The sequence below is a fragment of the Pseudomonas sp. FIP_A4 genome, from assembly GCF_036701605.1.
Lineage (GTDB): Bacteria > Pseudomonadota > Gammaproteobacteria > Pseudomonadales > Pseudomonadaceae > Stutzerimonas > Stutzerimonas phenolilytica.
On the sequence record NZ_JAYDXP010000096.1, the window covers coordinates 1 to 53,270 of the forward strand.

The following is a 53,270-nucleotide window of genomic DNA, read 5'->3' on the forward strand; positions in this document are numbered from 1 at the left end:
CCGCGGCGATGGCGAACTGCAGGCTGCCGAGCAGCGCCGAGGCGCTACCGGCGTTGGCACGCTGATCGGCCATCGCGCATGCGGTGGCGTTGGGCAGCAGGCAGCCCAGGCACGCCACCGAGCAGAACAGCGGCAGCATCAGCGGCCAGAGCGCATCGGGCTGCACCGCCGCGACCGCTAGCAACACCAGTGCGCTGGCGAAATAGAACCAGACCCAACGCCGCACCCAGTACTCCGGGCCGCGCCAGCGCATCAGCCGCACATTCACCTGCGCCATCAGGATGAAGCCTGCCGCATTGCTGCCGAACAGCCAGGCGTAGTGCTCGCTCGGCACCCCGTACAGCTCGATGAAGACGAACGGCGAACCGGCGATGTAGGCGAACATGCCGCCCATGCACAGCGCGCCGGTGAGCGTGTGGCCGAGGAAGAAGCGGTCGCCGAACAGTCGCCGGTACTGGCCCAGCGCACCGCGCATCGGCGCCGGGGCGTGACCGGCCGGCAGCGTTTCCGGCAACCACAGCGCCACTGCCAGCAGGCAGCCGGCGCCGAACAGCATCAGCGCGACGAAGATCGCCGACCAGCCGTAGGCCAGCAACAGCGCGCCACCAGCCGCCGGGGCGAGGATCGGCGCCAGCCCCATCACCAGCATCAGTTGCGAAAACACCTTGGCGCTGGTCATCGGGTCACACAGGTCGCGCACCACTGCCCGCGAAATCACCATGCCGGCGCAACCGCCGAGCGCCTGGACGAAACGCGCACCGATCAGCCACTCCATCGACGGCGCGAAGGAGCACGCCAGCGACGCCAGGGTAAACAGCGTGACGCCGGCCAGCAGCGGCTTGCGCCGACCGTAGCGATCGGCCAGCGAACCGTAGACCAGCTGCCCGATCGACAAGCCGACAAAATAGGCCGCCAACGACAGCTGGACCTGCTCGACGTCGGTGGCGAAGGCCCGCGCCAATGCCGGGAAGGCTGGCAGGTACATGTCGATGGCCAGAGGACCGAAGGCGCTGAGTGCGCCCAATATCAGGAGAAACCGCAGAGGCATACTGGCTCACAGGAAAGGCGGGGGCGCGACGACGGGTCGCCTGGCGTAGGACCGCGAACGTTTACAGGAATGCCGGATGCTGTTACATACACGCTCGATTGTAAACACTCATCGGCAAGCCGTCGGAGCGTCGCTTTGCTTCGCCTTGCTCTCATCGATCGATCGCTGACGCGGCCCCAGGCCGCCCGGAACCCGAGCCATGCGCCGCACCAAAGAAGACGCGGAGAAGACCCGTATCGCCATTCTGGCCTCCGCCGAACATCTGTTTCTGGACAAGGGCGTGGCCCACACCAGCCTCGACCAGATCGCCCGTGATGCCGGCGTGACGCGCGGCGCGGTGTACTGGCACTTTCAGAACAAGGCCCACCTGTTCCACGAGATGCTCAACCAGGTGCGCCTGCCGCCCGAACAGATCACCGAACGCCTGAACAGCTGCGATGCGCGCTCGCCGCTGGACTCGCTGGTCATCCTGCGCGATCTCACCATCGAGGCGCTGTCGGCGCTCGCCCGGCACGAACAGAAGCGGCGCATCTTCACCATCCTGCTGCACCGTTGCGAATTCACCGACGAATTGCGCGACGCCGAGGAACGCCACCAGGCGTTCATCAACCAGTTCATCGAGCTGTGCGAGAAACTCTTCACCAGCGCCGCGACCTGTCTGCGCCCCGGCGTTACGCCGCGGGTGGCGGCGCTGTCGCTGCACGCGCTGGTGGTCGGCCTGTTCAGCGACTACACGCGCGACAACCAGCTGTTCGACCCGCCCACCGAGGCAGCGGCGCTGATCGATCCGCTGTTCCGCGGCCTGATCGGCGACTGGCCGGAGCAAGCCTGAGCCGCGAAACGCACCTCGAGCCGCCCCGGGCTTGACCTTCCAGCAGGGTCAAGGTTGATCCTGCTGGCAGTTATCGAGGAGTCTCGCCATGTCCACGACCACCTTCACCCTCCCCGTCAGCGGCATGACCTGCGCCAGCTGTGCCGGCCGCGTCGAGCGCGCGCTGCGCAAGGTGCCGGGCGTCACCGCGGCCGCGGTCAACCTGGCCAACGAACAGGTGCGCATCGACGCCGACGGCAGCGAACTCACGACGCTGATCCAGGCGGTGGAAACCGCCGGCTACGGCGTGCCGACCCAGGTGGTTGAACTGACCATCGAAGGCATGACCTGCGCCAGCTGCGTCGGCCGCGTCGAGCGCGCGTTGCTCAAGGTCCCCGGTGTGCGCAGCGCGGCGGTGAATCTGGCCAGTGAACGCGCGCGGGTGGAGCTGCTCGGCACACTGGAGTCGAACGCCCTGATCCAGGCGGTGGAAGGCGCCGGTTACCACGCGCAGCCGATCGAGCAGGCGCAACCGCTCGGTGCCGGCAATGCCGAACAGCGGCTGCGCCGCGAACGCTTGGCCGTGCTGATCGCCCTGCTGCTGGCCGCGCCGCTGGTCATTCCGATGTTCGGCGACCTGTTCGGACTGCACTGGATGCTGCCGGCGTGGATGCAGTTTCTGCTCGCCACGCCAGTGCAGTTCGTTCTCGGTGCGCGTTTCTATGTCGCCGGCTGGAAGGCGCTACGCGCCGGCGCCGGCAACATGGACCTGCTGGTCGCCCTCGGTACCAGCGCCGGCTACGGCCTGAGCCTGTACCAGTGGTGGGCGACGCCGGTCGGGCAGATGCCGCACCTGTACTTCGAGGCCTCGGCGGTGGTGATCGCCCTGGTGCTGCTCGGCAAGTACCTGGAAAGCCGCGCCAAGCGCCAGACCAGCGCGGCGATCCGCGCGCTGGAGGCGCTGCGCCCGGAACGCGCCACGCGCGTCGTCGACGGCCACGAGGAGGATGTCGCCATCGCTGCGCTGCGCCTGGGCGATCGGGTGCTGGTCAAGCCGGGCGAGCGTTTCCCGGTGGATGGTGAGGTGCTCGAAGGCGAAAGCCAGGCCGACGAGGCGCTGATCAGCGGCGAGAGCCTGCCGGTCGACAAGCGTCCCGGCGACCGCATCACCGGCGGCGCGATCAATGGCGAAGGCCGCCTGCTGGTGCGCACCACCGCGCTCGGCGGCGAGACCGTGCTGGCGCGGATCATTCGCCTGGTGGAGGACGCCCAGGCAGCCAAGGCGCCGATCCAGAAGCTGGTGGACAAGGTCAGCCAGGTGTTCGTCCCGGCAGTGCTGGTGATCGCCGTATTCACCCTGCTCGGCTGGCTGCTCGCCGGCGCAGCGCTGGAAACCGCGCTGATCAATGCCGTCGCCGTGCTGGTCATCGCCTGCCCCTGCGCCCTCGGCCTGGCGACCCCCGCGGCGATCATGGCCGGCACCGGGGTGGCGGCGCGTCACGGCATCCTGATCAAGGACGCCGAGGCGCTGGAAGTCGCCCATGCGGTCACGGCGGTGGCCTTCGACAAGACGGGCACGCTCACCTCGGGCAAGCCGCAGATCATCCACCTGCATGCCGTGGACGGCGACGAAGCGCGAATACTGCGCCTGGCCGGCGCCCTGCAGCGAGGCAGCGAACACCCGCTGGCGCGCGCCGTGCTGGAACGCTGCGAAGCCGACGGCATCGCCGTGCCGGATGTGCAGAAGAGCCAGGCCCTGAGCGGTCGTGGCATCGCCGGATCGCTGGACGGCCAGCAGCTGGCGCTGGGCAACCGGCGCATGCTCGAGGAGTACGGCCTGCAGCCGGGTGAGCTGCTGGACACCGCCCAGCGCTGGGAAGCCGAGGGCCGCACCCTCTCCTGGCTGGTGGAGCATACGCCCGAGCCGCGCATCCTCGGCCTGTTCGCTTTCGGTGACAGCCTCAAGGACGGTGCCGCCGCGGCGATTGCCGGGCTCGCGGCACGGCATATCCGCAGCCACCTGATCACCGGCGACAACCGCGGCAGCGCGCGGGTGGTGGCCGAAGCGCTGCACATCGATGACGTGCATGCCGAGGTGCTGCCGGCGGACAAGGCCGCTACCGTGGCGGAGCTGAAGAAAGGCGGCGCCGTGGTGGCGATGGTCGGCGACGGCATCAACGATGCCCCGGCCCTGGCCGCGGCGGACGTCGGCATCGCCATGGGTGGCGGTACCGATGTGGCCATGCACGCCGCCGGCATCACCCTGATGCGCGGCGATCCGCGGCTGGTGCCGGCGGCGCTGGAAATCAGCCGACGCACCTACCGCAAGATCCAGCAGAATCTGTTCTGGGCCTTCATCTACAACCTGGTGGGCATTCCGCTGGCGGCGCTGGGCTTTCTCAGCCCGGTGGTGGCCGGCGCGGCGATGGCGCTGTCGAGCGTCAGCGTGGTGAGCAACGCGCTGCTGCTCAAGCGCTGGAAACCCTGAAACGACGAGCACACGGAGGCAGCATGAATATCGGTCAAGCAGCCGCGCGCAGCGGCCTGTCGGCGAAGATGATCCGCTACTACGAATCCATCGGCCTGATCACTCCGGCCGGGCGCGGCGCCAACGGCTACCGTCGCTACGGCAGCGACGACCTGCACCGCCTGGGCTTCATCAAGCGCGCCCGCGACCTGGGCTTCTCGCTCGAGGAAGTCGGCCGGCTGCTCACGCTCTGGCAGGATCGCCAGCGCGCCAGTGCCGACGTCAAGGCGCTGGCCGCCGGGCATATCGTCGAACTGAACCGCAAGATCGCCGAACTGGTCGGCCTGCGCGACACGTTGCAGGAGCTGGTCGACCACTGCGCCGGCGACGACCGTCCGGACTGCCCGATCCTGCGCGGCATCGAGACGGGCTGTTGTACAGCCAGTACCGGCGCGGAACCGGCGCCACCTGCCGAGCGCTGATCCGAAGCCGCCGGCCAGCCCGCGGCCACACGGGCACCGGCTATTTCTTGCCTTACATTCAAGTTTGCATGTCGACCGCCGACAGCGGGAGCGAAGACACCGGCGGGCCGCTCACAAGGCCGCTCGTTCGGAACGAACTCCTCATCATGGTTGAACTGTCATGCACAACTGGTTTGCAAACATGGGCGTCAGCAGGAAGCTCGCGCTGGGCTTCGGCGCCGTACTCACCCTCACCCTCATCCTCGCGTGGAGCGGCTGGGGCAGCCTGGGCGGCGTCATCCAGCGCAGCGGCTGGATGACCGACATCTCGCTGCTCAACAAGACGCTGACCGACCTGCGCATCGCCCGTCTGCAATTCATGCTGGCCAACGGCGACAGCGAATCGACCGCGCGGCTGGACAACAACCTCGCCGTGTACATCGCCCAGCAGACCGAACTGCTCAATAGCTTCAAGCATCCCGCCGACGCCGCACTGCTCAAGGAGCAGGCCGGTTATAACGCGCAGTACCAGAATTCGCTGAACGACATGCGCCGCGCCTACGCGCAGGCGAACGACGCACGAGCCTCGATCGAAGCCGCCGCCAACCACCTGCACGAGCTGACCGCCGGCATCACCGAAGGCGTGCTGCAGCTGCCGGAGGATGACGCGCAACGCTTCGCCCAGCTGCTCGCCATCACCCGCATCAAAGAAGACGTACAGCGCGCGCAGTACCTGCTGCGCGTCTACATGGCGGCACCCGGCAACGCCGCCGCCCAAGCGGTCTACACGCAGCTCGACGCGGCGCAGGCCAGCATTGCCGAGCAGAGCCTGGCGCTCGATGCGCACCGCCAGGCGATCCAGGGCGTCGCAGCGGCACTCGACCAATACCGCACCACCATCGAGTCGCTGGAAGCGGCCATCCAGGCCATCGCCAAGTCGCGCCAGGAGATGACCGACCAGCAGAAGGAAATCGTGCGCATCAGCGACACGCTCTACCAGTACCAGCTCGATCAGCTCGACAGCGAAAGCGCCGCGGCGCGCAGCCAGCTACTGGTCAGCACCCTGCTCGCGCTGCTGCTCGGCGTGCTCGCGGCGTGGTTGATCACCCGGCAGATCATCCTGCCGCTGCGCGCCACCCTGGCCGACGTCGAGCGCATCGCCTCCGGCGACCTCAGCGCCACCGCGCCGGTTCAGCGGCGCGACGAACTCGGCGTGCTGCAGCGCGGCATCCAGCAGATGGGCGCGACCCTGCGCGAGCTGATCGGCGGCATTCGCGATGGCGTCAGCCAGATCAGCGCCGCCGCCGAAGAGCTGTCCGCCGTCACCCAGCAGACCAGCGCCGGGGTGAACAGCCAGAAGGAAGAAACCGATCAGGTCGCCACCGCCATGCACGAGATGTCGGCCACCGTGCAGGAAGTCGCACGCAACGCCGAACAGGCGGCCCAAGCCGCCACCGACGCGGACAGCGAAGCCCGCGAGGGCGATCGCGTGGTGACCGAGGTGGTCTCGCAAATCGAGCGCATGGCCGAGGCGGTGGAGCGTTCGACCCAGGCAATGACCGCACTGCAGCAAGAGAGCGACAAGATCGGCAGCGTGATGACGGTGATCCGCGCGGTTGCCGAGCAGACCAACCTGCTGGCACTCAACGCTGCCATCGAGGCGGCACGCGCCGGCGAGGCCGGGCGTGGCTTCGCCGTGGTCGCCGACGAGGTGCGCGGGCTGGCGCAACGCACGCAGAAATCCACCGAGGAAATCGAAGGGCTGGTGGCCGCGCTGCAGAACGGCACGCAAGAGGTCGCGACGATCCTGCACACCAGCCGCGACCTCACCGACAGCGGCGTCGAGCTGGCGCGCCGTGCCGGTGCTTCGCTGGGCAGCATCACCCGCACGGTGTCGAACATTCAGGCGATGAACCAGCAGATCGCCGCGGCCGCCGAGGAGCAGAGCGCGGTGGCCGAGGAAATCAGCCGCAGCGTGGTGAATGTGCGCGATGTGTCGGAACAGACCGCCGCCGCCAGCCAGGAAACCGCCGCCTCGAGTACCGAGCTGGCACGACTGGGCGGGCAGTTGCAGACGATGGTGAGCCGCTTCCGGCTCTGAGGACTACGGGGAGGCCGCGAGCAGCGCCGGGCGCCGTCTCGCGGTGAACGCAGCTCAGCTGGCCTGCGATTGCAGGTAGTTCTGCAGACCGATACGGTCGATCAGGCCGAGCTGCTGCTCGAGCCAGTAGGCGTGGTCTTCCTCGGTGTCCTGCAGCTGCGCGGCCAGGATGTCGCGGGTCGCGTAGTCGCCGTGCTGCTCGGCCAGGGCGATGCCCTTGGCCAGCGCGGCGCGGACCTTGTACTCCAGCGCCAGATCGCTGCGCAGCATGTCCGGCACCGTGTGGCCGGGATTGATCGCTTCGGGCGTCATGTCCGGGGTGCCTTCGAGGAACAGGATGCGTTTGAGCAGTGCATCGGCGTGCTCGGTTTCTTCCTGCATCTCGTGGTCGATGCGCTCGTAAAGCCGGCTGAAGCCCCAATCGGCATACATGCGCGAATGCAGGAAGTACTGATCGCGTGCCGCCAGCTCGCCGCGCAGCAGCTCCTTCAGATATTCGACTACCGGTGCCTGGCCTTTCATGGGTTCTCTCCGACGGGATATGCATCACGCGCGCAAGCATCGACGCAGAACCGGCAGCGGTCAAGTTCACCGGTGCCGCGCTGCCAGCGCCACGACGAGTCGTTACAATGCCCGCCCTCATTTTTCGCCAGGCTTGCGCCATGACCCGTTCCGCCCGCCCGTCCCGTGTCGCCATCATCGGCGGCGGCCCCGCCGGCCTGATGGCGGCCGAGGTGCTGAGCCAGGCCGGCGTCTCGGTCGAGCTGTACGACGCCATGCCGTCGGTGGGCCGCAAGTTCCTGCTGGCCGGCGTCGGTGGCATGAACATCACCCATGCCGAGGACTTCGCCACGTTCGTCGGCCGCTATCGCGAACGCGCCGATGCGCTGCGTCCGCTGCTGGAGGCCTTCGGCCCGGATGCGTTGCGCCAATGGATTCACGGCCTGGGTATCGATACCTTCGTCGGCAGTTCCGGCCGCGTGTTTCCCACCGACATGAAGGCCGCGCCGCTGCTGCGCGCCTGGCTCAGGCGTCTGCGCGACAGCGGTGTGCACATCCATACGCGGCATCGCTGGCTGGGCTGGAACGAAAGCGGCCAGCTGCGCATCGCCGGCCCGGATGGCGAGCGCCTGCTCGACGCCGACGCCACCCTGCTCGCCCTCGGCGGTGGCAGCTGGGCGCGGCTGGGCTCCGACGGCGCCTGGGTGCCGCTGTTGCAGGCGCGCGGAGTCACCGTTGCGCCGCTGCGCCCGGCCAATTGCGGTTTCGAGGTGCAAGCCTGGAGCGAGCACCTGCAGCAGAAATTCGCCGGCGCGCCGCTGAAGACCGTCAGCCTCGCGCTGCCTAGCGAAGCCCCGCGCAAAGGCGAGTTCGTGCTCACCGCCAGCGGCATTGAGGGCAGCCTGGTCTACGCACTCTCGGCGCCGATCCGCGCGGCGATCGAGCGCGACGGCGCCGCCACCGTGCTGCTCGATCTGCTGCCCGATCGCAGCCAGGCGCAGATCGCCAATGCACTGGCCAAGCCGCGCGGCTCGCAGTCGCTGGCCAAGCACCTGCATCGCCAGCTCAAGCTCGACGGCGTCAAGGCCGCGCTGCTACGCGAGCTGACCGACGCCGCAACCTTTCAGGACCCGGCGGCGCTGGCCGCGGCCAGCAAGGCGCTGCCGCTCCGCCTGATCCGCACGCGGCCGCTGGACGAGGCGATCAGTAGCGCCGGCGGCGTGCCCTTCGAGGAGCTGGATGCGCAGCTGATGCTCAGGCGGCTGCCCGGGGTGTTCTGCGCCGGCGAGATGCTCGACTGGGAAGCCCCCACCGGCGGCTATCTGCTAACCGCCTGTTTCGCCAGCGGCCGGGCAGCCGCCGCTGGCATGCTGTGCTGGCTGCGCGACCACTAGCCACCTCGCCTGCTCGCCGTTGCGCTGCTAGCTTCAGCTGTACGGGCAAGCGCGCGAGGAGGCTGCCATGGCCGTCAACGCAATTCCGGTGGATCAACGCGTCATCGACATCGACTCCCGACGCTTCGCCTCGATCGAGAAGGCGCTGGTCGAGCTGCTCACCAACAGCGACGACAGTTATGCCCGGCTGGAGGCGGCCGGCGTCGAGGTGTCCGGGCAGTTGCTCATCCAGTACGAACGCCACCGCCGCGGCGCGCTGCTGACGGTCACCGATCAGGCACAGGGCATGCCCTTCGCCACCGCCTACTTCATTCTCAGCTACGGCGGCGCGCACAGCCCGCTAGCCCAGGGCATCGGCGGCGGTCGCGGCTACTTCGGCCGCGGCCTCAAGCAGGCGATCTTCGGCCTCGGTTACGGTTGGCTGGAAACCATCCATGAAGGGCGGCTGTCGCGCATCGAGCTGTTCCGCGCCGAGAATGGCGGCTACCTCTACGACGACGGCGGCCAGGACCGTCCCGTGACCGAGCGCGACCGTGCACGCCTCGGCATCGCCGGCAACGGCACCCGCGTGGCGATCGTCATCGAAAGCAGCCAGGTGAGCATTTCCCAGTACGGCGCGCTGGTCGATTCGCTGGCCAACAACATCTACCTGCGCGATGTGTTGGAGCGTCGACATGTCGAGCTCGCGCATCTGCGCGATGGCGTGGAGATCGAGCGCAGCGGGCGGATCCGTTTCGAGGAGCCGCCGTCGCTGCTGCTGCTCGGCCCCGACCAGCCGGGCGAGTTCCACTGCGACGGGCAGACCTTTTCCTTCAGCGTGACGCTTAAGCGTGCGCTGGACGCACAGCTGGTGCCGCGCGGCGACGAGCGCACCAGCGGCCTGCTGGTGCTGTCGGGCACCGCGGTGCTGGATTGCCAGCTGTTCGACTACGAGAACCAGGTCGGCACCGAATACCTGTTCGGCACGCTGCGCTGTCCGGCGTTGATCGAGCAGCTCGGCCAGGGCGTGGCGGTGATTAGCGACGAACGCGCCGGCCTGAATCCGAAGACACCGCTGGTGGCCGCCTTCGCGCGGGCGGTCAGCCAGTTGATCGCGCCCTTCGTGATGGCCGAGCAGGAAAAGCTCCGCCATCTGGAACGCGCCACCACCTCCGGGCGCACCGCACACATGATCGACCACCTGCTGCAACGCATGAACCAGGCGGCGATCCACGATTTCGGCATCGTCCCGCCGGCAATTGCCGCGGTGAGCGCGTCGGCCGGCGCTGGCGAGCCTGTCGCGGCGCTGCGCTTCAGCACGCCGTTCTATTACCGTTCGCCGGAGCACCCGTTCCACGTCCGCCTGCTGTTCGATCGGCAGCAATTGCCCGACGACACCATCCTGCAGGTCGAGGCCTCGCTCAGCGAAGGCCTGCGTATCGATCCGCCACCGGCCGCGGTCGAACTGCGGAGCCTGGGCGAAGCGCCGTATCTGCAATGGACGGTCAGCGGCCAGTCCAGCGCCGAGCGTGGCGAGATCGTCGTGCGTGCCGGCAGCTATCTGGCCTGGTGCGAGATCGTCATCGCCGAACACGCAGCGGCGCATATCCATCACCACAAAACGCCACACCCGCCGATCGGGAAACACCGCCCCGCCCGCGATCACGGCGAAGCCATGTTCACCGGCTACGAGTTCCGCTACCTGGGCGAAAACATGGACCGCGCCGTGTACGGCGCGGCGGAGCGCAAGATCCTGATCAACACCGCCGCGCCCACCGTGCAGCTGTACGTCGACGGCCACGGCAACTTCCGCGACTCTGCCCGCCTGCTGCTGGCCGAACTGTTCATGGACGTGATCGCCGAGGAGCTGGCGCGCTGGAAGCTCGGCAAGTCGGGACAGGCCGGCGATGTCGCGGCATTCCATGCGGCCAAGGGCGAGATCATCCGTCGCTACGGCAGCGACATCCACCTGTCGTTCATGCGCGGCTGAGGCGCGGTGGCGGCCCGAAGGCCGCCGTTCGGTGCCTACATCTTCATCACGATGCGGCCTTCGATACGACCGGCGCGCATGTCGTCGAGGATCCGGTTGATGTTGTCGAGGCTGTCGGTATGGATAGTCGCCTTGACCAGCCCTTCGCCGGCGAAATCCAGCGCCTCCTGCAGGTCGGCGCGGGTGCCGACGATGGAGCCGGTGATGCTGATCGCCTTGAGCACCACGTCGAAGATCGGCGTCGGAAAATCCCCCGGCGGCAGGCCGACCAGCGCCACGGTGCCGCGCCGGCGCGCCATGCCGATGGCCTGGCCGAAGGCGCTGTTGGACACCGCCGTGACCAGCACGCCATGGGCGCCGCCGATGTCGCGCTGCACCACTTCCACCGGATTTTCCGTGCGTGCATTGATGGTCAGGTTGGCCCCCAGGCGCTTGGCCAGTTCCAGCTTGGCATCGTCGACATCCACCGCCACCACGTGCAGCCCCATCGCCTTGGCGTACTGCACCGCGACATGGCCGAGGCCGCCGATACCGGAGATCGCCACCCACTGCCCGGGCCGCGCGCCGGTCACCTTCAAGCCCTTGTAGACGGTAACGCCAGCGCAGAGGATCGGCGCGATCTCGTCGAACTCGACGTTCTTCGGCAGGATGCCCACGTAGTTCGGGTCCGCCAGCACGTATTCGGCATAGCCGCCGTTGACCGAGTAACCGGTGTTCTGCTGACTTTCGCAGAGGGTTTCCCAGCCGGTCAGGCAGTGCTCGCAGCAACCGCAGGCGGTGTACAGCCAGGGCACGCCGACCCGGTCGCCTTCCTTCACCCGCGTCACGCCGGCACCGACTGCAGCCACATGGCCGACGCCTTCATGGCCTGGAATGAACGGCAGCGCCGGCTTCACCGGCCAGTCGCCTTCGGCCGCATGCAGGTCGGTGTGACACACACCGGAGGCGGCGATCTTTACCAGAATCTGGCCGGGGCCGGGCAGCGGCACCTTGACTTCCTCGAGGCGCAGCGGCTCGCCGAAGGCATGTACCACCGCGGCTTTCATGGTCTGGGTCATCGGTTGACTCCTTGAGATAGGACGTACGGGCCTGCGTCGGCAGGCCGGACCAAGCCTAGACCTCAATCGCCTACCGCGTGATGACGCAAACCGTCGCAGGCACGCTCAACAAATCACCCTTGCACGGCCCGCGCGCGACCCGTGCCGTGGACAAGGCTGCGCCGTTTCCGCGCGCCAGGCCGATCAGCGCTTCTTCGCCGGCTTGCCGCCGCCCAGACTCGGCACCTTGCGGATGGGTTTGGCGTTGGGCTTTTCGTTCTCGTCGAACCAGTTGCCGAGGTGGATCTTGCCCTTGCCGGCGGCGTCCTTGGGCTTCTTCGGTTTCTTCGGCTTCTTGATGATCTGCCCGCCGAGGGTGGTGGTCGGCACGCGATGGTCCGGCACGAAGCCCAGCTCGTCGTGGCGCGGCAGCACCTGGTTGATCAGCGTTTCGATGGCCGCCAGCTGATCGACTTCATCGGCGCTGACCAGCGAGATCGCCTCGCCCGAGGCGCCGGCGCGGCCGGTGCGGCCGATGCGGTGCACGTAGTCCTCGGCGACGGTCGGCAGGTCGAAGTTGACCACCTGCGGCAGGTCATGGATGTCCAGCCCACGGGCGGCGACGTCGGTGGCGACGAGAATCTGCACCTCGCCGGCCTTGAAGCGCTCCAGCGCGCGCAGACGCGACGCCTGCGGCTTGTCGCCGTGGATCGCATCGCTGGAAATGCCCTGCGCCTGCAGCTCGTCCACCAGCTGATCGACGCCCTTGCGCGTCTTCACGAATACCAGCACCTGGCCCCAGCGCTTGTCCGCGAGCAGATGCAGGAACAGCTCGCTCTTGCGCTTCTTGTCCACCGGCACCAGCCACTGCTTGACCGTCTTCGCCGCCGCGTTGCGCGGGCTGACCTCGATCGACAGCGGATCGCGCAGCAGCTCGCGGGCCAGCTGGCGGATCGCCTCGGAAAAGGTCGCGGAGAACAGCAGGGTCTGGCGCCTCTTCGGCAAGGCGCAGAACAGCTGATCCAGCTCGTCGGCGAAACCGAGGTCGAGCATGCGGTCGGCCTCGTCGAGCACCAGCGCCTGCAGCTGGGCGAAGCCCACGGCGTTCTGCCGATAGAGATCGAGCAGACGACCGGGGGTCGCCACCAGCACGTCGATGCCCTTGCGCAGCGCCATCATCTGCGGGTTGATGCTGACCCCGCCGTACACCGCGTAGGTGCGCAGCGGCAGGTTCTGCCCGTAGACACGAAAGCTCTCGTGCACCTGCTCGGCCAGCTCGCGGGTCGGCACCAGCACCAGCGCGCGTACCGAATTGCTCGCCACCTTGGCACCTTCCATGGTCAGGCGCTGCAGCAACGGCAGGGCGAAACCGGCGGTCTTGCCGGTACCCGTCTGCGCCGCCGCCATCAGGTCGCGGCCCTTGAGCACGGCGGGAATGGCTTCGGCCTGCACCGGCGTCGGCTTGCGGTAGTCGAGGGTTTCCAGGGTTCGCAGCAGCGGATCGATCAGGCCCAGGGAGGCGAAGGTCATGGCAGGCTCGCAGCGCCGATTCGGCGGGTGAAAAAGCGCGGATTCTAACAGGCTGCGCCTTGTCTCCGTGGCGCATCTGCGGCCGCGTACCTCGTTCGATCAGCTTGTGTTTTACCCGCATGCGGCCGTATGGTTCGCGCGATTTCTTATCCGCCCAGGTGTGCACGACCGCAAGGTCCGCATTAAACGGGAAGCCGGTGCGCTCGCGAGAGCAAGGCCGGCGCTGCCCCCGCAACGGTAATCGACCGCGATCCAGCCGGATCGCCGTCCGCTCGACAGCCACTGTGTTCCGACATGGGAAGGCGAGCGCGATGAGCGTCGAAAGCCCGGAGACCGGCCTGGTGGATTCGACGGGTGTTGCGGAGGGCAGCACCGTCAAGCGCGGCCGTCTGCCTTTCGCCCCCGCTTGTTCCTGCCCTCCTCGAAAGCTGTGATCTTTTGAGGAATTCCAAGAATGAAACTGTCCCGACTTGCCCTGGCCGTGGCGCTGCTGCCTGGCACGCAGGTGTTTGCCGACACTACCGACGCCAACAGCTACCAGCTGCCCAACATGCTGGTGACTTCCGCGCGCCAGGCCGAGCCTCGCGCCACCGCCACCGCCGCCAACACCGTGTTCACCCGCGCCGATATCCAGCGCCTGCAGGCACGCAGCGTGCCGGAACTGCTGCGCCGGGTGCCGGGCGTGACCGTCGGCAGCGCCGGCGGCCTGCCGTCGCTGTCGCTGCGCGGCACCGGCACCGCGCAGACGCTGGTGCTGCTCGATGGTCAGCGCATTTCCTCGGCCACCAGCGGCTTCGCCCGTCTCGATTACCTGGCGATCGACAATATCGAGCGCGTCGAAGTGATCCGCGGCCCGCGCTCGTCACTCTATGGTGCCGATGCGATCGGCGGCGTCATCCAGATCTTCACGCGCAGCGGCAAGCCCGGAGTGAAGCCGGAAATCCGCCTCGCGGCCGGCAGCGACCAGACCTTCCAGCGCAGCCTGAGCCTGGCGGCTGGCACCGAGCAGACCCGCGTCCATCTCGGCGCGAGCCTCGACGAGCGCGACGGCTTCGACATCAGCCGCGACAACCACGGTGCCGACAGCGACGACGACGGCCAGCGTGCGCAGGCACTGCACCTGAAGCTGGATCACCAGCTCAATGCCGACTGGCAGGCGGGCCTCAGCCTCAACGATCAACGCGGCGAGAACGAATACGACGATGCCTACGACTTCGCCCCGGGCACACCGCAGGACGAGTTTCGTGTCAGCAGCTACAGCGGTTACCTGAACGGTCAGCTGACCGACGTCTGGAACAGCCGTCTGGAACTGGGCCGCAGCTTCGACCGCAACAAGGTGGTCGGCGCCAGCAGTCCCTGGAACAACGGCTTTCTGGAAACCACACGGCATTCGGCGGCCTGGATAAACCGGCTGCAACTGAGCGAACGCCAGCAGTTGAGTCTGGGCAGCGACTGGTACGAAGACCGTCTCGACGCATCCACCGCCTATCAGGAAGACAGCCGCGACAACCTGGCCTTCTTCGCCCAGCACAGCTTCCAGGGCGACCGTTTCGGTACCGAACTCGGCCTGCGTCACGATGACAATCAACAGTTCGGCAGCCACAACAGCTGGAATGCCGCGTTCAGCCTGCCGGTGGGTGAGTCGCAGCGCTGGGTCCTCAGCTACGGCGAAGGTTTTCGCGCGCCGACCTTCACCGACCTCTATTACCCCGGAATGGGCAATGCCGGCCTGAGCCCCGAAACGTCGAAGACCTACGAGCTGCAATGGCGCGCCGACCTGGAAGGCACTCGGCTGGAGGCCTCGGTCTACCGCACCGACGTGGAAGACCTGATTGCCTGGAACAGTGCCGCCAACCGCCCGGAGAACATCAGCCAGGCGCGGATCAACGGCTTCGAGGCCAGCGTGGCTCGCGAACTGCTGGGCTGGCAGGCCAGTCTGGGCGTGAGCGTCATTGATCCGCGTGATCGCGACAGCGGTCATGCCCTGCCCCGCCGTGCCAAGCGCACGCTCAGTATCGACCTCGATCGCGAATTCGGCAGCCTGTCGGCCGGCGCCGGCTGGCACGTCGCCAGCGCACGCCAGGACAATGCGGCCAATACCCGCGAGCTGGCCGGCTACGGCGTCTTCGATCTGCGCGCGGGCTGGCAGAGCCACCCCGAGCTGCTCTGGGAGGCCAAGGTCAACAACCTGTTCGACCGCGAATATACGCTGGCAACCTACGACCGCCCCACCGGCCCAGGCTGGACCGATCCGGTGCTGAACTACGGTTATCGCGAAGCCGGACGCACCGTCCTGTTCGCCATGACCTGGACCCCTTCGCTCTAAGCGGAATGCGGGCGCGCCCTCACGGCGCCGCCCGCGCCATCGCTTCGCAGAGCTTCCCGATCGCGCCCAGCATCTGGAAGCTCGGCCGCTCCAGCCCCTTGTCCGGCACGGCGAGCAAGCGCCCGCTACGCACCGCACTGAGCTGCGGCCAGGCTTTCCAGCTCTCCAGTTCGGCACCGCTGCCGCCGAGGATCACCTCGGGATCGCGTGCCAGCACGGCTTCGACGCTCACCTGCGGCGCCGGCAGCTGAAGGTCGGCGAACACGTTCACCCCACCACATACCTCGATCGCCTCGCTGATGATCTGCGGGCCGCCGAGCGTATACAGCGGGCGATGCCAGACCTGATAGAAGACCCGCAGCGGCGGCGTGCGCGCGTATTGCTGACGCAGCTGCGCCAGGCCGTGGCGAAAGCGCTCGGCCAGCTGGACGCCTTGCTCGACGCGGTCGACGGCGCGGCCGATCAGCGCGAACTGTTCGGCCAGTTGCTCGAGCCGCGACGGCTCGACCACCAGCAGCGGGATGCCAAGCTGCTGCAACTGCTGACGCTGGCCGCGCGCAATGCTGTCGGGCCAGAGCAGCACCAGATCGGGACGCAGGCTGAGCAGCGTTTCCAGCTCCACCTGGCCGTAGCGACCGACCGATTGCACGCCAGCCAGCGCCGGCGGACGCTCGCCGCCATCGAGCACGCCGACCAGCCGATCGCCGGCATCGAGTTCGAGCATGATTTCGCTGAGCGAGGGCGCCAGGCTCACCACCCGCTGTGCCGCGCTCGCCGAAAGCGGCACCAGCAACAGCGCGACGAACCACAACAGGCGCATCAGCGCAGCTGCCGCGGAATGCGATAGAGGATGAGCAAGCTAAGGCTGCCGAGCACCAGCAGCAGGCGCGCCACCGGTTCCATGCCGAGCAGCGCGCCGACCGCCGCCAGCCAGGCCGGCAATGACGCGATCAGCAGCGCGCGACGGCGAATACGCCGCAGCTGCGCCCAGGCCGCCGACTCGGCGCTGTCACCCAGCGCCTGCTCCGTGGCGATCAGCGCATGTTTGAAGCGGGTGAAAGCCGGCAGGCTGAAGAACAGCGAAGCGAGGCCGGCGGCGAACAACACCAGCCCCCCGTTGCCCAGCTGCAGCCCGGTGCGACCAAGCAGCAGCGCCGGCAGCACCATCAGCGCAGCATGCAGCCAGCCCTCGCGGGCGAGCTGGCGGCGGACAGCAGCGCGATTCACGACTGCTCGGCTTCGCCCTGATGAATCTCGCCGAGCATGTGGCCGAGCTTGCCGGCCTTGGTCGCGAGGTATTTGCGGTTGTGCGGATTGTGCGCGATCTGCAGCGGCTTGCGCTCGGCCACGCGGATACCGAAGCCCTGCAGCGCCTTGACCTTGCGCGGGTTGTTGGTCATTAGCTTGACCTCGACGATACCCAGGTGCTCGAGCATCGGCAGGCAGATGCCGTAGTCGCGCATGTCCGGCGCGAATCCCAGACGCTCGTTGGCCTCGACGGTGTCGGCGCCGCCGTCCTGCAGTTCATAGGCGCGAATCTTGTTCAGCAGGCCAATGCCACGACCTTCCTGGCGCAAGTAGAGCAGCACGCCACGGCCCTCCTCGGCGATGGCACGCATGGCCGCCTCGAGCTGGAAGCCGCAATCGCAGCGCAGGCTGAACAGCGCGTCGCCAGTCAGACATTCGGAGTGCAGCCGCCCCAGCACCGGCTTGCCATCAGCCACGTCGCCCAGGGTCAGCGCGACATGTTCCTTGCCGGTGTCCTGGTCGAGAAATCCATGCATGGTGAACACACCGAACGGCGTCGGCAGTTTGGAAGCGGCGACGAACACGACAGACACGGGCGGAAGTCCCAGAGAGGAAAAAGGCGGATATTGTAACACTAACTGGACGGCGCAAAGGGCGAGCGTAATCGGCCAAATGTAATCCGAATCGATGCCCCGACGCCTTCCGGCCGGACTGCACAACGCTCATCCGCCGGTGACGGATCGCCCGCGCTAGATTTTCGACTCCAGCCGGAGCACACCCTGATCCTCGCGCCAGCTGACCCGGCCAAGGAAGCTCATGCCCAGCAGGGCCTCGCTGGGCGATTCGCCCTCGAGCACGACCGCTTCGACGCCCAGCACGTCGATGCTGCCGACCTTGACGCTGTTCAGGCGCACGCGCCAGGCCTTGGCCGTACCGCTGGCGGTGTTGACCAGCAGCGGCTGGCCGGCGGCCCGGTAATCGATGCCCAGCCGCCGCGCCTGGTTTTCGTTGATGGCGACCGAGGTCGCTCCGGTATCGACAAGGAACTGCACCGGCTGGCCATTGATCGATCCGGCGATCCAGTAATGTCCGCCCACGCCTTTGGCCACGCTGAGCTGAGTCTTTTCCGGTGCGGCATAGCCGGCGCCGCTGTACTCGCGACTCAGGCCGTAGCTGCGCTCGACGCCGCCGACGCGCAGCACCGCACCGCGCGAATCGGCACTCACCACTTCGACGCCGCCGGGCCCGGTCTGACCGACCCGGACCAACTTGCGCTGGCCATCGACGTTCAGCACCGCGGCGCCGGGAAACAGCCCGACCACCTGCACCATCGGCGCAGACACCGCCAGCGACGGCAACAGCAGCAGGCCTGCGAGAAGAAGTTCAAAGCGACGCATGGAAGTCCTTGAAAGGAGACGTTGGACGGGCCGGGCAATCTTCCGCCAGCCGCGCGGAGGATTCAGCGAGCCGCCGCACACTTGATCACGCCAGCAGCGCCACCAGCCCCTGCATCGCCGCCCAGGCAGCGGCGCCGGCGAGAATGTCGTCGAGCATGATGCCGATGCCGCCGTGCACATGGCGGTCGACCCAACTGATCGGCCAGGGCTTGGCGATGTCCATCACGCGGAACACCACGAAGCCGAGCAGCAGCCAGTGCCAGCCTTGCGGTGCCAGCCAGAAGGTCATCCAGATGCCGACGAACTCGTCCCAGACGATGCCCTCGTGGTCGTGCACGCCCAGCTCGCGCGCCACCTTGCCGCACAGCCAGATACCGAACAGCATGCTCAGCACCAGCAGCACGCCATAGCCCCAGCCCGGCAGCAGCTGCCACAGCGGCACGAACGGCAGCGCCACCAGCGAGCCCCAGGTGCCAGGCGCCTTTGGCATCAGACCGGAGCCGAAGCCGAACGCCAGGTTGTGCCAGGGATTGGACCAGACCAGGACTTGCGGCTTGGCCGCGAGCGGCGAGGAGTCAGTCAAGACGGCGTTCCTTTTCTGAGCGCGCTGGCGCAACGACGCTATGCATGGAAATGGTTGTAACCACGCGAGGACACGGGTAGTTCGTTGCCCGCCGCATCGACCAGCTGCACGCCCTGCCCGACCGTGACGCAGCCGATGACATGCACCGGCCATTGGGCGTCCTGCAGCGCCGCCAGCTCGGCGGGCGGCAGGGTGAAGGCCAGCACGTAGTCGTCACCACCGGCGAGCGCGCAGCGCAGCGCCTCGGCGGTACCGGCGAGGCGCTGCAGCGGCGTGGACAGCGGCACCCGCTCGCGCTCGATCCGCAGCGCGACGCTCGACGCCTTGGCGATATGCCCGCAGTCGGCGAGTAGCCCGTCGGAGATATCCAGCGCCGCCGTGGCCCGCCCGCGCAGCGCCTCGCCCAGCGCCAGCTGCGGCTGTGGCGACCAGTAGCGCGCCAGCAGATGCTCGGCGACGTCCGCATCGGCCTCGGCCTGCCCCAGCACCAGCGGCAAGGCGCCGGCGGCCTCTCCGAGCACGCCGCCGACGCAGAGCAGATCGCCGACCTGCGCGCCGGATCGAACCAGCGCCTGCCCGGCCGGCACCCGGCCGAACACGGTGACGGTCAGGCACAACGGCCCGCGGGTGGTATCGCCGCCGATCAGACGCAGGCTGCAGTCGAGCGCCATCGCATCCAGCCCGCGGGCGAATTCGGCCAGCCAGAGCGCGTCGGCGGCAGGCAGCGTCAGGGCCAGGGTGAAGCCGATGGGCGTCGCGCCCATGCCCGCAAGATCGCTGGCGGCAACTGCCAGTGCGCGCTGGCCGAGCAGGAACGGATCGCAGGAATCGGGGAAATGCACCCCGGCGACCAGGGTATCGGTGGACACGGCCAGCTGTTCGCCGGTGGGAATGTCCAGCAGGGCGCAATCGTCACCGATGCCCAGCACGACTTCGCCGCCGGCCCTGGCGCAAGCGGCGGCGGCGAAGTAGTGACGGATCAGCTCGAACTCACCCAGCAAGGCGAGCAGCCCTCAGCGCTTGTGGTTGCGCACTTCGGCGCTGCGCAGAGTAGGCGCCAGCTTGTCCAGCACGCCGTTGACGAACTTGTGCCCGTCGGTGGCGCCATAGACCTTGGCCAGCTCGATGCCTTCGTTGATGACCACGCGGTACGGCACGTCGACGCGCTGCATCAGCTCGTAGGTGGACAGGCGCAGGATCGCCAGCTCGACCGGGTCCAGCTCGTCCAGTGGACGATCGAGGTTCGGCTCGATGGCCTGATCGACTTCGGTCTTCTTGCGCGCGACGCCGTTGAGCAGTTCGTGGAAGTAGGCACCGTCGACACCGCTGAAATCGTTGTCGACGCGGAACTGCGCTTCGATTTCGTTGAGGCTCTGACCGGCCATGTGCCACTGGTACAGCGCCTGCATCGCCAGGCTCCGCGCCACCCGGCGGGTAGCGATCTTGCCCTTGGCCTTGGGCTGCGGAGCGTCCTGGCTATCGTCGTGATTCAGGCTCACTTCGCCTCCAGCTGCGACAGCAGGCTCACCATTTCCAGTGCGGAAAGTGCGGCTTCGGCGCCCTTGTTGCCGGCCTTGGTGCCGGAGCGCTCGATAGCCTGTTCGATGGAGTCGACGGTCAGCACGCCGAAGGCGACCGGTACGCCGAACTCCATGGAGACCTGAGCCAGACCCTTGGTGCATTCGCCGGCAACGTATTCGAAGTGCGGCGTGCCGCCACGAATGACCGCGCCGAGGGCGACGATGGCGTCGTATTCGCCCTGTTGGGCGACTTTCTGCGCGACCAGCGGAATCTCGAAGGCACCCGGTGCACGGATGATAGTGATGTCGTTCTCGCTGACGCCGTGGCGAACCAGCGCGTCGACCGCGCCGCTGACCAGGCTCTCGACGACGAAGCTGTTGAAGCGGCCTACGACCAGGGCGTACTTGCCCTGCGGGGCGATGAAGGTTCCTTCGATGGTCTTCAGGGGCATGGGTGCTTTCTCATCTCTTTAAAGAACGAAGGCGCCGCGGACTGCGCGGCGCCTCTGATTATTCGGCCGGGAGGTATTCTACAACTTCCAGATCGAAGCCGGATATCGCGTTGAACTTCATCGGCGCGCTCATCAGGCGCATCTTGCGCACGCCCAGGTCACGCAGAATCTGCGAACCGGCGCCGACGGTGCTGTAGGTAGCCGGGGTCGGCGGCTGCTGACGGGTCAGCTGCGCCAGCAACTGTGGCCCGGTCAGCGGGTTGCCGAGCAGCAGCACCACGCCCTTGCCGGCCTTGGCCACCTCGCTCATCGCCGCGCGCAGGCTCCAGCGACCCGGCACGGTGACCAGCAGCAGATCACGCAGCGGCTCCATGTTGTGCACGCGCACCAGGGTCGGCTCTTCCGGGGAAATCTCACCGCGGGTCAGTGCCATGTGCACGGTGTCCTCGACGCCGTCGCGGTAGGTGACCAGGTTGAACTGGCCCAGCTCGGTGTCCAGCGGCTGCTCGGAAACCCGCTCGACGGTGCGCTCGTGGATCATCCGGTAGTGGATCAGGTCGGCGATGGTGCCGATCTTCAGCCCGTGCTGCTCGGCGAACACTTCCAGCTCCGGGCGGCGCGCCATGGTGCCGTCATCGTTCATGATCTCGCAGATCACGCCGGACGGCTCGAAGCCGGCCATGCGCGCCAGATCGCACGCGGCCTCGGTGTGGCCGGCACGCGCCAGCACGCCGCCCGGTTGTGCCATCAGCGGGAAGATGTGCCCGGGGCTGACGATGTCTTCGGCCACGGCGTTCTTCGCCACCGCGGCCTGCACGGTGCGCGCGCGGTCGGCGGCGGAAATGCCGGTGGTCACGCCTTCGGCGGCCTCGATGGAAACGGTGAACTTGGTGCCGAAACCGGAACCGTTGCGCGGCGCCATCAGCGGCAGCTTGAGCAGTTCGCAGCGCTCGCGGGTCATCGGCATGCAGATCAGCCCGCGGGCGAAGCGCGCCATGAAGTTGATGTGCTCGGCGGTGACGCATTCGGAGGCGATGATGATGTCGCCCTCGTTCTCGCGGTCCTCGTCATCCATGAGGATGACCATCTTGCCGGCGCGGATGTCTTCGATCAGTTCTTCAGCGGTATTGAGCGCCATCGGGCGTCTCCTCAATTCTTCAGATAGCCGTGCTCGGCGAGAAAACCTTCGGTGAGCCCCGAGGCCTTGGGTTCGGCGGCCTTGTCGCCCATCATCAGGCGCTCCAGGTAACGCGCCAGCAGGTCGACCTCCAGGTTCACCTGCCGCCCGGGGCGGTAGTCGGCCATGATGGTTTCGCCGAGGGTATGCGGCACGATGGTCAGCTCGAATTCGGCGCCATTGACCGCATTGACCGTGAGGCTGGTGCCATCCACGGTGATCGAGCCCTTCAGCGCGATGTACTTGGCCAGCTCGCGCGGCGCGCGGATGCGGAACTGCACCGCGCGGGCGTTATCTTCCCGCGCCACCACTTCGCCGACACCATCGACATGGCCGCTGACCAGATGGCCGCCGAGGCGGCTGGTGGGCGTCAGGGCCTTTTCCAGGTTGACCCGGCTGCCGGCCTTGAGATCGATGAAGGCGGTGCGCGCCAGGGTTTCGCGGCTGACGTCGGCCCAGAAGCCGTTGCCCGGCAGCTCTACCGCGGTCAGGCAGACGCCGTTGACGGCGATGCTGTCGCCCAGCTTGACGTCGCCCAGATCGAGCTTGCCGGTCTCGACCAGCACGCGAACGTCGCCACCTTTGGGGGTGAGCGCACGGATGGTGCCGATGGCTTCGATTATTCCGGTGAACATGTGGCCTCCCGCGGAAGGCTGATGAAACGCTGCATACGACGAACTCCTGTTTAGAAAAACAGGGCGCTACGGATCGATAGGGATGCATGACGGGCACACGAACGGCGCCCATCGGAATATCCCGCTCTCTCTCATCCGGACTATACCGTCGGCCCCGGAATCACACCGGGTCTGCTGACCTTGCCTAAGCAAGCGCTCGCGGGCTAAACGCGATTGAAAGCTACTGCGCGCAGAGCATGCTGCGTTGTGGTCCTCCTCGAAGTGCTCATTTACCGGAGTAAACTCCGCCTTCTCGTCGAATCACGCCTTGCCTGCTCAGCGCTCGCTACGCTTTCATCCTTGTAACTGCGCCATTACCGCCGGTGGGGAATCACACCCCGCCCTGAGAACGTTGGGCCACTCGCGGCCCGGCAGCGTTTTTAACACAAATAGGCGCTAACGGCAGCCAGCTTGTGCATTCGCAGCGGTTATGGCGACGAAAGCCTGGCGCTATCGGCGGCCCTATTGAGGCGCCGGATTCGCGCTCAGCTGGCGGGAATCGCGACGATCTTCCAGTCGTCACCCACCGCGCGGATGTCGACGATCTTCAGCTCGCGCGCCTCGCTCATCCGCTCGAGCGGCAGCTCCAGCAGCGGACGCGCCGAGGAACCGAGGAACTTGGCGGCCATGAAGATCTGGTACTCGTCGATCAGCCCGAGATGGGCGAAGGCACCGACCAGCCGCGGCCCGGCTTCGATCAGCACTTCGTTGGCGCCGCGGGCGGCCAGTTCGCGCAGCAGAGCGGTCAGATCGACCCGCTCCTGCCCCAGCACCAGCAGCTCCTGACCGGCGACCCGATAGGCCTCTGCATCGCCGCTCATGGCCGTCGCCACCAGCGCCGGGCCGGCCTGAAAGAACGGCGCGTCCAGCGGCACGCGCCGCCGCCCATCGATCAGCACGCGCAACGGCGGACGCTGCAGTGCCAGCGCAGTGGTTTCCGCATCCAGCCCCAGTTCGGTGCCGCGTACGGTCAGCCGCGCGGCATCCATCAGCACGGTGTCGGCGCCGGTCAGCACTACACTGGAACGGGCGCGCAGCCGCTGCACCTCCGCGCGGGCCGCCGGGCCGGTGATCCACTGACTTTCGCCGCTGGCCATCGCCGTGCGTCCGTCCAGGCTCATCGCCAGCTTGGCGCGCACGAACGGCAGACCGCTTTCCATGCGTTTGATGAAACCGCAGTTGAGCTCGCGCGCCTCGGCTTCCAGCACGCCGCTGGCAACCTCGATACCGGCACTGCGCAGCAATTGCAGGCCACGCCCGGCGACCTGCGGATTCGGGTCCTGCATCGCCGCTACCACGCGGCCGACGCCGGCCTTGACCAGCGCTTCGGCGCAGGGCGGCGTGCGCCCGTGGTGGCTGCAGGGTTCGAGGGTGACGTAGGCGGTGGCGCCGCGCGCCCGCTCGCCGGCCTGGCGCAGGGCGTGAACCTCGGCATGCGGCTCGCCGGCGCGTACGTGCCAGCCTTCGCCGACCGGCTCGCCATCGGCGACGATGACGCAGCCGACCCGCGGGTTCGGGTGGGTCGAATACAGGCCCTTGCGCGCCAGCTGCAGCGCACGGGCCATCCAGGCGTGATCGCTGGCGCTCATTCGGACTTCGCCGGCTCGCGGGACAGCCGTTCGATTTCCTCGCGGAACTCGTTGAGGTCCTGGAAGCGGCGGTAGACCGAGGCGAAGCGGATATAGGCGACCTCGTCGAGCTTCTGCAGCTCGGCCATCACCAGTTCGCCGAGCACCCGCGACTTGATCTCGCGTTCGCCGGTGGCACGCAACTGATGCTTGATGTGGGCGATGGCCGCCTCCAGGCGCTCGACACTGACCGGGCGCTTCTCCAGCGCGCGCTGCATGCCGGCACGCAGCTTCTGCTCGTCGAACGGCTGGCGGCTGCCATCGGACTTGATCAGTCGCGGCATCACCAGCTCGGCGGTTTCAAAGGTGGTGAAGCGCTCGCCGCAGGCCAGACACTCGCGGCGGCGGCGTACCTGATCGCCCTCGGCGACCAGGCGGGAATCGATGACCTTGGTGTCATGGGCACTGCAGAACGGACAATGCATGGGATGGATTCGGTCGAACGTCGGGGCGGCCATGGTAGCGCATCCGACCGGCAAGACAAGGCAGCGGCTTTGCTGCTATACAAGCCCGATTCGCCGTAGTTCTGGAGCTTTCCGTGCCCTTGCGTACCGCCTTCGTGCCCCTGTTGCTGATCCTGCTGGCCGGCTGCGGCAGCCAGCCGCCCGTGCCGCCCGCACCGGTCGAACTGAGCAGCGCGCCGCACTCGAAATTGCACAACGAACTGAGCGGCAGCCTGATCGGCGCGCCGGCCGGCAGCGAGGTCGAACTGGCGCTGCTGGAGGTCGACCGCCGCGACCAGCCGGATCGCCTGCTGAGCAACGTGCAACTCAAGGGGCGCGGCTCGGAGCTGCCGTTCATGCTGCAGTTCAACCCGGATGTCTTCCCCGTCGGCCAGCGCGTCGAGCTGCGCGGGCGGGTGACACGCGCCGGGCAGCTGATCATGCGTCTGCCGGCGCTGCAGATCCACAATGCCAACAGCCAGGCGCTCGGCCCGCTGCAGCTGGTGCCCGCACCATGACGGCACCGGCGCCGTTGCAGGCAGCGCTGAACGCACTGCTCGGCGACGCCCGGCTGGTCGCCGAGCCGCTGCCGGGCACCGATCTGCGTCTGTGGCTGATCGATGCGGCCAACATGGATCGCGCCTTCAGCCCGGAGGAAACCCGGCGGATTCTCGAAGAGCCGCCGTACTGGTGCTTCTGCTGGGCCAGCGGCCTGGTGCTGGCGCGCTGGCTGGCCGAGCGGCCGGATTGGGTGCGGGGCAAGCGCGTGCTGGATTTCGGCGCGGGTTCCGGCGTAGCCGCCATCGCCGCGGCTAAGGCTGGCGCGGCGGAAGTGGTGGCCTGCGATCTCGACCCGCTGGCACTCGCCGCCTGCCGGGCAAACGCTGCGCTGAACGACGTCGAGCTACGCTATTCGCAAGACTTCTTCGGTGAGGCGGACCGCTACGATCTGGTCATCGTCGCCGACGTGCTCTACGACCGCACCAACCTGCCGCTGCTGGATCACTTCCTCAGTCGCGGTCGCGAAGCGCTGGTGGCCGACTCGCGGGTACGCGACTTCGCCCATCCGCTGTATCGGCGCCTGGACCTGCTGGATGCCTGTACCTGGCCGGATCTCGCCGAGCCGGCCGAGTTCCGCCAGGTCAGCCTCTATCACGCGGCGCGATAACTGCCGGGAGAGTGGCGTGAGCGAGTCAACCCTGCGTCTGTTCTTCGCGCTGCCCTGCCCGCCCGAGCAGGCGGCGGCCATCTGTCGCTGGCGCGACGAGCAGGCGCTGCAAGGCCGACCGGTTCCGCCACAGAACCTGCACCTGACCCTGGCGTTTCTCGGTGCGCAACCGGCCGATTGCCTCGCCGGCCTGCAGCGGCTGGCGGCCGATCTCGACTGCCCGGCATTCGAGCTGACCCTGGATCGCCTGATCACCCTCGGCAAGGGCTTCATCTGCCTGCAGCCGAGCGCACCGCCGCCGGCGCTGGACTACCTGGCGGCGGCGCTGCGCGCGCAACTGGCCACACTCGGCCTGGTGCTCGACAGCCGGCCCTTTCTGCCGCACCTGACGCTGACGCGCCATGGTCACGAGCGCGTGCACGGCCACAGCCCGGCATTCGGCTGGACAGTGGATCGCTTCGTGTTGTTCGTCTCGGAAACTACCGCGCAGGGCGCGCGCTATCGCGAGCTGGGCAGCTGGCCGCTGCGGGCATCCGGGACGACCGTGACGGCCGTCCCGGACTGAGATCAGGCGGGGATTTCGATCAGGAAGCGAAACAGCGAGCCGTGCTGTTCCACGCTCAGGCAGTTATAGCCCTTGGCGCGGGTGTCTTCCGGGATGCCGTTGACCGACTGCGAGCAGTCGGTGACCACTTCCAGCAACTGCCCCGGCTGCATGGTCGCCAGAGTTTCCAGCGTGGCGATGGCGTTGTATGGGCAATGCTCGCCGCGCAGATCAAGCGAGAGATTCGGTTTGGCCTGGCTCACGGGCAGGACTCCTCTTGGTTTGGAAACGTTTGGCGTTCAGATGCACCAGCAGCATGGCCACGGCCAGCCCGGCGAAGGTCAGCATCAGGCCACTGGTCGCACCGAAGCTTTCCAGCAGGTTGACCTTCGGATAAGGCAGCGCCAGCGACGTACCGAGCTCGTCCCAGTACACCGCCACCAGGGTGCCGCCGATGACGTTACCGATGCCGACCACCCAGAAGTGCACCTGGCCTTCCATCGCACGGTACATCCAGCCGGTCTCGCAGCCGCCCGCCACGACGATGCCGATGCCGAACAGCAGGCCGCCGATGATCGCGTTCGGCCCCATCCAGAAGATCTTCGGACTGGCGCCCAGGGCGATCGCGCCGAAAGTGCCGACGCTGGCCACCGCCATGCCCAGCAGGATGCCGTAGGCGGCGCGGGTGCGGCCGGTGGTCCACAGATCACGCGCGGCGCTGGTGAAGCAGATCTGCGCGCGCTCGATCAGCCCACCGAACAGCAGGCCGAACAGCACCGCCATGCCGAGCACCAGCGAGGTATCGAAGCGCCAGGCGGCGAAGCCGATCGCCAGCACGGCAACCGCCACGCCGAGGCGCGCCTGCAGCGCGGCGCGGCGCCGCGTGCCTTCGACGTCGCCAAACAGCGAACTGGCCTGGCTGCCCACTTTCAACGGCGTGCGCAGCCAGGGCAGCAGACAGATCTTCACACCGATCCAGGCGCCACCGACGGTCGCCAGCATGAACGCCCAGGCGTGCAGCGAGAACATCGGGATGCCGGTGAAGAACGCCGCCAGGTTGCAGCCCATCGCCAGCCGCGCGCCGAAGCCGGCGATGACGCCGCCGATCAGCCCCTGCACCAGGCGCCGCTTGCTGGTCGGCCAGCGCAGGCTGACGTTGTTCGCCCACAGCGCCGCGCATAGCGCGCCGAGCAGCATGCCGATGATCATCACGCCATCGACGCGATCGAGCGGCGTGCCGGCCAGACCGATTAGTTTGAAGTAGCTCCACTCGGCAGGCGTGTAGCCGAACCAGGACAGGACGTGGCCACCCCAGCGGGTGAATTCGCCGGTGACGGCCCAGAAGGTTCCGGTGATGGCGAAGTAGTAGGCGGAGGCGACGCCCAGCGCGACGAGCGCGGGCAAAGGCGACCAGAAGCGCACGAGATAGCGCTCCCGGAAGTCGGACAGAACGGACATCGATGACTCCTTTTGCGCGACTGCAATCGCCGCACCAAGAAAAGGGGACGCAAGTATAGGGGCCACTACGCGTTTCGTCGCGTCGCATCGCCCGCCCTTGCTTCCCGCACCCGGCGTCCCCACTTAACATGCCGAGCTTTCACGTCTTTCGCCGCCCGAGAATCCCGATGAGCCAGACGCCCTACATCTTCGATGTCACCACCGCCAGCTTCGAACAGCTGGTGCTCGAAAATTCCTTCCACAAACCGGTGCTGGTCGACTTCTGGGCCGAGTGGTGTGCGCCATGCAAGGCGCTGATGCCGCTGCTGGCGAAGATCGCCGAGGAGTACCAGGGCGAGCTGCTGCTGGCCAAGGTCAACTGCGATATCGAGCAGGACATCGTCGCCCGCTTCGGTATCCGCAGCCTGCCGACGGTCGTGCTGTTCAAGGACGGCCAGCCGGTGGACGGCTTCGCCGGTGCGCAGCCAGAGTCGGCCATTCGCGCCATGCTCGAGCCGCACGTGCAGGCACCGACCACGCCGCAAGGCGATTTACTGGAAAGCGCGCAGGCGCTGTTTGCCGAAGGTCGTTACGCCGAGGCCGAAGCGCAGCTGCAGCAACTGCTTGGCGAGGACAACGAGAACGCGGCGGGCCTGATCCTGTACGCCCGCTGCCTGGCCGAGCGCGGCGAGCTGGGCGAAGCGGAAACCGTGCTCAATGCCGTCAAGGGCGACGAGCACAGGCAGGCACTGGCCGGCGCGCGCGCCCAGCTGACCTTCCTGCGCCAGGCCAACGACCTGCCGGAAGTCGCCACGCTGAAAAGCCGCCTGGCGCAGAACAGCGAGGACGACGAGGCCGCCTATCAGCTGGCCATCCAGCAGTTGGCTCGTCAGCAATACGAAGCGGCACTCGACGGGTTGCTCAAGCTGTTCGTGCGCAACCGCGGCTATGCCGAAGGCTTGCCGCACAAGACGCTGCTGCAGGTCTTCGATCTGCTCGGCGGCGACCATCCGCTGGTTACGCTGTACCGACGCAAGCTGTACCAAGCGATCTACTGAGCCGTCAGGACGCCGGGCAGCCCTCACCGATCCAGTGATAGCTCGCGGTATCCGCGCCGTTCTCGACCCGCACCTGATCGCAGTGGCGCAGTCGAACCAGCAGGCGCTTGGCCATCGACGCACTGCCGGTCAGCGCCTCCAGCTCGGCAAACAGCTCGGGGCCATCCAGCCGGCCTGCGCGGCGCAGGCGCTCGCGCGCGGTGTGCCACAGACTGTCGTCGGCGGACGGCGCGATATCGGCGGCGCGCGCGCTGGGTGCCAGCGGCAGATTGCGCGCCAGCTGCGCCCAGTCCTGCTCGTCCAGCTCGATGTTCAGATCGACCGGCCATTCGCCGACATGCCCACGGATACGAATCATGCTGCTCTCCTTCGGTAGCGCGGCGCATGCTCCCATGACCGCGACGGGCTGGCCAGTCGACGCAAAAAGGCGTTATAACGTAACCCCCATCAGTTCCCGGAACCGACCATGCGCCCGCTGCTGCTCGCCCTGCCATTCGTTCTGCTGCCTTTCAGTTACAGCCAAGCACAGGACGATCACCACCACCACGAACACGATGCCACCGCCAGTCTGGGCGCCCACGAGCACGGCACCGCTCACCTCGATGCGGCGCTGGACGGCACGGTTCTGGAGCTGGCGCTGCGCAGCCCGGCGGCGAATCTGCTGGGTTTCGAGCACGCCCCAGCCAGCGCGGCGGACGAAGCGCAGATAGCGCACACGCGTCTGCAATTGGAGCAGCCGCGGGTGCTGTTCGGCCTGCCGGAAGCCGCCGGTTGCGACGTCAGCGAACAGGAACTGCATGGCGACTTGCTAGGTGGCGCACACGCCGGCTATCAGCGCCGCGATGGCGACGCCGCGCCCAGCGAGCCCGCCGCCGCCCGCGCGGATGGGCACAGCGACATCGAAGCGCACTACCGGCTCGACTGCCGCCATCCTGAGGCGATACAGGCACTCGATCTGCGCACGCTCTTCGAGCGCTTTCCGGCTACCGAGCGGATTCAGGTCCAGCTGATCGGCCCGCGCGGCCAGCAAGGCGCCGAGCTGACGCCGGACCATGCGCAGCTGACGTTCTGATGTCAGCCTCCGACCTGCTCGAACTCGACGACCTCGGCTTCGCCTGGCCCGGTCAGGCCGAACTGTTGGACATTCCGCGCTTTCGCCTGGCGCGCGGCGAAAGCCTGTTTCTCAAGGGGCCGTCCGGTAGCGGCAAGACCACCCTGCTCGGGCTGATCGGCGGTGTGCAACGCGCCGGCCGCGGCAGCGTGCGCCTGCTCGGTGAAGACCTCGGCCGCCTGTCCGCTGGTGCGCGTGACCGTTTTCGTGTCGATCACACCGGCTACATCTTCCAGCAGTTCAACCTGCTGCCGTTCCTGCCGGTGCACGAGAACGTCTGCTTGCCCTGCCGCTTCTCGCGGTTACGTGCGGGCCGGGCGATCCAGCGCCACGGCAGCCTGCGCCAGGCAGCGGCAGCCCTGCTCGAACAGCTGGGTCTGCCGGCGACACTGCTGGCACGACGCGCCGATACGCTGTCCATAGGTCAGCAGCAACGGGTCGCCGCCGCGCGTGCGCTGATCGGCCAGCCCGAGCTGGTGATCGCTGACGAACCGACGTCGGCACTGGACGCCGACAGCCGCGAAGCCTTCCTCGATCTGCTGTTCGGCGAATGCCGGGCCGCGGGGGCGAGCCTGCTGTTCGTCAGCCACGACCAGAGCCTGGCGCCGCGCTTCGACCGCAGCCTGACGCTGGCCGAACTCAACCGCGCCGCGCGCGGCGCGGAGGTCTGAGGATGTACCTGTTGCGCCTGGCGCTGGCGAGCCTGAACAACCGCCGCTTCACCGCCCTGCTCACGGTATTCGCCATCGCGCTGTCGGTGTGCCTACTGCTCGCCGTCGAGCGGATCCGCACCGAGACGCGCGCCAGTTTCGCCAGCACCATCAGCGGCACCGACCTGATCGTCGGCGCCCGCTCCGGCTCGGTGAATCTGCTGCTGTACTCGGTGTTCCGCATCGGCAACGCCACCAACAACATCCGCTGGGACAGCTATCAGCAGCTGGCCGGCCACCCGCAAGTCAAATGGGCGATTCCGCTCTCGCTGGGCGACTCGCACCGCGGCTATCGTGTACTGGGCACCAGTCCGGCGTATTTCGAGCATTACCGCTACGGTCGTCAGCAGCCGCTGCAACTGGCCGAGGGTCGCGCGTTTGCCGACGATCCGTTCGAGGTGGTGCTCGGTGCCGAAGTCGCGCAGAGCCTCGGCTACCGGCTGGACGCGCAGATCGTGCTGGCACACGGCGTGGCCAAGGTCAGCCTGGTGCAGCACGACGACAAGCCGTTCCGCGTGGTCGGCATCCTGCGGCGCACCGGTACGCCGGTAGACCGCACGCTGCACATCAACCTCGCCGGGATGGAGGCGTTGCATGTCGACTGGCGCGGCGGGGTGCCCGCCCGCGGCGCCGGGCGGGTGAGCGCCGAGCAGGCGCGCGCGCTCGACCTGCAGCCACAGCAGATCACCGCCGTGTTGCTCGGTCTGAACAGCAGGATCGCCACCTTCGCCCTGCAACGCGAGATCAACCAGTATCGCGGCGAGCCGCTGCTGGCGGTGCTGCCCGGCGTGGCGCTGCAGGAGCTCTGGAGCCTGATGGGCACCGCCGAACAGGCGCTGTTCGTGGTCTCGCTGTTCGTCGTGCTGACCGGGCTGATCGGCATGCTCACCGCGATTCTCACCAGCCTCAACGAGCGCCGGCGGGAGATGGCGATCCTGCGCTCGGTGGGCGCGCGTCCCTGGCATATCGCCGGGCTGCTGGTGATCGAGGCGTTCGCCCTGGCGCTGGCCGGCGCGGCGCTCGGACTGACGCTGCTGTATGTCGGCATCGCCGTGGCGCAGGCGCCGCTGCAGCAGTTTTATGGCCTGTATCTGCCGTTCGGCTGGCCGAGCGGCTATGAATGGCGCCTGCTCGGCGCGATCCTGCTGGCAGCCGTGCTGATGGGCGCGGTGCCCGCCTGGCGCGCCTATCGCCAATCGCTGGCCGACGGCCTGTCGATCAGAGTGTGAGTACATCCATGTCGCGTTTACTGCTCGTCCTGCTGCTGATCCTGCCTGCCGCCTTCGCGGGCGAGGCGCGCCTGCTGCAGTGGTCGGACCTGATCCCCGAGGGTGCGCCGCCACCGCCACCGCCGACGCCGCTGCACGACCTGTCGCAGCTGGCCGATGCGCTGGCGGCGGAAAGCGGCCCCGCCGCGCGCCAGCAATCGCCGGCTGCGCCGGTGGTCGAGGAACTGGACGGCATCGTCGCCAGGCTGCCCGGCTACATCGTGCCGCTGGACATGGACGCCGACGGCCGGGTGATCGATTTCCTGCTGGTCCCCTACTTCGGCGCATGCATCCATGTGCCGCCACCGCCATCGAACCAGATCGTACATGCCACCAGCGAGCTGGGGGTCAGGGTCGATGAGCTGTATCAGCCGTACTGGATCGAGGGGCCGCTGAAGGTGGAGCCGGCCAGCAGCGAGCTGGCCGAGGCGGGTTATCGGATGGTCGCGCAGACGATCGAGCTGTACGAGCTGGACTGAAGACGCTCAGCCCGCGCGAGCAACCTGACGTTCGCGCTCGAAGCTCAGCTCGTCCTCGGCCCATTGCCGCCAGGCGCGCACCTTGCGGCGCTCGGCGCCAGCACGCTCGGCCTGCTTCAGCGCGTCCAGCCCGGCCTGCCAGTGCGCCTGCTCCAGCTCGAGCTGGGCGACATTCATCCAGAACTTGGCGGCGCCCGACTGGTTGGCCAGCTCGCGATAAATTTTCGCCGCTGCACCGCGCTCGCGCGCCTGCCACCACAGCATGCCCAGCCGCTCGCGGCGGGTGCCGTTACTGGCCAACAGGCCGGCGTCGAGCATGCCTTGCAACAGCTTGGCGCCTTGCCACGGCTGGTTGGCGGCGCTGGCCAGCAGTACCAGGTTGTCCAGCTCGGCGTCACTGAAGCGCAAGCCCTTGGCGTGCGCAGTGCGCAGCGTCGCCAGTGCCTTGTCCTCGGCACCGGCGAGCTGCTGCAGCCCGGCCAGCTGGCGCCAGACCTTCACCTGCTCGGGATGCCGCAGCAGCAACTGGCGCTGCCAGCGTTCGGCCGCGGAGTAGTGTTTGAGTTCGGCGTTGCCGGCGACCAGGAACTGCAGCCAGATGTCGTCGGCGCGTGGATTGGCCTGTACATAGCGCTCGGCCAGCGGCAGGGCCTTGGCATGCTGCCCAAGGCCCTGGTAGGCCTGCACCAGCATCTGCAGCACGCCTTCGTCGGCCTGGTCGGCCTTCGCCAGCAGGCTGACGACCTTGGCGAAGCGCCCTTCGACCAGATTGAGTCGCGCCAGATTGAGCCGTTCGCCGGCCAGCAGCGCCTCGTCCAGCTTGCCGCTGGCGACAGCCTTGTCCAGCCACTCCAGCGCCTGCCGATTGTTGCCCTCGGCCCAGGCCAGGTAACCGCGACTGCGCCAGAGCAGCGCCTCCTCCGCGCTGCCCGCCTGCGCCTCGACACCGCTCAACGCCTTGCGCGCCGCCGGGTAATCGCCCTTGGACTGTGCCGATTGTGCGCGCTCGAGTGCGGCGAAGATCGCCGGATCGATACTCTGCGCGGCGTGCGCTGCGCAGCTGAAGCAGAACAGCAGCAGGACCAGCAGACGAGGCATCTCAGCGTTCTCCTTGCAGGCGGAAGTGCAGGGTTTTCACCGCTTCGCGCGATACCGCCACGCCGTTCTCGGTACGCGGGGCGAAGCGCCAGCGCGCCGCGGCGCGACGCGCCTCGCGGTCGAAGACATTGCGCGGCGAGGCTTCGAGTACACGGATGTTCTCCACCCGCCCCTGCGGGTTGATGGTGAAGGCCAGCTTGATATGCCCTTCGATCCCCTGCTGACGCGCACGATAGGGATACTCGGGACGCACATCATTGAGCGGCATCACCTCATGTTCAGGTCCGCCGGACTGGCCGCCGGCCACCGCGGCGGTGGCTGCCGGCCCCGCCGTAGCCGCGGCTGCGCTGGCCGCCGCGGCGCTGAGCCCGGACAGGCTCGGTGCCGGCGCGGCCGCCACCGAGATGCCCGAGTCGATGTTCGGCAGGTCGAGATCGAGCTTCGGCAGGCTGGCATCCGGACTGGCCATGTTCGGCGTCGGCGGTGTGGGCGGTTGCGGCGTTTTCGGCTGCGGCGGCTGTGGCGCCTGCTGGCGCGAGCGGCTGGCGCTGCTCTCGTTGCGCCCGTCCATGCGCACGAAGTTGGCGATCGCCACCGGCTCGCGCTCCACCTTGCTACGCGGCGGGGTGACCATGCTCAGCATCAACGCGAACAGCAACAGCGCCACCACGCAGGCCGCGACGAAGGACAGCGCCACGCGCGCCAGCGCCGCCATCACTGCGCGCCCGTGTTGGCAGCGAGGGCCACATCGTGCACGCCGGCCTGGCGCGCCTGGTCCATCACCTGGACCACCAGCCCGGTGCGCGCATCCTGATCGGCCTGCACCACCACGGCGCCATCCGGCTGATCGACACGCATGCGCTCGACATGCGCGCGCACGCTGCGTACATCGACGGCCTGCTTGTCGATCCAGACCTGACCGTCGGCGGTCACCGCGATGAAGATGTTGCCCTTGTCCTGCGCGCTGGCGGTGCTCGCCTGCGGGCGCTGCACCTCGACGCCGGACTCCTTGATGAAGGAGCTGGTGACGATGAAGAAAATCAGCATGATGAACACCACGTCGAGCATCGGCGTGAGGTCGATGCCGGTGTCTTCGTCCTGCTGGTAATGATGGCGACGCATGCGCATCCAGAAATCCTCAATCGTGACGCAGCTGGTCGGCCAGCCGGTCGAGCGACAGCCGGGCAATACGCTCGAGGCGCGCCAGGCTGAATAATCCAGTGATGGCCAGCACCATGCCGGCCATCGTCGGCAGGGTCGCCTGCCAGACGCCGGCGGCCATGCCGCGCGGATTGCCGGTGCCGTTGAGCGCCAGCACGTCGAATACCGCAATCATGCCGCTGACCGTGCCGAGCAGGCCGAGCAGCGGGCACAGCGCAACCAATGCCTTGCTCAGGCGCAGCGGTCCTGCCAGCTGCTGCTGCGCCTGAGCAAGCCAAGCGGTGCGCACAGCGCGCTGCCAGACGCCAGGCTGATCGACCAGATGCTCCCAGGCCCGGCGGCGGTCGTCGGCCCAGTGTGGAAACACCCGGCGCATGTACCAGACGCGTTCGAAAACCAGCGTCCAGTACAGCACGCAGAGCAGCGCCAGCGCCCACATGACCATGCCGCCGGCGCCCATGAAGTCGAGCAGCAGATGCCCGCTATCGACCAGGCGCAGCCACAGGCCGTGCATGTCAGTCACGACGCGGCGCTCCGGACAGGTGCAGGGCGATCAGCCCGGCGCTCTGTTGCTCCAGAATCTGGATCAGCGCCTTGCTGCGACTGGCCAGCAGCGCATGCAGGAACAGCAGCGGGATCGCCACCACCAGGCCCTGCACGGTGGTCACCAGCGCCTGAGAAATACCGTCGGCCATCAGCCGCGAGTCGCCGCCACCGGTCTGGGTGATGGCCTGGAAGGTGACGATCATCCCGGTCACCGTGCCCAGCAGGCCGAGAAGCGGTGCCACCGCTGTCAGCAGCTTGAGCAGCGGCTGGCCGCGCTCCAGCGGTGGGGTTTCCTGCAGGATGGCTTCGTCGAGCTTGAGTTCGAGGGTTTCCAGATCGGCGAGCTGCGGCTTGGGGCCAAGCACGCCGATGATGCGTCCCAGCGGATTGTCGGCGCGCGGATTGTTCAGATCACGCATTTGCCCGCTCACCTTGCGGCTGACACCGGCGAGATAGACCATCCGCCAAGCCGCCAGGCAGAGACCGAACAGCCCCAGGGCGACAATCACCCAGCCCACCAGGCCGCCCTGCTGCAGACGCGCCCAGAAATCCGGCTCGAGCTGCAGCTGCGCCAGCAGCGTGCCGCGACTCGGATCGACCGGCAACGGAGCCAGTGCCGCATCGCTGTCCAGATAGTCGTTCACCAGCCCCATGCCGGACGGTTGCCGTGCCGGCGCCAGCAGTTGGCCCGAGTCGGCGTCGTAACGCAGGAAGGCATTCTGGCCGTACGCGGAGAAGCTGCCGACGCGCAACACCGGCTGCTCGCTGCGCTGACCGTCGGCGGCGACGACCGGCAGCGTCAGCTGCTCGACCCGACCGCTGGCAGCAAGGTCTTCCAGCAGCGCCATCCAGAAACCGTCGAGGTCTTCGGCGGATGGCAATGCTCGGCTCTCGGCAAGGTTGTGCAGGCGCTGCAGACGCTCCGGGTATTGCACATTGAGCAGGCTGTCCTGCCACTGTGCGGCGATATCGCCGGCACTCTGGCGCACCACGCCGAACAGCTCGCCGAGGTGGCCGACGCGCTGCGCCAGCAATTTCTCCTGCTCGGCCAGCTCGGCCTCCTGACGATCGAACTCGGCCTTCAGGCGCTCGGCCTCGGCCTTCTCGCGGTCAAGCTCGGCCTTGGCGCGCGCCAGCAGCTGCGCCTGCTCGCTGCGATCGCTGACGAACGCCTGCTCGCGCGCCTGCATGGCGCTGACCTCGGCCGCGCGCTCGCTGCGGATGCGCTGCAGCAATTGATCCGGGTTCAGCGGCTCGGCGGCATGCGACAGCACCGGCAGCAGCACTAGGGCTAGAAGGTACGACAGACGGCTCATTGCGCGGCCTCCTTGGCCAGGGTCTTGACGGGCAATTCCAGATAGGCCGGCGCCTGCTGTTGCCGGGCCACGGCGATGGCCTGGGTGATCGGGCGGCGCGCGGCGCCGTCGAGCGCTTCCCAACTGCGCGTCTGCGGATTCCACCAGCCGCTCTCGTGGGCATCCAGCGTCTGGTAATAGAGCATGACCCGCCCCAAGCGCAGGAATTCGACGCTGCGCGCGCCGCCCTCAACCGGCAGCTCGCCACGCCAGGCCTCCAGCGTGCGCCCGTAATCGCTCTCGATCTGGTAGGCCTCGAGAATGCGTCGGTACTTCTCGGCCAGACTCACATCGGCACGCGGCAACAGATCCTGCAGACCGGCCAGGCGATCGGCGCGCTCCTCCGGGAGGAACGGCAGGTCGGCAGCGATGAACTCGCCAAGCACTTCGACCATCCGGCCCATCTGCGGCGTCACCGCTTCCTGGGTGCGCTCGATGCCTTCCAGCTGGCGCTGGAAGCCCTCCAGCTCCTTGCGCTGCGCGGCGGTGAGCTCGACCAGCTGCTTGTTGTAGGCCTTCAGTGCCTCGGTCTGCTGCAGCGCGCTGCGGTACTCAGTGAGCATCTGCCGGGTAGCGTCATCAAGCTGCTCGATACGTTGCTGCGAAGCCGCGGCCTCGGCTGACAGCCGCTCGCTCTCGGTCAGCGCGGCATCCAGGGAGGCAGCCATCAGCGGCGCCGCGCCTAGACAGCACGGCAACACGGCAACCGCCAGCAGGCGGGGGATGAACGAAGACATGGGGGATCCTTGCAGGAGGACTAACTCAAAAGAGAAACATTATCATCTTCCCATTGACGCAGCGCAACCCGGGCAATACGTCGCAGGCCGGGCCGCGCGTTTCATTGAGCTGAGTCAAATTCGACAGCAAGCTACTCAATAACATGGCCCCATCGCAGCTAACACAAGATGGAGCAAGCACTATGCGCAAGACCCTGTTCACCGCTTCCGCGCTGGCCCTGGCGCTGGCCGCACCCTTCGCCCAGGCCTTCGAGGCCGGGGACATCATCGTTCGCGCAGGTGCGATTACGGTTGATCCGCATGAAGACAGCAGCGCTATTTCCACCGCTGTAACCGGCCCCCTGGGCGGGAAGGCCACGCTTGACAGCGATACTCAGCTCGGCCTGAACTTCGCTTACATGCTTACCGATAAGGTCGGTATCGAACTGCTAGCCGCGACTCCCTTTAGCCATGACGTTGGTGTAAAGGGACTCGGCGCGCTTGACGGCAAATTCGGCAGCATCAAGCATCTGCCGCCAACTTTGAGCGTCATCTACTACCCACTGGACAAGACTTCGGCGTTCCAGCCTTACGTCGGTGCCGGCGTTAACTACACGTGGTTCTTCGATGACAAGCTGAGCAGCAGCGCCGAAGCAAACCAATTTAATGGCCTGGATCTGAAAGATTCTTGGGGCTTGGCTGCCCAGGTCGGCATGGACTATATGCTGACCGAAAACGTCATGCTCAACGCTCAGGTTCGCTATATCGATATCGATACCGAAGCGACGTCTAATCATGCAGCGCTCGGCAAGGTCAAAGTCGACGTAGACGTAGACCCCTTCGTCTACATGGTCGGCCTCGGCTACAAGTTCTGACGAAACCGGCATCGCCGTATCGCAGACAAGAAGAAGGCGCCGATCGGCGCCTTCTTCGTTTTCCTGAACTTACAGCCCCAGCAACCGGACTAGCCCTTCGCGCATCCCCGTCGGCGGCTCCGGCAGGCGATAGCGCTGCAGCAGCCGGGTATTGTTCGCCCGGGAATGGCGGATATCCCCCGCGCGCGGCGCCTGGTAGTTGACCGTCGGCAGCCCGCCGAGCACGTCACCAATCGCGTCGAGCAGTTGGTTCAGCGAAGTCGCGCGGCTCAGCCCGACGTTCACCGCACCTTCCACTGCCTCGGGTGACTCCAGCGCCTGCACCAGCACCTCGACCAGATCGCCAACATAGACGAAGTCGCGCGTCTGCTCGCCATCGCCGAATACAACAATCGGCAAGCCCTTCTGCGCACGCTCGGTGAAAATGCTGATGACCCCGGAGTATGGCGAAGACGGATCCTGGCGCGGCCCGAAAATGTTGAAGAAGCGGAACACCACCGGCTCCAGGCCATGCTGGCGGCGGTAGAAGTCCAGATAGTGCTCGCTGGCCAGCTTATCCGCGGCATAGGGCGTCAGCGGCGCCTTCGGCGTGTCTTCGTCAATGGCCTCGCCCTCGCCGTTGTTGCCGTATACCGCCGCACTGGAAGCGAACAGCACTCTGCGCACACCCTCGGCGCGCATCGCCTCGCAGACATTCAGCGTGCCGATCAGGTTGCTCTGGTGCGTGCCCAATGGATCGTCTACCGACGCCTGGACCGACGCCACTGCTGCCAGATGCACCACCGCACAGCACCCCTGCAGCGCCTGGCGCACGCAGGCGGCATCTGCCACGTCGCCGACAATCAGCTCCAACCGGGAGTCATCCGGCAGATTGCTGCGTTTCCCGGTCGACAGATTATCCAGCACCCGCACCGCATAACCGCGCGCAAGCAAGGCGTCGACCAGATTGGAACCGATGAAACCGGCCCCGCCGGTAATCAGAACAGGACGTTCAGCCATGACGGTAATAGCGCTCCAGCAGCGGTGCCAAGCCAGCACGCCACGCGCGCGGCTTGATTCCGAAGGTATTGAATATCTTCTTGCAGGCCAGCACGCCGTGCTGAGGCTCGTCCTCGGCATCGGAACAGTCAGCATGTGCGGTTGGCACCAGGATTTCACCTTCGAGCGGCCGGTATCTTCCCGCCTCGGCGAGAATCGCCTGGCCGACCAGCAGTGGCGTCGAGGCTTCGTGGCCACCGTAGTGATAGACGCCCCACAGCGGCGCCTGACAGTCGAGCTGCTTGATGACCGCCAGCATCACCCGCGCAGCGTCGTCCACTGGCGTGGGATTACCACGCCGATCATCGGCGAGCTCAATCGATACGCCCTCCTCCAGCCGACGCAGAAAACGCCCGAGGATTCCATCGGCGCTCTCGTCGAGCAGCCAGCCAAAACGCAGCAACACGTGCCGTGGGCACAGCGCGCGCACGCTCTGCTCGAACTCGCTGAGCGCCCGGCTGCGTGAATCGAGCGGCGCAAGCTCGTCCTTTTCGCTGTAGGCAGTGGTTCGCGCACCATCGAATACGCGATAGCTCGAGGGCTGCAGAAGAATAAAGTCATGGTGCTGGCAGAGCTCGGCCAGTCGCTCCACCGCGCGCCCCTGGCGGACCAGCACCTGTTCGTCGACCTGACTGCTCTGGAACCAATCGAAGTAGTAGGCCAGGTTGATGACAACATCCGGACGGTTGTCGTCGAGCAACTGGGTGAGGCTGGCGGCATCCCAGCCCTGGGCGGGAGGACAGGGTGCGAAGAAGCCGATGTCTTCCTCGGCACCCAGGCGGATGAGTGCCTGACCCAGGGCATTGCCGCCGCCCAACAGCATCAGGCGCATTCGCATTCAGTGATCTCTAGAACGGGATATCGTCGTCGAAGCTGTCGTAGTCCGGTGCCGGCTGTTGCGTGGCCGGACGCGGCTGCTGCGGCTGAGCCTGGGCGCGCGGTGCCTGCTGCTGGGGCTCACGCTGCGGACGCGGCTGGCGCGGGGCATCATCGGAGCTGCCGCCACGACCGCCGAGCAGCTGCATGCTGCCGTTCATGTCCACTACAACCTCGGTGGTGTAGCGCTTGACGCCATCCTTCTCCCACTCGCGGGTCTGCAAGCGGCCCTCGATGTAGCATTGCGAGCCCTTGCGCAGGTACTCACCGGCAATCTCGGCGACCTTGCCGAACAGCACGACGCGATGCCACTCGGTACGCTCCTGCAACTGACCGGTCTGCTTGTCCTTCCAGCTGTCGGTGGTGGCCAGGGTAATGTTGGTTACCGCATTGCCGTTGGGCAGGTAGCGGGTTTCCGGATCACCGCCGACATTGCCGATCAAGATGACTTTATTCACCCCTCTGGCCATGGGTAACTCCTTTCTGGAACGTTGATTTGATGGGCGCGCTGTAAACGCTCCTGCCGCGAGGAGCAGGCCAATGACCGCGAATCTTACCTTACCGCCCCTAGGGGGCCAACCGGCGCGAGCAGCTCCAGCCGCTGCACCGGCAAAAAGCACGGCTGCCGCACAGGCTGTCGGCTGGCTATGCGAGCAACCGGTCGAGCGCCGCCCGATCCAGAGCCTGCGTATCCACCTTGACGTACGCAGCGGCCTCATCGGCGACGATCAGGGCATCGGTCACACCCGGCACGCCGAGCAGACGGGCGGACAGTTCACTATCTGCCAGCGCGCGAGCCGACAGCGGCAGGCGCAGGCTGGTGACATAAGGTGGCTCGCGCATGCCGAAGGCCACCCACAACCACAGCGCACAGAGCACGGCACAGCCGATGAACACCATCGCCAGGCCGCCGTGCTGATACAGCCAGCCACCGACGATCCCACCGACGCCGGCACCAAGGAACTGGCTGGTCGAGTAGACCCCCATCGCGGTGCCCTTGCCACCCGCGGGCGCGACCTTGCTGATCAACGATGGCAGCGACGCCTCCAGCAGGTTGAACGCAGTGAAGAACGCCACCATGCCGATCACCAGCAGCCACAGCCCGCTACCGAACAACCAGAAATACAACTCGCAGGCCAGCAATGCGCTCACCGCGCCGAGCAATACGCGCCGCATCTGCCGCTTCTTCTCGCCATAGATGATGAACGGAATCATGCCGACGAACCCGACCAGCAACGCGGTGAGGTAGACCCACCAGTGCTCGTCCTTGGGCAGCGCGCCCTGCTCCACCAGCGCCAATGGCAAGGCGACGAAGCTGGCCATGAGGATCGCGTGCAGGACCAGAATGCCGAAGTCCAGGCGCAGCAGTTCGGCATGACGCAGCGTCAGGCCGAGCGCCTGGCGAGCCACACCGGATTCGCGGTGCCGCAGATGCCCCTGCGCACGCGGCAGGGTGGCGATGATCAGCGCACCGAGCAATGCCATGCCGGCGGTGACCCAGAACAACCCGGAAAGCCCGAAGGCCCGCGTCAGCAGCGGGCCGACCACCATCGCCACGGCGAACGACAGGCCAATGCTCATGCCGATCATCGCCATGGCTTTGGTGCGATGCTGCTCGCGGGTCAGGTCCGAGAGCAGCGCCATCACCGCGGCGGAGATCGCCCCGGCACCCTGCAATATGCGTCCGGCAATCACGCCGCCGATGGAGTCGGCGGTCGCCGCCAGCGCCGCGCCGGCCGCAAACAGCACCAGCCCAACATAGATTACCGGCAATCGGCCGAAGCGATCGGACAGCATGCCGAAGGGAATTTGCAGCACCGCCTGGGTCAAACCATAGGCACCGATGGCCAGCCCGATCAGCGCCGGCGTGGCGCCCTCCAGGTCCATGCCGTAGGTTGCGAGCACCGGCAGCACCATGAACATGCCGAGCATCCGAAACGCGAAAACCAGGGACAGTCCGGTTGCAGCACGGGTTTCGCTGGCGCTCATGCGCTCGCTGTAGGGATCCTGCATGAAGGGTCTCGCTTGAATGAACCGGGCGGCGATTCTAGCAGCCATCTTCTTGCCGGGCACGGGCGCGCGCTGTTGCCGCAATCCGGCCGGCCTTATACTTCCGTGTTTCCGCCCGCCACGCGAGGCTGCTTTGGACAAGATTCTGATTCGTGGGGCCCGCACCCACAACCTGAAGAACATCGACCTCACATTGCCGCGCGACAAGCTGATCGTGATCACCGGCTTGTCCGGCTCCGGCAAATCCTCATTGGCCTTCGATACGCTCTATGCCGAAGGCCAGCGCCGCTACGTCGAGTCGCTCTCGGCCTATGCCCGGCAGTTCCTGTCGATGATGGAGAAGCCCGACGTCGACACTATCGAAGGCCTGTCGCCGGCGATCTCCATCGAGCAGAAGTCCACGTCGCACAACCCGCGCTCGACTGTCGGCACCATCACCGAAATCTACGACTACCTGCGCCTGCTGTACGCACGGGTCGGTACGCCGCGGTGTCCCGATCATGACACCCCGCTGGAGGCGCAGACCGTCAGCCAGATGGTCGATCAGGTGCTGGCACAGCCCGAAGGGCGCAAGCTGATGCTGCTGGCTCCGGTGATCCGCGAGCGCAAGGGCGAGCACCTGGCAGTGTTCGACGAACTGCGCGCCCAGGGCTTCGTGCGCGCTCGGGTCAACGGGCGGCTGTACGAACTGGATGAGTTGCCGAAGCTGGACAAGCAAAAAAAGCACACCATCGAGGTGGTAGTCGACCGCTTCAAGGTACGCGCCGATCTGCAACAGCGCCTCGCCGAATCCTTCGAGACGGCCCTGAAGCTGGCCGACGGCATCGCGCTGATCGCCTCGATGGAAGAAGACGGCGCCGAGGACCTGATCTTTTCCGCGCGCTTCGCCTGCCCGATCTGCGGTCACTCGATCAGCGAACTCGAGCCCAAGCTGTTCTCCTTCAACAATCCGGCCGGCGCCTGCCCGACCTGCGACGGCCTGGGTGTTAAACAGTTCTTCGATGCCAAGCGGCTGGTCAACGGCGAGCTAACCCTGGCCGAAGGCGCCATCCGCGGCTGGGACCGCCGCAACGTTTACTACTTCCAGATGCTCAGTTCGCTGGCCGCCCATTACGGTTTCAGCCTCGACGAGCCCTTCGCCGCCCTGCCGGCCGACCAGCAGAAGGTGATTCTGTACGGCAGCGGCAGGCAGAACGTCGAATTCCGCTACCTCAATGATCGCGGCGACATCGTCACGCGCTCGCACCCGTTCGAAGGCATCGTCCCCAACCTTGAGCGGCGCTACCGCGAGACCGAATCCAACTCCGTGCGCGAGGAGCTGGCCAAGTACCTGAGCACCCAGCACTGCCCCGAGTGCCTGGGCACCCGCCTGCGTCGCGAGGCCCGCCATGTGTGGGTCGGCGACAAGACCCTGCCGGCAGTCACCGCGCTGCCGATCGGCGACGCCGCCGACTACTTCGGCGTCCTTTCGCTGCCCGGCCGGCGCGGCGAGATCGCCGACAAGATCCTCAAGGAGATTCGCGAGCGCCTGCAGTTCCTGGTCAACGTCGGCCTCGACTACCTGACCCTGGACCGCAGCGCCGACACCCTGTCCGGCGGCGAGGCCCAGCGCATCCGCCTGGCCAGCCAGATCGGCGCAGGCTTGGTCGGGGTGATGTACATCCTGGACGAGCCGTCGATCGGCCTGCACCAGCGCGACAACGAACGCCTGCTCGGCACCCTGCGCCACCTGCGCGACATCGGCAACACAGTGATCGTAGTGGAGCACGACGAGGATGCCATCCGCCTCGCCGACTATGTGGTGGACATCGGCCCCGGCGCTGGCGTGCATGGCGGGCGCATCGTCGCCGAAGGCACACCGGACGAGGTCATGGCGCATCCCGATTCGCTGACCGGCAAATACCTATCCGGCAGAGTGCAGATCGAGTACCCGCCGCAGCGCACCCCGCGCGATCCGAAGAAACTGCTCAAGCTCAAGGGCGCGCGCGGCAACAACCTGCGCAACGTCGATCTGGAGATCCCGGTGGGCCTGCTCACCTGCATCACCGGGGTATCCGGCTCAGGCAAGTCGACGCTGATCAACAACACGCTGTTTCCGATTACTGCCACCGCGCTCAACGGGGCGACGACACTGGAGGTCGCACCGCATGACTCGTTTGACGGCCTGCAGCATCTGGACAAGGTAGTCGACATCGACCAGAGCCCGATCGGCCGCACCCCGCGCTCCAACCCGGCGACCTACACCGGATTGTTCACACCGATCCGCGAGCTGTTCGCCGGCGTGCCGGAAGCGCGCTCGCGCGGTTACGGTCCGGGGCGCTTCTCCTTTAACGTCAAGGGCGGGCGCTGCGAAGCCTGCCAGGGCGACGGCGTGATCAAGGTGGAGATGCACTTTCTGCCGGACATCTACGTGCCCTGCGACGTCTGCAAGGGCAAACGCTACAACCGCGAAACCCTGGAGGTGAAGTACAAGGGCAAGAGCATCACCGAGGTGCTCGACATGACCATCGAGGAGGCGCGGGAATTCTTCGACCCGGTGCCGGCGGTCGCGCGCAAGCTGCAGACGCTGATCGATGTCGGCCTGTCGTACATCAAGCTGGGCCAGAGCGCGACCACGCTGTCCGGCGGCGAGGCACAGCGGGTCAAGCTGTCACGCGAGCTGTCCAAGCGCGATACCGGCAAGACCCTCTACATTCTCGACGAGCCAACTACCGGCCTGCATTTCGCCGACATCCAGCAACTGCTCGATGTGCTGCACCGTCTGCGCGATCATGGCAATACCGTGGTCGTCATCGAGCACAACCTGGACGTGATCAAGACTGCGGACTGGCTGGTCGACCTCGGCCCCGAAGGCGGTTCTAAGGGGGGGCAGATCATCGCCAGCGGCACACCGGAGGATGTCGCGGCGACGGCGCAGTCGCATACCGGACACTTCCTCAAACCGCTGCTGGAGCGCGATCGGGCACGCACCCGATAACGCCGCTCCGCGCATAAAAAAGCCCGCAGCACGCTGCGGGCTTTTTTTGTTCACCATCGTCTCAGGCCAGCGCCTCCGCCAGCGGCAGGTCGACCGCCTTGGCGATACCCGCACCATAAGCCGGATCGGCCAGGTAGCAATGCTTGATGTGGCGCAGCTTGATGTGCCGCTCCACGCCCTGCATCGCCCGAGCGGTGTTCTCGAACAGGCGCTGCTGCTCGTCGGCCTTCATCAGCCGGAACAGATCGCCCGGCTGCGTAAAGTAATCGGCGTCGTCCGCCCGGTAGTCGTAGCGATCGGCAGCACCGTCGAGCATAAGTGGCGGCTCGCTGAAGTCCGGTTGCTGCTGCCATTCGCCATAGGTGTTGGGCTCGTAATGCAGCCGGCCACCGTGGTTGCCATCCACTCGCATCGCGCCATCGCGATGATAGCTATGCACCGCGCAGCGCGGCGCATTGACCGGGATCTGGTGATGGTTGACGCCCAGTCGGTAACGCTGCGCATCACCGTAGGAGAACAGGCGGCCCTGCAGCATGCGATCCGGCGAGAAACCGATGCCGGGCACCACGTTGGCCGGCGTGAATGCTGCCTGCTCGACGTCCTGGAAATAGTTGTCCGGATTGCGGTTGAGCTCGTAGTAGCCCACCTCGATCAACGGATAGTCCTTCTTCGACCAGACCTTAGTCAGGTCGAACGGATGGAACCGATAAGACGCCGCCTCGGCTTCCGGCATGATCTGCACGTACATGGTCCAGCGTGGGTATTCGCCTCGCTCGATCGCTTCGAACAAATCACGCTGCGAGCTTTCGCGATCATTGGCGACGATCGCAGCAGCCTCGGCGTCGGTCAGATTCTTGATACCCTGCTGGGTCTTGAAGTGGAACTTTACCCAGTAGCGCTGATTGTCGGCGCTGATGAAACTGTAGGTGTGCGAACCGAAGCCGTGCATGTGCCGGTAGGACGCCGGAATACCGCGGTCACCCATGACGTAGGTGATCTGATGCAGCGCCTCGGGCAGACCCGTCCAGAAGTCCCAGTTATTGTTCGCACTGCGCATATTGGTCCGCGGGTCACGCTTGACCGCATGGTTGAGGTCGGGGAATTTCAGCGGATCACGGAAGAAAAACACCGGGGTGTTGTTGCCGACCATGTCCCAGTTGCCCTGCTCCGTGTAGAACTTCAGCGCGTAACCACGGATGTCCCGCTCGGCATCAGCGGCGCCCCGCTCGCCGGCCACGGTGGAGAACCGGGCGAACAGCGGCGTGCGTTTGCCGATCTCCGAGAAGAGGGCTGCCTTGGTGTAGCGGGTGATGTCATGCGTGACCACGAACTCGCCGAAGGCACCCGAGCCCTTGGCGTGCATTCGCCGCTCGGGAATCACTTCGCGATCGAAGTGAGCGAGCTTCTCCAGGAACCAGACGTCCTGCAGGAGCATTGGCCCACGGCGCCCGGCGGTAAGCGAATTCTGGTTATCCCACACCGGGGCACCGGCAACGGTCGTCAATTTGGGTTTATCGGTCATGGCTGCATCTCCTTGGCGGATTTCAAACGTCCAGAGGCGGTATGGCACCGGCTGGTTGAAATCCATCATAGGGAGCCAGCGAAACCTCGACTAATGATGAAGGTCAACGCGCTCGATAGCGCAAATCTTTCAGGCATAAAAAAACCGAGTCCAAGGACTCGGTTTTCTGAAACGCCGAAGCGTTACTCGGCGGCTTCAACCTCACCGGCAACCGGACGGTCAACCAGTTCGACGTAAGCCATCGGGGCGTTGTCGCCAGCGCGGAAACCGCACTTGAGAATACGCAGATAGCCGCCCTGACGGGTGGCGTAGCGCTTGCCCAGATCGTTGAACAGCTTGCCTACGGCAGCCTTCGAACGAGTGCGGTCGAAAGCAAGGCGACGGTTGGCGACGCTGTCTTCCTTGGCCAGGGTGATCAGCGGCTCAGCAACGCGACGCAGTTCCTTGGCTTTCGGCAGGGTGGTCTTGATCAGTTCGTGCTCGAACAGCGACACCGCCATGTTCTGGAACATGGCCTTGCGGTGGGCGCTGGTGCGGCTCAGGTGACGGCCACTTTTACGATGACGCATGATTGAAATTCCTTACCAAACGTTCAGTTCGGTTACTGGGGACGATCAGGCAGTGGCCTTATCGTCCTTCTTGAGACTTGCCGGCGGCCAGTTGTCCAGGCGCATACCGAGGGACAAACCACGCGAAGCCAGAACGTCCTTGATCTCGGTCAGGGACTTCTTGCCCAGATTCGGCGTTTTCAACAGCTCTACTTCGGTGCGCTGAATCAGGTCACCGATGTAGTAGATGTTCTCCGCCTTCAGGCAGTTGGCCGAACGTACAGTCAGTTCCAGGTCATCAACCGGACGCAACAGGATCGGATCGATCTCGTCTTCCTGCTCGACAACCACTGGCTCGCTGTCGCCCTTCAGGTCGACGAACGCAGCCAGCTGCTGCTGCAGGATGGTCGCTGCACGACGGATCGCCTCTTCGGGATCCAGCGTACCGTTGGTTTCCAGGTCAATGACCAGCTTGTCCAGGTTGGTGCGCTGCTCGACGCGCGCGTTCTCGACCACATAAGCCACGCGACGTACCGGGCTGAAGGTGGCGTCGAGCTGCAGACGACCGATGCTACGGCTTTCGTCTTCATCGCTCTGACGCGCATCAGCCGGCTCGTAACCACGGCCGCGAGCGACCTTGAGCTTCATGTTGATCGAGCCGTTGGCCGCCAGATTGGCGATCAGGTGATCGCCATTGACGATTTCGACATCGTGATCCAGCTGGATATCGGCAGCGGTCACAGCGCCCGCGCCCTTCTTCACCAGGCTCAAGGTCACTTCATCACGGCCGTGCAGCTTGATGGCGATACCTTTGAGGTTGAGCAGGATTTCGATGACATCTTCCTGCACGCCCTCGATGGCGCTGTACTCGTGGAGCACACCGTCGATCTCTGCCTCGACCACAGCGCAGCCGGGCATAGAGGACAACAGGATACGACGCAGCGCGTTGCCCAGGGTGTGGCCAAAACCACGCTCGAGCGGCTCGAGCGTAATCTTGGCACGGGTCGGACTGACCACCTGCACATCGATGTGGCGGGGGGTCAGGAACTCATTTACCGAACTCTGCATGGATACACCTATTTTCTAGCCCTTACTTGGAGTAGAGCTCGACAATCAGGTTTTCGTTGATGTCGGCGGACAGATCGCTGCGAGCCGGAACACTCTTGAAAATACCGGATTTCTTGTCGGCATCTACCTCGACCCATTCAACGCGACCGCGCTGAGCGCACAGTTCGAGGGCTTGGGCGATACGCAGCTGGTTACGGCACTTCTCGCGAACGGCAACTACATCACCGGCCTTCACTTGATAGGACGGAATGTTCACGGTCTGACCATTGACGCTGATCGACTTGTGCGAAACCAGTTGACGCGATTCGGCACGAGTAGAGCCGAAGCCCATGCGATACACGACGTTGTCCAGGCGGCACTCGAGCAGCTGCAGCAGATTCTCGCCGGTAGCGCCCTTACGGCTGGCTGCTTCCTTGTAGTAACCGCTGAACTGACGCTCCAGCACACCGTAGATACGACGAACCTTCTGCTTCTCGCGCAGCTGAGTACCGTAGTCGGAAAGACGACCACGACGCTGACCATGAACGCCAGGCGGAGTTTCGATGTTGCACTTGGATTCGAGCGCGCGCGCACCACTCTTCAGGAAGAGATCGGTGCCTTCACGACGAGACAGTTTGCACTTGGGACCAATATAACGAGCCATTCTTCACTGTCTCCTGATTACACGCGGCGCTTCTTCGGCGGACGGCACCCGTTGTGCGGGATCGGCGTCACGTCGGTGATGCTGGCGATTTTATAGCCACATGCGTTCAAAGCACGCACGGCGGACTCGCGACCCGGACCTGGGCCCTTGACGTTGACGTCGAGGTTCTTCAGACCGTACTCCAGGGCAGCCTGACCAGCACGCTCGGCAGCGATCTGGGCAGCGAACGGAGTGCTCTTGCGTGAGCCGCGGAAACCGGAACCACCCGAAGTAGCCCAAGACAAAGCGTTGCCCTGGCGGTCGGTGATGGTCACGATGGTGTTGTTAAAAGACGCGTGGATGTGGGCGATGCCATCAACCACTGTCTTTTTGACTTTCTTACGAGGACGAGCAGCAGGTTTTGCCATGACTAAATTCCTACGCGATTACTTGCGGATCGGCTTACGCGGGCCCTTACGGGTACGCGCGTTGGTCTTGGTACGCTGACCGCGAACCGGCAGACCACGACGATGACGCAGGCCGCGGTAGCAACCCAGGTCCATCAAGCGCTTGATTTTCATGTTGACTTCGCGACGCAGGTCGCCCTCAACGATGAACTTGCCGACTTCGCCGCGCAGCAGTTCGACCTGCTCGTCGGAGAGATCCTTGATCTTTGCTGCCGGATTCACGCCGGTAGCGGCACAGATTTCCTGTGCACGGGTGCGACCAACACCGTAGATGTAGGTCAGCGAGATAACAGTGTGCTTGTTATCCGGAATGTTGACGCCTGCAATACGGGCCATTCAGTGAAACTCCAATTGACAGCTACCTACGCCCCGGAAGCCAAGAAAAGGGCGCGAGATATTAACGCTGTAAAAACAAATATTCAACCCGGCAGCGCACTAGCTGCCGGGTTATCACGCTTCTACACAATCAGCCTTGGCGCTGCTTGTGACGCGGCTCCGCGCTGCAGATCACGCGCACGACACCGTCGCGACGGATAATCTTGCAGTTGCGGCACAGCCTTTTCACCGATGCACGAACTTTCATCACCAACTCCTCGAACCTTACGAACCACTTCAGCGAAGCATGCCGCTTCCGTAGCTCTTCAGGTTGGCTTTCTTCATCAGGGAATCGTACTGGTGCGACATGAGGTGGGACTGCACCTGGGACATGAAGTCCATGACAACCACCACCACGATCAGCAACGAAGTCCCACCAAGGTAGAACGGAACATTTGCCGCAACCACAAGAAACTGCGGAAGCAAGCAGACCGCCGTCATGTACAGAGCGCCGAACATGGTCAGACGAGTCAGCACACCATCGATATAGCGCGCCGACTGCTCACCAGGCCGAATCCCCGGGATAAACGCACCGGACTTCTTCAGATTCTCGGCAACGTCCTTGGGATTGAACATCAAGGCCGTGTAGAAGAAGCAGAAAAAGATGATACCGGCACTGAACAGCAGGATATTCAGAGGTTGACCGGGAGCGATAGCCTGGGACAAATCCGCCAGCCAGCTCATGCTCTCGGACTGGCCGAACCACTGCCCCAGCGAAGCGGGGAACAGCAGAATGCTGCTGGCAAAGATAGCCGGGATGACCCCCGCCATGTTTACCTTCAACGGCAGGTGACTAGTCTGCGCAGCAAACACCTTGCGGCCCTGCTGACGCTTGGCGTAATGAACGGCAATACGCCGCTGACCACGCTCGATGAACACCACGAAACCGATGATTGCAACAGCCAGCAAGCCGACAGCCAGCAACGCGATGATATTGATGTCACCCTGACGCGCCGACTCAAAGGATTGACCGAGAGCACCAGGTAGCCCGGCGACGATACCGGCGAAGATCAGCATGGAGATCCCATTACCAATACCCCGCTCGGTGATCTGCTCGCCAAGCCACATCATGAACATCGCACCTGCCACGAAGGTGGTAACGGCCACGAAGTAAAAGCCGAAGTCGCTGCTGAACGCAACGCCCTGGCCAGCCAACCCCACCGACATGCCGACAGCCTGCACGACAGCCAACACCAGCGTACCGTAACGCGTGTACTGGCTGATCTTGCGGCGCCCGGCCTCGCCCTCTTTCTTCAACTGCTCCAGCTGCGGACTGACCGCGGTCATGAGCTGCATGATGATCGACGCCGAAATGTACGGCATGATCCCCAGCGCAAAGATGCTCATACGCTCCAGCGCGCCGCCGGAAAACATGTTGAACAGACTAAGGATGGTCCCCTCGTTCTGACGAAACAGCTCGGCCAGCCGGTCGGGATTGATCCCAGGCACCGGGATGTGTGCGCCAATCCGGTAGACGACGATCGCCATGAACAGAAAGCGCAGACGAGCCCAGAGTTCGGACAGCCCACCATTACTCAGCGCGGAGAGAGCACCTTGCTTAGCCATTTATTCCTCGAACTTGCCGCCAGCTGCTTCGATAGCCGCACGCGCACCCTTGGTGGCTGCGATGCCCTTGAGAGTGACCGCGCGACCAACCTCACCGGACAGCATGACTTTCACCCGCTGTACGTTCTGGTTGATGATGTTGGCATCCTTAAGGCTCTGTACGGAGACGACATCCCCTTCCACCTTGGCCAGCTCGGACGTACGCACTTCAGCGCGGTCCATGGCCTTCAGGGAAACGAAGCCGAACTTCGGCAGGCGACGATGCAGCGGCTGCTGGCCACCCTCGAAGCCCGGAGCAATCGTACCGCCGGAGCGGGAAGTCTGACCCTTGTGGCCACGACCACCGGTCTTGCCGAGACCGCTGCCGATACCACGGCCCGGGCGAAGCTTCTCGCGACGGGCACCCGGCGCGGAACGCAGATCGTTCAGTTGCATGAATCAACCCTCCACACGGAGAAGGTAATAGGCCTTGTTGATCATGCCGCGATTCTCAGGAGTATCCTGAACTTCGACGGTGTGACCGATACGACGAAGGCCGAGACCCTTGACGCAAGCCTTGTGATTAGCCAGACGGCCATTCACGCTTTTTACCAGCGTGACTTTGACAGTAGCGTTAGCCATGGTTAGAGAATCTCCTCGACGCTCTTGCCCCGCTTGGCAGCAACCGATTCCGGCGACTGCATGGCCTTCAGCCCCTTGAAGGTGGCATGCACCACGTTCACTGGGTTGGTCGAGCCGTAGCACTTAGCCAGAACGTTTTGCACGCCAGCGACTTCCAGGATGGCGCGCATGGCACCACCGGCGATCACACCGGTACCTTCGGACGCAGGCTGCATGTAAACCTTGGAAGCGCCGTGGGCGGCCTTAGTCGGGTACTGCAGCGTGGTGCCGTTCAGATCCACCTGGATCATGTTGCGGCGAGCCGCTTCCATGGCCTTCTGGATGGCTGCCGGCACTTCACGGGACTTGCCACGACCGAAGCCTACACGACCCTTGCCGTCACCCACCACAGTCAGCGCGGTGAAGGTAAAGATGCGGCCGCCCTTTACGGTTTTTGCGACGCGGTTAACTTGAACCAGCTTCTCGATGTAGCCTTCGTCGCGCTTTTGCTCGTTATTTGCCATAACTTAGAACTCCAGCCCGCCTTCACGAGCAGCATCAGCCAGTGCCTTCACACGACCGTGGTACTTGAAGCCAGAACGGTCGAACGCCACCTGAGTGACGCCTGCGGCTTTCGCGCGCTCAGCGACCAGCTGACCGACTTTCTTGGCAGCGTCGACGTTGCCGGTGGCCCCATCGCGCAGTTCTTTGTCCAGAGTCGAGGCGCTGGCCAAGACCTTGCCGCCGTCGGCCGAAAGGACCTGGGCGTAGATGTGCTGGGAAGAGCGGTACACACAAAGGCGTACGACCTCCAGCTCGCGCATCTTCAGGCGTGCCTTGCGAGCGCGACGCAGACGAGTTTCTTTCTTTACGCTCATTTGCTATGCCCTACTTCTTCTTAGCTTCTTTGCGACGGACCACTTCATCCGAATAACGCACGCCCTTGCCTTTGTAAGGCTCAGGACGACGGAAATCACGGATTTCAGCGGCCACCTGACCGACCAGCTGCTTGTCAACGCCCTTGATCAGGATGTCGGTCTGGCTGGGGGTTTCAGCGGTGACGCCTTGCGGCAGCTCATACTCCACCGGGTGCGAGAAGCCGAGAGCCAGGGACAGCACTTGGCCTTTGGCTTGCGCCTTGTAACCAACGCCGACCAGCTGGAGCTTGCGCTCGAAGCCTTGGCTGACGCCGATAACCATGTTGTTGACCAGCGCACGAGTGGTACCGGCCATGGCGCGATTCTGCTGATCGCCATTGCGTGCAGCAAAACGCAACTCACCAGCCTCCTGGATTACTTCCACGGACGG

Annotated in this window: 59 protein-coding genes, 1 pseudogene and 1 riboswitch (1 of these 61 running past the window's edge); of the genes and pseudogenes, 18 read left to right on the top strand and 42 right to left on the bottom strand. The window is 65.8% G+C overall.

The genetic code is table 11. The annotated features are described in order from the left end of the window. Positions 1 to 1,048, bottom strand: a 1,048-nt coding sequence (locus U8L64_RS01065; RefSeq protein ID WP_333392875.1) for a multidrug effflux MFS transporter, incomplete at its 3' end; no start/stop codon positions are given. Positions 1,049 to 1,247: 199 nt separating this feature from the next. Between U8L64_RS01065 and U8L64_RS01070 the strand changes: the two genes are divergently transcribed. The 5 genes and pseudogenes from U8L64_RS01070 (at position 1,248) to U8L64_RS20265 (ending at position 6,888) form a co-directional block, all read left to right on the top strand. Next, positions 1,248 to 1,880, top strand: coding sequence for a TetR family transcriptional regulator (locus tag U8L64_RS01070; RefSeq protein ID WP_077682557.1), 633 nt, complete (start codon positions 1,248 to 1,250; stop codon positions 1,878 to 1,880). An 88-nt stretch (positions 1,881 to 1,968) separates the two neighbouring features. Further along, a complete protein-coding gene (locus U8L64_RS01075; protein ID WP_333392879.1) occupies positions 1,969 to 4,347 on the top strand; it encodes a heavy metal translocating P-type ATPase in 2,379 nt (792 codons plus the stop codon). Between the two features lie 23 nt (positions 4,348 to 4,370). After that, positions 4,371 to 4,808 carry a Cu(I)-responsive transcriptional regulator gene (cueR, locus tag U8L64_RS01080; protein WP_054093444.1) on the top strand — a complete coding sequence of 146 codons (438 nt, stop codon included), beginning with the start codon at positions 4,371 to 4,373 and terminating at the stop codon, positions 4,806 to 4,808. 295 nt (positions 4,809 to 5,103) lie between these two features. Next, positions 5,104 to 5,985 (top strand): annotated as a pseudogene (locus tag U8L64_RS20260) (methyl-accepting chemotaxis protein); the annotation flags it as partial. Between the two features lie 198 nt (positions 5,986 to 6,183). After that, the gene (locus U8L64_RS20265) at positions 6,184 to 6,888 is read left to right on the top strand and encodes a methyl-accepting chemotaxis protein (protein ID WP_442965260.1); all 705 of its coding nucleotides are present in this window, start codon (positions 6,184 to 6,186) and stop codon (positions 6,886 to 6,888) included. A gap of 54 nt (positions 6,889 to 6,942) precedes the next feature. On the opposite strand, the gene bfr is transcribed toward U8L64_RS20265, so the two are convergent. Further along, positions 6,943 to 7,410, bottom strand: a complete 468-nt coding sequence (bfr, locus tag U8L64_RS01090; protein ID WP_008570553.1) for a bacterioferritin — start codon at positions 7,408 to 7,410, stop codon at positions 6,943 to 6,945. 140 nt (positions 7,411 to 7,550) lie between these two features. On the opposite strand from bfr, the gene U8L64_RS01095 reads away from it, so the two are divergent. Further along, positions 7,551 to 8,783 (top strand): TIGR03862 family flavoprotein, encoded by a 1,233-nt coding sequence (locus U8L64_RS01095; RefSeq protein WP_333392885.1) that lies wholly within the window; start codon positions 7,551 to 7,553, stop codon positions 8,781 to 8,783. 67 nt (positions 8,784 to 8,850) lie between these two features. After that, positions 8,851 to 10,752, top strand: a complete 1,902-nt coding sequence (locus U8L64_RS01100; protein ID WP_333392887.1) for an ATP-binding protein — start codon at positions 8,851 to 8,853, stop codon at positions 10,750 to 10,752. 35 nt (positions 10,753 to 10,787) lie between these two features. Here the strand turns inward: U8L64_RS01100 and adhP are convergent, their stop codons facing one another. Both adhP and U8L64_RS01110 read right to left on the bottom strand, forming a co-directional pair. Continuing rightward, positions 10,788 to 11,810, bottom strand: a complete 1,023-nt coding sequence (gene adhP / locus U8L64_RS01105; RefSeq protein ID WP_333392889.1) for an alcohol dehydrogenase AdhP — start codon at positions 11,808 to 11,810, stop codon at positions 10,788 to 10,790. A 183-nt stretch (positions 11,811 to 11,993) separates the two neighbouring features. Continuing rightward, positions 11,994 to 13,319 (bottom strand): DEAD/DEAH box helicase, encoded by a 1,326-nt coding sequence (locus tag U8L64_RS01110; protein ID WP_054093438.1) that lies wholly within the window; start codon positions 13,317 to 13,319, stop codon positions 11,994 to 11,996. Positions 13,320 to 13,458: 139 nt separating this feature from the next. After that, a riboswitch (cobalamin riboswitch) is annotated at positions 13,459 to 13,675 on the top strand. Between the two features lie 98 nt (positions 13,676 to 13,773). Between U8L64_RS01110 and U8L64_RS01115 the strand changes: the two genes are divergently transcribed. Continuing rightward, entirely contained in the window at positions 13,774 to 15,645 is a 1,872-nt protein-coding gene (locus U8L64_RS01115; RefSeq protein ID WP_333392892.1) for a TonB-dependent receptor domain-containing protein, read from the top strand. 19 nt (positions 15,646 to 15,664) lie between these two features. Here U8L64_RS01115 and U8L64_RS01120 read toward each other — a convergent pair whose 3' ends face one another. The 12 genes from U8L64_RS01120 to nrdR form a co-directional block, all read right to left on the bottom strand. Beyond that, complete coding sequence (locus tag U8L64_RS01120) at positions 15,665 to 16,465, bottom strand: cobalamin-binding protein (protein ID WP_054093436.1); 801 nt, start codon at positions 16,463 to 16,465, stop codon at positions 15,665 to 15,667. Next, positions 16,465 to 16,872 carry a hypothetical protein gene (locus U8L64_RS01125; RefSeq protein ID WP_333392895.1) on the bottom strand — a complete coding sequence of 136 codons (408 nt, stop codon included), beginning with the start codon at positions 16,870 to 16,872 and terminating at the stop codon, positions 16,465 to 16,467. Before U8L64_RS01125 ends, U8L64_RS01120 begins: the two co-directional genes overlap by 1 nt. Then, on the bottom strand, positions 16,869 to 17,486 hold the full coding sequence (gene ribA / locus U8L64_RS01130) for a GTP cyclohydrolase II (protein ID WP_043298068.1): 618 nt from the start codon (positions 17,484 to 17,486) through the stop codon (positions 16,869 to 16,871). Before ribA ends, U8L64_RS01125 begins: the two co-directional genes overlap by 4 nt. A gap of 156 nt (positions 17,487 to 17,642) precedes the next feature. Further along, positions 17,643 to 18,290 (bottom strand): retropepsin-like aspartic protease family protein, encoded by a 648-nt coding sequence (locus U8L64_RS01135; RefSeq protein WP_054093434.1) that lies wholly within the window; start codon positions 18,288 to 18,290, stop codon positions 17,643 to 17,645. Between the two features lie 85 nt (positions 18,291 to 18,375). Then, complete coding sequence (locus U8L64_RS01140) at positions 18,376 to 18,873, bottom strand: phosphatidylglycerophosphatase A family protein (RefSeq protein WP_054093433.1); 498 nt, start codon at positions 18,871 to 18,873, stop codon at positions 18,376 to 18,378. A gap of 38 nt (positions 18,874 to 18,911) precedes the next feature. Beyond that, positions 18,912 to 19,874 carry a thiamine-phosphate kinase gene (gene thiL, locus U8L64_RS01145; RefSeq protein ID WP_054093432.1) on the bottom strand — a complete coding sequence of 321 codons (963 nt, stop codon included), beginning with the start codon at positions 19,872 to 19,874 and terminating at the stop codon, positions 18,912 to 18,914. Between the two features lie 12 nt (positions 19,875 to 19,886). Next, complete coding sequence (gene nusB / locus U8L64_RS01150) at positions 19,887 to 20,366, bottom strand: transcription antitermination factor NusB (protein ID WP_431978468.1); 480 nt, start codon at positions 20,364 to 20,366, stop codon at positions 19,887 to 19,889. 2 nt (positions 20,367 to 20,368) lie between these two features. Beyond that, entirely contained in the window at positions 20,369 to 20,845 is a 477-nt protein-coding gene (ribH, locus tag U8L64_RS01155; protein ID WP_003289143.1) for a 6,7-dimethyl-8-ribityllumazine synthase, read from the bottom strand. 58 nt (positions 20,846 to 20,903) lie between these two features. Continuing rightward, positions 20,904 to 21,983, bottom strand: coding sequence for a bifunctional 3,4-dihydroxy-2-butanone-4-phosphate synthase/GTP cyclohydrolase II (gene ribBA, locus U8L64_RS01160; RefSeq protein WP_043298073.1), 1,080 nt, complete (start codon positions 21,981 to 21,983; stop codon positions 20,904 to 20,906). Between the two features lie 11 nt (positions 21,984 to 21,994). Then, on the bottom strand, positions 21,995 to 22,657 hold the full coding sequence (locus U8L64_RS01165) for a riboflavin synthase (RefSeq protein ID WP_011912026.1): 663 nt from the start codon (positions 22,655 to 22,657) through the stop codon (positions 21,995 to 21,997). 524 nt (positions 22,658 to 23,181) lie between these two features. After that, the gene (gene ribD, locus U8L64_RS01170; protein ID WP_333392925.1) at positions 23,182 to 24,285 is read right to left on the bottom strand and encodes a bifunctional diaminohydroxyphosphoribosylaminopyrimidine deaminase/5-amino-6-(5-phosphoribosylamino)uracil reductase RibD; all 1,104 of its coding nucleotides are present in this window, start codon (positions 24,283 to 24,285) and stop codon (positions 23,182 to 23,184) included. Continuing rightward, positions 24,282 to 24,749 carry a transcriptional regulator NrdR gene (nrdR, locus tag U8L64_RS01175; protein ID WP_003289148.1) on the bottom strand — a complete coding sequence of 156 codons (468 nt, stop codon included), beginning with the start codon at positions 24,747 to 24,749 and terminating at the stop codon, positions 24,282 to 24,284. Before nrdR ends, ribD begins: the two co-directional genes overlap by 4 nt. A gap of 119 nt (positions 24,750 to 24,868) precedes the next feature. On the opposite strand from nrdR, the gene U8L64_RS01180 reads away from it, so the two are divergent. Genes U8L64_RS01180 through thpR form a run of 3 tightly spaced genes read left to right on the top strand, consistent with a single transcriptional unit; the run spans position 24,869 to position 26,500 of the window. Then, positions 24,869 to 25,285: a YbaY family lipoprotein gene (locus tag U8L64_RS01180; RefSeq protein WP_442965261.1), complete on the top strand. Its 417-nt coding sequence runs from the start codon at positions 24,869 to 24,871 to the stop codon at positions 25,283 to 25,285. After that, entirely contained in the window at positions 25,282 to 25,935 is a 654-nt protein-coding gene (locus U8L64_RS01185) for a class I SAM-dependent methyltransferase (RefSeq protein WP_077682545.1), read from the top strand. The genes U8L64_RS01180 and U8L64_RS01185 overlap by 4 nt, the downstream gene beginning before the upstream one ends. Before the next feature lie 16 nt (positions 25,936 to 25,951). Continuing rightward, the gene (thpR, locus tag U8L64_RS01190) at positions 25,952 to 26,500 is read left to right on the top strand and encodes an RNA 2',3'-cyclic phosphodiesterase (RefSeq protein WP_043298077.1); all 549 of its coding nucleotides are present in this window, start codon (positions 25,952 to 25,954) and stop codon (positions 26,498 to 26,500) included. Between the two features lie 2 nt (positions 26,501 to 26,502). Here thpR and yedF read toward each other — a convergent pair whose 3' ends face one another. Both yedF and yedE read right to left on the bottom strand, forming a co-directional pair. Continuing rightward, positions 26,503 to 26,742, bottom strand: coding sequence for a sulfurtransferase-like selenium metabolism protein YedF (gene yedF / locus U8L64_RS01195; protein WP_003289152.1), 240 nt, complete (start codon positions 26,740 to 26,742; stop codon positions 26,503 to 26,505). Beyond that, positions 26,711 to 27,937 carry a selenium metabolism membrane protein YedE/FdhT gene (yedE, locus tag U8L64_RS01200; RefSeq protein WP_156716204.1) on the bottom strand — a complete coding sequence of 409 codons (1,227 nt, stop codon included), beginning with the start codon at positions 27,935 to 27,937 and terminating at the stop codon, positions 26,711 to 26,713. Before yedE ends, yedF begins: the two co-directional genes overlap by 32 nt. Positions 27,938 to 28,104: 167 nt before the next feature. Here yedE and trxA point away from each other — a divergent pair, with 167 nt between their 5' ends. After that, the gene (gene trxA / locus U8L64_RS01205) at positions 28,105 to 28,974 is read left to right on the top strand and encodes a thioredoxin (protein ID WP_156716203.1); all 870 of its coding nucleotides are present in this window, start codon (positions 28,105 to 28,107) and stop codon (positions 28,972 to 28,974) included. Positions 28,975 to 28,978: 4 nt separating this feature from the next. Here trxA and U8L64_RS01210 read toward each other — a convergent pair whose 3' ends face one another. After that, positions 28,979 to 29,332, bottom strand: coding sequence for a hypothetical protein (locus U8L64_RS01210; protein WP_333392934.1), 354 nt, complete (start codon positions 29,330 to 29,332; stop codon positions 28,979 to 28,981). A gap of 108 nt (positions 29,333 to 29,440) precedes the next feature. Here U8L64_RS01210 and U8L64_RS01215 point away from each other — a divergent pair, with 108 nt between their 5' ends. Genes U8L64_RS01215 through U8L64_RS01230 form a run of 4 tightly spaced genes read left to right on the top strand, consistent with a single transcriptional unit; the run spans position 29,441 to position 32,542 of the window. Beyond that, positions 29,441 to 30,046 carry a DUF2796 domain-containing protein gene (locus U8L64_RS01215; RefSeq protein WP_043298081.1) on the top strand — a complete coding sequence of 202 codons (606 nt, stop codon included), beginning with the start codon at positions 29,441 to 29,443 and terminating at the stop codon, positions 30,044 to 30,046. Beyond that, positions 30,046 to 30,756 carry an ABC transporter ATP-binding protein gene (locus tag U8L64_RS01220; protein ID WP_043298082.1) on the top strand — a complete coding sequence of 237 codons (711 nt, stop codon included), beginning with the start codon at positions 30,046 to 30,048 and terminating at the stop codon, positions 30,754 to 30,756. The genes U8L64_RS01215 and U8L64_RS01220 overlap by 1 nt, the downstream gene beginning before the upstream one ends. A 2-nt stretch (positions 30,757 to 30,758) precedes the next feature. After that, positions 30,759 to 32,024, top strand: coding sequence for an ABC transporter permease (locus tag U8L64_RS01225; RefSeq protein WP_333392937.1), 1,266 nt, complete (start codon positions 30,759 to 30,761; stop codon positions 32,022 to 32,024). A gap of 8 nt (positions 32,025 to 32,032) precedes the next feature. Further along, positions 32,033 to 32,542, top strand: coding sequence for a DUF3299 domain-containing protein (locus tag U8L64_RS01230; protein ID WP_156716200.1), 510 nt, complete (start codon positions 32,033 to 32,035; stop codon positions 32,540 to 32,542). Between the two features lie 6 nt (positions 32,543 to 32,548). Here the strand turns inward: U8L64_RS01230 and U8L64_RS01235 are convergent, their stop codons facing one another. The 6 genes from U8L64_RS01235 to U8L64_RS01260 are packed head-to-tail and all read right to left on the bottom strand — an operon-like array spanning position 32,549 to position 37,439. Continuing rightward, positions 32,549 to 33,640, bottom strand: a complete 1,092-nt coding sequence (locus tag U8L64_RS01235) for a tetratricopeptide repeat protein (RefSeq protein ID WP_333392940.1) — start codon at positions 33,638 to 33,640, stop codon at positions 32,549 to 32,551. A 1-nt stretch (position 33,641) separates the two neighbouring features. Then, the gene (locus U8L64_RS01240; protein ID WP_054093421.1) at positions 33,642 to 34,355 is read right to left on the bottom strand and encodes an energy transducer TonB; all 714 of its coding nucleotides are present in this window, start codon (positions 34,353 to 34,355) and stop codon (positions 33,642 to 33,644) included. Continuing rightward, complete coding sequence (locus tag U8L64_RS01245) at positions 34,355 to 34,768, bottom strand: ExbD/TolR family protein (RefSeq protein WP_333392943.1); 414 nt, start codon at positions 34,766 to 34,768, stop codon at positions 34,355 to 34,357. The genes U8L64_RS01240 and U8L64_RS01245 overlap by 1 nt, the downstream gene beginning before the upstream one ends. 10 nt (positions 34,769 to 34,778) lie before the next feature. After that, complete coding sequence (locus U8L64_RS01250) at positions 34,779 to 35,315, bottom strand: MotA/TolQ/ExbB proton channel family protein (protein WP_418652762.1); 537 nt, start codon at positions 35,313 to 35,315, stop codon at positions 34,779 to 34,781. A 1-nt stretch (position 35,316) separates the two neighbouring features. Beyond that, complete coding sequence (locus U8L64_RS01255) at positions 35,317 to 36,663, bottom strand: MotA/TolQ/ExbB proton channel family protein (RefSeq protein WP_043298089.1); 1,347 nt, start codon at positions 36,661 to 36,663, stop codon at positions 35,317 to 35,319. Next, entirely contained in the window at positions 36,660 to 37,439 is a 780-nt protein-coding gene (locus U8L64_RS01260; RefSeq protein ID WP_077682537.1) for a DUF3450 domain-containing protein, read from the bottom strand. Before U8L64_RS01260 ends, U8L64_RS01255 begins: the two co-directional genes overlap by 4 nt. A 182-nt stretch (positions 37,440 to 37,621) precedes the next feature. On the opposite strand from U8L64_RS01260, the gene U8L64_RS01265 reads away from it, so the two are divergent. Beyond that, positions 37,622 to 38,293: an OmpW/AlkL family protein gene (locus U8L64_RS01265; RefSeq protein ID WP_138300989.1), complete on the top strand. Its 672-nt coding sequence runs from the start codon at positions 37,622 to 37,624 to the stop codon at positions 38,291 to 38,293. 69 nt (positions 38,294 to 38,362) lie between these two features. Here the strand turns inward: U8L64_RS01265 and U8L64_RS01270 are convergent, their stop codons facing one another. From U8L64_RS01270 to U8L64_RS01285, 4 genes are all read right to left on the bottom strand, one after another. Further along, entirely contained in the window at positions 38,363 to 39,292 is a 930-nt protein-coding gene (locus U8L64_RS01270; protein WP_077682535.1) for an NAD-dependent epimerase/dehydratase family protein, read from the bottom strand. Further along, complete coding sequence (locus tag U8L64_RS01275; RefSeq protein ID WP_043298093.1) at positions 39,285 to 40,169, bottom strand: sugar nucleotide-binding protein; 885 nt, start codon at positions 40,167 to 40,169, stop codon at positions 39,285 to 39,287. Before U8L64_RS01275 ends, U8L64_RS01270 begins: the two co-directional genes overlap by 8 nt. A gap of 10 nt (positions 40,170 to 40,179) precedes the next feature. Further along, positions 40,180 to 40,677: a single-stranded DNA-binding protein gene (locus U8L64_RS01280; protein ID WP_043298094.1), complete on the bottom strand. Its 498-nt coding sequence runs from the start codon at positions 40,675 to 40,677 to the stop codon at positions 40,180 to 40,182. Positions 40,678 to 40,852: 175 nt separating this feature from the next. Beyond that, positions 40,853 to 42,220, bottom strand: a complete 1,368-nt coding sequence (locus U8L64_RS01285) for an MFS transporter (protein WP_043298095.1) — start codon at positions 42,218 to 42,220, stop codon at positions 40,853 to 40,855. A gap of 130 nt (positions 42,221 to 42,350) precedes the next feature. Here U8L64_RS01285 and uvrA point away from each other — a divergent pair, with 130 nt between their 5' ends. Continuing rightward, on the top strand, positions 42,351 to 45,194 hold the full coding sequence (gene uvrA / locus U8L64_RS01290; protein WP_054093415.1) for an excinuclease ABC subunit UvrA: 2,844 nt from the start codon (positions 42,351 to 42,353) through the stop codon (positions 45,192 to 45,194). A gap of 61 nt (positions 45,195 to 45,255) precedes the next feature. On the opposite strand, the gene U8L64_RS01295 is transcribed toward uvrA, so the two are convergent. The 13 genes from U8L64_RS01295 to rplF all read right to left on the bottom strand — a co-directional run. Further along, positions 45,256 to 46,716, bottom strand: a complete 1,461-nt coding sequence (locus U8L64_RS01295; RefSeq protein ID WP_234303247.1) for a catalase — start codon at positions 46,714 to 46,716, stop codon at positions 45,256 to 45,258. Positions 46,717 to 46,898: 182 nt separating this feature from the next. Continuing rightward, the gene (gene rplQ, locus U8L64_RS01300; protein ID WP_003289185.1) at positions 46,899 to 47,285 is read right to left on the bottom strand and encodes a 50S ribosomal protein L17; all 387 of its coding nucleotides are present in this window, start codon (positions 47,283 to 47,285) and stop codon (positions 46,899 to 46,901) included. A gap of 45 nt (positions 47,286 to 47,330) precedes the next feature. Continuing rightward, positions 47,331 to 48,332: a DNA-directed RNA polymerase subunit alpha gene (locus tag U8L64_RS01305; protein WP_003289187.1), complete on the bottom strand. Its 1,002-nt coding sequence runs from the start codon at positions 48,330 to 48,332 to the stop codon at positions 47,331 to 47,333. A gap of 22 nt (positions 48,333 to 48,354) precedes the next feature. After that, positions 48,355 to 48,975: a 30S ribosomal protein S4 gene (gene rpsD / locus U8L64_RS01310; protein WP_003289188.1), complete on the bottom strand. Its 621-nt coding sequence runs from the start codon at positions 48,973 to 48,975 to the stop codon at positions 48,355 to 48,357. A gap of 17 nt (positions 48,976 to 48,992) precedes the next feature. After that, positions 48,993 to 49,382, bottom strand: a complete 390-nt coding sequence (gene rpsK / locus U8L64_RS01315) for a 30S ribosomal protein S11 (protein WP_003281811.1) — start codon at positions 49,380 to 49,382, stop codon at positions 48,993 to 48,995. Between the two features lie 18 nt (positions 49,383 to 49,400). Further along, on the bottom strand, positions 49,401 to 49,757 hold the full coding sequence (gene rpsM / locus U8L64_RS01320) for a 30S ribosomal protein S13 (RefSeq protein WP_003289190.1): 357 nt from the start codon (positions 49,755 to 49,757) through the stop codon (positions 49,401 to 49,403). Between the two features lie 130 nt (positions 49,758 to 49,887). Next, positions 49,888 to 50,004 carry a 50S ribosomal protein L36 gene (gene rpmJ, locus U8L64_RS01325; protein WP_008570596.1) on the bottom strand — a complete coding sequence of 39 codons (117 nt, stop codon included), beginning with the start codon at positions 50,002 to 50,004 and terminating at the stop codon, positions 49,888 to 49,890. Positions 50,005 to 50,033: 29 nt separating this feature from the next. Continuing rightward, positions 50,034 to 51,362, bottom strand: coding sequence for a preprotein translocase subunit SecY (gene secY, locus U8L64_RS01330; protein ID WP_077682532.1), 1,329 nt, complete (start codon positions 51,360 to 51,362; stop codon positions 50,034 to 50,036). Beyond that, positions 51,363 to 51,797 (bottom strand): 50S ribosomal protein L15, encoded by a 435-nt coding sequence (gene rplO, locus U8L64_RS01335; RefSeq protein ID WP_008570598.1) that lies wholly within the window; start codon positions 51,795 to 51,797, stop codon positions 51,363 to 51,365. A gap of 3 nt (positions 51,798 to 51,800) precedes the next feature. Next, entirely contained in the window at positions 51,801 to 51,983 is a 183-nt protein-coding gene (rpmD, locus tag U8L64_RS01340; protein WP_003289195.1) for a 50S ribosomal protein L30, read from the bottom strand. A 2-nt stretch (positions 51,984 to 51,985) separates the two neighbouring features. Next, positions 51,986 to 52,486 carry a 30S ribosomal protein S5 gene (gene rpsE, locus U8L64_RS01345; protein ID WP_003289196.1) on the bottom strand — a complete coding sequence of 167 codons (501 nt, stop codon included), beginning with the start codon at positions 52,484 to 52,486 and terminating at the stop codon, positions 51,986 to 51,988. 3 nt (positions 52,487 to 52,489) lie between these two features. After that, a complete protein-coding gene (gene rplR, locus U8L64_RS01350) occupies positions 52,490 to 52,840 on the bottom strand; it encodes a 50S ribosomal protein L18 (RefSeq protein WP_003289198.1) in 351 nt (116 codons plus the stop codon). A 10-nt stretch (positions 52,841 to 52,850) separates the two neighbouring features. Further along, positions 52,851 to 53,270: the 3' portion of a 50S ribosomal protein L6 gene (gene rplF, locus U8L64_RS01355; RefSeq protein WP_003289201.1), read on the bottom strand. The gene runs 114 nt beyond the window's last position; the window shows 420 of its 534 coding nt (coding positions 115-534); its start codon lies off the right edge, out of view; the stop codon is at positions 52,851 to 52,853.

Bases quoted from the DNA above. Each gene is read 5' to 3' on its own strand.
- U8L64_RS01070 (WP_077682557.1), top strand. From the start codon at position 1,248: ATGCGCCGCACCAAAGAAGACGCGGAGAAGACCCGTATCGCCATTCTG.
- U8L64_RS01075 (WP_333392879.1), top strand. From the start codon at position 1,969: ATGTCCACGACCACCTTCACCCTCCCCGTCAGCGGCATGACCTGCGCC.
- cueR (WP_054093444.1), top strand. From the start codon at position 4,371: ATGAATATCGGTCAAGCAGCCGCGCGCAGCGGCCTGTCGGCGAAGATG.
- U8L64_RS20265 (WP_442965260.1), top strand. From the start codon at position 6,184: ATGTCGGCCACCGTGCAGGAAGTCGCACGCAACGCCGAACAGGCGGCC.
- bfr (WP_008570553.1), bottom strand. From the start codon at position 7,410: ATGAAAGGCCAGGCACCGGTAGTCGAATATCTGAAGGAGCTGCTGCGC.
- U8L64_RS01095 (WP_333392885.1), top strand. From the start codon at position 7,551: ATGACCCGTTCCGCCCGCCCGTCCCGTGTCGCCATCATCGGCGGCGGC.
- U8L64_RS01100 (WP_333392887.1), top strand. From the start codon at position 8,851: ATGGCCGTCAACGCAATTCCGGTGGATCAACGCGTCATCGACATCGAC.
- adhP (WP_333392889.1), bottom strand. From the start codon at position 11,810: ATGACCCAGACCATGAAAGCCGCGGTGGTACATGCCTTCGGCGAGCCG.
- U8L64_RS01110 (WP_054093438.1), bottom strand. From the start codon at position 13,319: ATGACCTTCGCCTCCCTGGGCCTGATCGATCCGCTGCTGCGAACCCTG.
- U8L64_RS01115 (WP_333392892.1), top strand. From the start codon at position 13,774: ATGAAACTGTCCCGACTTGCCCTGGCCGTGGCGCTGCTGCCTGGCACG.
- U8L64_RS01120 (WP_054093436.1), bottom strand. From the start codon at position 16,465: ATGCGCCTGTTGTGGTTCGTCGCGCTGTTGCTGGTGCCGCTTTCGGCG.
- U8L64_RS01135 (WP_054093434.1), bottom strand. From the start codon at position 18,290: ATGCGTCGCTTTGAACTTCTTCTCGCAGGCCTGCTGCTGTTGCCGTCG.
- ribH (WP_003289143.1), bottom strand. From the start codon at position 20,845: ATGCCCCTGAAGACCATCGAAGGAACCTTCATCGCCCCGCAGGGCAAG.
- ribBA (WP_043298073.1), bottom strand. From the start codon at position 21,983: ATGGCGCTCAATACCGCTGAAGAACTGATCGAAGACATCCGCGCCGGC.
- U8L64_RS01165 (WP_011912026.1), bottom strand. From the start codon at position 22,657: ATGTTCACCGGAATAATCGAAGCCATCGGCACCATCCGTGCGCTCACC.
- ribD (WP_333392925.1), bottom strand. From the start codon at position 24,285: ATGAGCGCCAGCGATCACGCCTGGATGGCCCGTGCGCTGCAGCTGGCG.
- nrdR (WP_003289148.1), bottom strand. From the start codon at position 24,749: ATGCATTGTCCGTTCTGCAGTGCCCATGACACCAAGGTCATCGATTCC.
- U8L64_RS01185 (WP_077682545.1), top strand. From the start codon at position 25,282: ATGACGGCACCGGCGCCGTTGCAGGCAGCGCTGAACGCACTGCTCGGC.
- yedE (WP_156716204.1), bottom strand. From the start codon at position 27,937: ATGTCCGTTCTGTCCGACTTCCGGGAGCGCTATCTCGTGCGCTTCTGG.
- trxA (WP_156716203.1), top strand. From the start codon at position 28,105: ATGAGCCAGACGCCCTACATCTTCGATGTCACCACCGCCAGCTTCGAA.
- U8L64_RS01210 (WP_333392934.1), bottom strand. From the start codon at position 29,332: ATGATTCGTATCCGTGGGCATGTCGGCGAATGGCCGGTCGATCTGAAC.
- U8L64_RS01215 (WP_043298081.1), top strand. From the start codon at position 29,441: ATGCGCCCGCTGCTGCTCGCCCTGCCATTCGTTCTGCTGCCTTTCAGT.
- U8L64_RS01220 (WP_043298082.1), top strand. From the start codon at position 30,046: ATGTCAGCCTCCGACCTGCTCGAACTCGACGACCTCGGCTTCGCCTGG.
- U8L64_RS01225 (WP_333392937.1), top strand. From the start codon at position 30,759: ATGTACCTGTTGCGCCTGGCGCTGGCGAGCCTGAACAACCGCCGCTTC.
- U8L64_RS01230 (WP_156716200.1), top strand. From the start codon at position 32,033: ATGTCGCGTTTACTGCTCGTCCTGCTGCTGATCCTGCCTGCCGCCTTC.
- U8L64_RS01235 (WP_333392940.1), bottom strand. From the start codon at position 33,640: ATGCCTCGTCTGCTGGTCCTGCTGCTGTTCTGCTTCAGCTGCGCAGCG.
- U8L64_RS01240 (WP_054093421.1), bottom strand. From the start codon at position 34,355: ATGGCGGCGCTGGCGCGCGTGGCGCTGTCCTTCGTCGCGGCCTGCGTG.
- U8L64_RS01245 (WP_333392943.1), bottom strand. From the start codon at position 34,768: ATGCGCATGCGTCGCCATCATTACCAGCAGGACGAAGACACCGGCATC.
- U8L64_RS01250 (WP_418652762.1), bottom strand. From the start codon at position 35,315: ATGCACGGCCTGTGGCTGCGCCTGGTCGATAGCGGGCATCTGCTGCTC.
- U8L64_RS01255 (WP_043298089.1), bottom strand. From the start codon at position 36,663: ATGAGCCGTCTGTCGTACCTTCTAGCCCTAGTGCTGCTGCCGGTGCTG.
- U8L64_RS01260 (WP_077682537.1), bottom strand. From the start codon at position 37,439: ATGTCTTCGTTCATCCCCCGCCTGCTGGCGGTTGCCGTGTTGCCGTGC.
- U8L64_RS01265 (WP_138300989.1), top strand. From the start codon at position 37,622: ATGCGCAAGACCCTGTTCACCGCTTCCGCGCTGGCCCTGGCGCTGGCC.
- U8L64_RS01270 (WP_077682535.1), bottom strand. From the start codon at position 39,292: ATGGCTGAACGTCCTGTTCTGATTACCGGCGGGGCCGGTTTCATCGGT.
- U8L64_RS01275 (WP_043298093.1), bottom strand. From the start codon at position 40,169: ATGCGAATGCGCCTGATGCTGTTGGGCGGCGGCAATGCCCTGGGTCAG.
- U8L64_RS01280 (WP_043298094.1), bottom strand. From the start codon at position 40,677: ATGGCCAGAGGGGTGAATAAAGTCATCTTGATCGGCAATGTCGGCGGT.
- U8L64_RS01285 (WP_043298095.1), bottom strand. From the start codon at position 42,220: ATGCAGGATCCCTACAGCGAGCGCATGAGCGCCAGCGAAACCCGTGCT.
- U8L64_RS01295 (WP_234303247.1), bottom strand. From the start codon at position 46,716: ATGACCGATAAACCCAAATTGACGACCGTTGCCGGTGCCCCGGTGTGG.
- rplQ (WP_003289185.1), bottom strand. From the start codon at position 47,285: ATGCGTCATCGTAAAAGTGGCCGTCACCTGAGCCGCACCAGCGCCCAC.
- U8L64_RS01305 (WP_003289187.1), bottom strand. From the start codon at position 48,332: ATGCAGAGTTCGGTAAATGAGTTCCTGACCCCCCGCCACATCGATGTG.
- rpsD (WP_003289188.1), bottom strand. From the start codon at position 48,975: ATGGCTCGTTATATTGGTCCCAAGTGCAAACTGTCTCGTCGTGAAGGC.
- rpsK (WP_003281811.1), bottom strand. From the start codon at position 49,382: ATGGCAAAACCTGCTGCTCGTCCTCGTAAGAAAGTCAAAAAGACAGTG.
- rpsM (WP_003289190.1), bottom strand. From the start codon at position 49,757: ATGGCCCGTATTGCAGGCGTCAACATTCCGGATAACAAGCACACTGTT.
- rpmJ (WP_008570596.1), bottom strand. From the start codon at position 50,004: ATGAAAGTTCGTGCATCGGTGAAAAGGCTGTGCCGCAACTGCAAGATT.
- secY (WP_077682532.1), bottom strand. From the start codon at position 51,362: ATGGCTAAGCAAGGTGCTCTCTCCGCGCTGAGTAATGGTGGGCTGTCC.
- rplO (WP_008570598.1), bottom strand. From the start codon at position 51,797: ATGCAACTGAACGATCTGCGTTCCGCGCCGGGTGCCCGTCGCGAGAAG.
- rpmD (WP_003289195.1), bottom strand. From the start codon at position 51,983: ATGGCTAACGCTACTGTCAAAGTCACGCTGGTAAAAAGCGTGAATGGC.
- rpsE (WP_003289196.1), bottom strand. From the start codon at position 52,486: ATGGCAAATAACGAGCAAAAGCGCGACGAAGGCTACATCGAGAAGCTG.
- rplR (WP_003289198.1), bottom strand. From the start codon at position 52,840: ATGAGCGTAAAGAAAGAAACTCGTCTGCGTCGCGCTCGCAAGGCACGC.